Origin of the sequence: Jannaschia pohangensis, assembly GCF_900113875.1 — a bacterium.
In the GTDB taxonomy this organism is placed as follows: Bacteria; Pseudomonadota; Alphaproteobacteria; order Rhodobacterales; family Rhodobacteraceae; genus Jannaschia; species Jannaschia pohangensis.
Genome location: NZ_FORA01000005.1, coordinates 1 through 56125, shown reverse-complemented (window position 1 = coordinate 56125; position 56125 = coordinate 1). Strand labels below are relative to the sequence as shown.

General features: G+C 65.5%; 57 protein-coding genes and 1 tRNA gene (1 of these 58 cut by a window edge). 29 read left to right on the top strand and 29 right to left on the bottom strand.

Annotation, left to right across the window (positions count from 1 at the left end; genetic code table 11):
- From BM002_RS15845 to BM002_RS15835, 3 genes are all read left to right on the top strand, one after another.
- Positions 1-28, top strand: partial view of a cytochrome b gene (locus BM002_RS15845; protein WP_092783479.1) — the end only. Its footprint begins 1334 nt before the window's first position; the window shows 28 of its 1362 coding nt (coding positions 1335-1362); its start codon lies off the left edge, out of view; it ends in the stop codon at positions 26-28.
- Positions 29-42: 14 nt separating this feature from the next.
- Positions 43-855, top strand: coding sequence for a cytochrome c1 (locus tag BM002_RS15840; RefSeq protein ID WP_092783935.1), 813 nt, complete (start codon positions 43-45; stop codon positions 853-855).
- 106 nt (positions 856-961) lie between these two features.
- Positions 962-1570 (top strand): hypothetical protein, encoded by a 609-nt coding sequence (locus BM002_RS15835; RefSeq protein ID WP_092783476.1) that lies wholly within the window; start codon positions 962-964, stop codon positions 1568-1570.
- A gap of 73 nt (positions 1571-1643) precedes the next feature.
- On the opposite strand, the gene infB is transcribed toward BM002_RS15835, so the two are convergent.
- The 4 genes from infB to rimP are packed head-to-tail and all read right to left on the bottom strand — an operon-like array spanning position 1644 to position 6973.
- The gene (gene infB / locus BM002_RS15830) at positions 1644-4118 is read right to left on the bottom strand and encodes a translation initiation factor IF-2 (RefSeq protein ID WP_092783473.1); all 2475 of its coding nucleotides are present in this window, start codon (positions 4116-4118) and stop codon (positions 1644-1646) included.
- Positions 4115-4747: an RNA-binding protein gene (locus BM002_RS15825; protein WP_092783471.1), complete on the bottom strand. Its 633-nt coding sequence runs from the start codon at positions 4745-4747 to the stop codon at positions 4115-4117. Before BM002_RS15825 ends, infB begins: the two co-directional genes overlap by 4 nt.
- A gap of 18 nt (positions 4748-4765) precedes the next feature.
- The gene (gene nusA, locus BM002_RS15820) at positions 4766-6388 is read right to left on the bottom strand and encodes a transcription termination factor NusA (protein WP_092783469.1); all 1623 of its coding nucleotides are present in this window, start codon (positions 6386-6388) and stop codon (positions 4766-4768) included.
- Positions 6389-6973, bottom strand: a complete 585-nt coding sequence (gene rimP / locus BM002_RS15815) for a ribosome maturation factor RimP (RefSeq protein ID WP_092783466.1) — start codon at positions 6971-6973, stop codon at positions 6389-6391. It lies immediately after the preceding gene.
- A 217-nt stretch (positions 6974-7190) separates the two neighbouring features.
- Here rimP and BM002_RS15810 point away from each other — a divergent pair, with 217 nt between their 5' ends.
- From BM002_RS15810 to BM002_RS15800, 5 genes are all read left to right on the top strand, one after another.
- On the top strand, positions 7191-8627 hold the full coding sequence (locus BM002_RS15810; RefSeq protein ID WP_245749291.1) for an alpha/beta hydrolase: 1437 nt from the start codon (positions 7191-7193) through the stop codon (positions 8625-8627).
- A gap of 340 nt (positions 8628-8967) precedes the next feature.
- A complete protein-coding gene (locus BM002_RS19365; RefSeq protein ID WP_175484933.1) occupies positions 8968-9114 on the top strand; it encodes a hypothetical protein in 147 nt (48 codons plus the stop codon).
- Positions 9115-9279: a hypothetical protein gene (locus tag BM002_RS19360; protein WP_175484932.1), complete on the top strand. Its 165-nt coding sequence runs from the start codon at positions 9115-9117 to the stop codon at positions 9277-9279.
- Positions 9280-9408: 129 nt separating this feature from the next.
- Positions 9409-9702, top strand: a complete 294-nt coding sequence (locus BM002_RS19450; protein WP_217641177.1) for a hypothetical protein — start codon at positions 9409-9411, stop codon at positions 9700-9702.
- The gene (locus BM002_RS15800) at positions 9689-10402 is read left to right on the top strand and encodes an NYN domain-containing protein (protein ID WP_092783457.1); all 714 of its coding nucleotides are present in this window, start codon (positions 9689-9691) and stop codon (positions 10400-10402) included. The genes BM002_RS19450 and BM002_RS15800 overlap by 14 nt, the downstream gene beginning before the upstream one ends.
- A gap of 247 nt (positions 10403-10649) precedes the next feature.
- Here the strand turns inward: BM002_RS15800 and BM002_RS15795 are convergent, their stop codons facing one another.
- Genes BM002_RS15795 through BM002_RS15780 form a run of 4 tightly spaced genes read right to left on the bottom strand, consistent with a single transcriptional unit; the run spans position 10650 to position 12970 of the window.
- Positions 10650-11093 (bottom strand): MarR family winged helix-turn-helix transcriptional regulator, encoded by a 444-nt coding sequence (locus tag BM002_RS15795; protein WP_092783454.1) that lies wholly within the window; start codon positions 11091-11093, stop codon positions 10650-10652.
- Positions 11094-11924 carry a carbon-nitrogen hydrolase family protein gene (locus BM002_RS15790; protein ID WP_092783451.1) on the bottom strand — a complete coding sequence of 277 codons (831 nt, stop codon included), beginning with the start codon at positions 11922-11924 and terminating at the stop codon, positions 11094-11096.
- Positions 11924-12181, bottom strand: a complete 258-nt coding sequence (grxC, locus tag BM002_RS15785) for a glutaredoxin 3 (protein WP_092783932.1) — start codon at positions 12179-12181, stop codon at positions 11924-11926. Before grxC ends, BM002_RS15790 begins: the two co-directional genes overlap by 1 nt.
- 45 nt (positions 12182-12226) lie before the next feature.
- A complete protein-coding gene (locus BM002_RS15780; protein WP_092783448.1) occupies positions 12227-12970 on the bottom strand; it encodes a ComF family protein in 744 nt (247 codons plus the stop codon).
- Between the two features lie 28 nt (positions 12971-12998).
- Between BM002_RS15780 and BM002_RS15775 the strand changes: the two genes are divergently transcribed.
- Both BM002_RS15775 and hemH read left to right on the top strand, forming a co-directional pair.
- A complete protein-coding gene (locus BM002_RS15775; RefSeq protein WP_092783929.1) occupies positions 12999-13826 on the top strand; it encodes a methyltransferase domain-containing protein in 828 nt (275 codons plus the stop codon).
- A 2-nt stretch (positions 13827-13828) separates the two neighbouring features.
- Positions 13829-14890, top strand: coding sequence for a ferrochelatase (gene hemH, locus BM002_RS15770; protein WP_425431875.1), 1062 nt, complete (start codon positions 13829-13831; stop codon positions 14888-14890).
- A gap of 297 nt (positions 14891-15187) precedes the next feature.
- On the opposite strand, the gene mutT is transcribed toward hemH, so the two are convergent.
- From mutT to BM002_RS15755, 3 genes are read right to left on the bottom strand one after another with little or no spacing between them, the layout of a single operon-like run.
- Positions 15188-15586 (bottom strand): 8-oxo-dGTP diphosphatase MutT, encoded by a 399-nt coding sequence (gene mutT, locus BM002_RS15765; protein WP_092783445.1) that lies wholly within the window; start codon positions 15584-15586, stop codon positions 15188-15190.
- 28 nt (positions 15587-15614) lie between these two features.
- Positions 15615-16949: a bifunctional glutamate N-acetyltransferase/amino-acid acetyltransferase ArgJ gene (argJ, locus tag BM002_RS15760; protein WP_092783442.1), complete on the bottom strand. Its 1335-nt coding sequence runs from the start codon at positions 16947-16949 to the stop codon at positions 15615-15617.
- Between the two features lie 3 nt (positions 16950-16952).
- Positions 16953-17777 (bottom strand): peptidylprolyl isomerase, encoded by an 825-nt coding sequence (locus BM002_RS15755; protein WP_092783439.1) that lies wholly within the window; start codon positions 17775-17777, stop codon positions 16953-16955.
- Between the two features lie 196 nt (positions 17778-17973).
- On the opposite strand from BM002_RS15755, the gene secA reads away from it, so the two are divergent.
- Entirely contained in the window at positions 17974-20724 is a 2751-nt protein-coding gene (gene secA, locus BM002_RS15750; protein ID WP_092783923.1) for a preprotein translocase subunit SecA, read from the top strand.
- Positions 20725-20794: 70 nt separating this feature from the next.
- Here the strand turns inward: secA and BM002_RS15745 are convergent, their stop codons facing one another.
- The 3 genes from BM002_RS15745 to BM002_RS19670 form a co-directional block, all read right to left on the bottom strand.
- A complete protein-coding gene (locus BM002_RS15745) occupies positions 20795-21058 on the bottom strand; it encodes a hypothetical protein (protein WP_092783436.1) in 264 nt (87 codons plus the stop codon).
- Between the two features lie 119 nt (positions 21059-21177).
- Positions 21178-22599 (bottom strand): 3-isopropylmalate dehydratase large subunit, encoded by a 1422-nt coding sequence (gene leuC / locus BM002_RS15740; protein ID WP_092783433.1) that lies wholly within the window; start codon positions 22597-22599, stop codon positions 21178-21180.
- A gap of 59 nt (positions 22600-22658) precedes the next feature.
- Positions 22659-22793, bottom strand: a complete 135-nt coding sequence (locus BM002_RS19670) for a hypothetical protein (RefSeq protein ID WP_281243842.1) — start codon at positions 22791-22793, stop codon at positions 22659-22661.
- An 80-nt stretch (positions 22794-22873) separates the two neighbouring features.
- On the opposite strand from BM002_RS19670, the gene BM002_RS15735 reads away from it, so the two are divergent.
- On the top strand, positions 22874-24856 hold the full coding sequence (locus tag BM002_RS15735) for a hypothetical protein (RefSeq protein ID WP_092783430.1): 1983 nt from the start codon (positions 22874-22876) through the stop codon (positions 24854-24856).
- Between the two features lie 51 nt (positions 24857-24907).
- Positions 24908-26266: a mechanosensitive ion channel family protein gene (locus tag BM002_RS15730; protein ID WP_092783427.1), complete on the top strand. Its 1359-nt coding sequence runs from the start codon at positions 24908-24910 to the stop codon at positions 26264-26266.
- Here the strand turns inward: BM002_RS15730 and BM002_RS15725 are convergent.
- Both BM002_RS15725 and BM002_RS15720 read right to left on the bottom strand, forming a co-directional pair.
- Positions 26221-26436: a helix-turn-helix domain-containing protein gene (locus BM002_RS15725; protein WP_092783424.1), complete on the bottom strand. Its 216-nt coding sequence runs from the start codon at positions 26434-26436 to the stop codon at positions 26221-26223. The two genes, BM002_RS15730 and BM002_RS15725, sit on opposite strands and share 46 nt — an antisense overlap.
- Positions 26436-26951, bottom strand: a complete 516-nt coding sequence (locus BM002_RS15720; RefSeq protein ID WP_092783421.1) for a hypothetical protein — start codon at positions 26949-26951, stop codon at positions 26436-26438. The genes BM002_RS15725 and BM002_RS15720 overlap by 1 nt, the downstream gene beginning before the upstream one ends.
- Before the next feature lie 72 nt (positions 26952-27023).
- On the opposite strand from BM002_RS15720, the gene BM002_RS15715 reads away from it, so the two are divergent.
- The 8 genes from BM002_RS15715 to BM002_RS15680 all read left to right on the top strand — a co-directional run bounded on the left by BM002_RS15715 (position 27024) and on the right by BM002_RS15680 (position 33644).
- Positions 27024-27539 (top strand): hypothetical protein, encoded by a 516-nt coding sequence (locus BM002_RS15715; RefSeq protein WP_139212399.1) that lies wholly within the window; start codon positions 27024-27026, stop codon positions 27537-27539.
- A gap of 85 nt (positions 27540-27624) precedes the next feature.
- Positions 27625-28071: a ribosome silencing factor gene (rsfS, locus tag BM002_RS15710; protein WP_092783415.1), complete on the top strand. Its 447-nt coding sequence runs from the start codon at positions 27625-27627 to the stop codon at positions 28069-28071.
- Position 28072: 1 nt separating this feature from the next.
- Positions 28073-28537, top strand: a complete 465-nt coding sequence (rlmH, locus tag BM002_RS15705; RefSeq protein ID WP_092783412.1) for a 23S rRNA (pseudouridine(1915)-N(3))-methyltransferase RlmH — start codon at positions 28073-28075, stop codon at positions 28535-28537.
- A 39-nt stretch (positions 28538-28576) separates the two neighbouring features.
- Complete coding sequence (gene gpmI / locus BM002_RS15700) at positions 28577-30088, top strand: 2,3-bisphosphoglycerate-independent phosphoglycerate mutase (protein ID WP_092783409.1); 1512 nt, start codon at positions 28577-28579, stop codon at positions 30086-30088.
- Entirely contained in the window at positions 30085-31182 is a 1098-nt protein-coding gene (locus BM002_RS15695) for a murein hydrolase activator EnvC family protein (RefSeq protein ID WP_092783405.1), read from the top strand. The genes gpmI and BM002_RS15695 overlap by 4 nt, the downstream gene beginning before the upstream one ends.
- Before the next feature lie 9 nt (positions 31183-31191).
- Positions 31192-32520 carry a S41 family peptidase gene (locus tag BM002_RS15690; RefSeq protein WP_092783402.1) on the top strand — a complete coding sequence of 443 codons (1329 nt, stop codon included), beginning with the start codon at positions 31192-31194 and terminating at the stop codon, positions 32518-32520.
- A 49-nt stretch (positions 32521-32569) separates the two neighbouring features.
- On the top strand, positions 32570-33067 hold the full coding sequence (locus BM002_RS15685) for an RNA pyrophosphohydrolase (protein WP_092783399.1): 498 nt from the start codon (positions 32570-32572) through the stop codon (positions 33065-33067).
- Between the two features lie 94 nt (positions 33068-33161).
- The gene (locus BM002_RS15680) at positions 33162-33644 is read left to right on the top strand and encodes a hypothetical protein (RefSeq protein WP_092783396.1); all 483 of its coding nucleotides are present in this window, start codon (positions 33162-33164) and stop codon (positions 33642-33644) included.
- Here BM002_RS15680 and ggt read toward each other — a convergent pair whose 3' ends face one another.
- From ggt to BM002_RS15665, 3 genes are all read right to left on the bottom strand, one after another.
- Entirely contained in the window at positions 33645-35375 is a 1731-nt protein-coding gene (gene ggt, locus BM002_RS15675; RefSeq protein WP_092783393.1) for a gamma-glutamyltransferase, read from the bottom strand. It abuts the gene before it with no gap.
- Between the two features lie 66 nt (positions 35376-35441).
- A complete protein-coding gene (locus tag BM002_RS15670; protein WP_092783390.1) occupies positions 35442-36677 on the bottom strand; it encodes an MFS transporter in 1236 nt (411 codons plus the stop codon).
- 57 nt (positions 36678-36734) lie between these two features.
- Positions 36735-37763 (bottom strand): flavin monoamine oxidase family protein, encoded by a 1029-nt coding sequence (locus BM002_RS15665; RefSeq protein ID WP_092783387.1) that lies wholly within the window; start codon positions 37761-37763, stop codon positions 36735-36737.
- 99 nt (positions 37764-37862) lie between these two features.
- Here BM002_RS15665 and BM002_RS15660 point away from each other — a divergent pair, with 99 nt between their 5' ends.
- On the top strand, positions 37863-39890 hold the full coding sequence (locus tag BM002_RS15660) for an NADPH-dependent 2,4-dienoyl-CoA reductase (protein ID WP_092783384.1): 2028 nt from the start codon (positions 37863-37865) through the stop codon (positions 39888-39890).
- 58 nt (positions 39891-39948) lie between these two features.
- Complete coding sequence (locus BM002_RS15655) at positions 39949-40824, top strand: MBL fold metallo-hydrolase (protein ID WP_092783381.1); 876 nt, start codon at positions 39949-39951, stop codon at positions 40822-40824.
- A 6-nt stretch (positions 40825-40830) separates the two neighbouring features.
- On the opposite strand, the gene BM002_RS15650 is transcribed toward BM002_RS15655, so the two are convergent.
- The 4 genes from BM002_RS15650 to BM002_RS15635 form a co-directional block, all read right to left on the bottom strand.
- Positions 40831-41427: a LolA family protein gene (locus BM002_RS15650; RefSeq protein ID WP_092783378.1), complete on the bottom strand. Its 597-nt coding sequence runs from the start codon at positions 41425-41427 to the stop codon at positions 40831-40833.
- A gap of 156 nt (positions 41428-41583) precedes the next feature.
- Positions 41584-42462: a polyphosphate kinase 2 gene (gene ppk2 / locus BM002_RS15645; RefSeq protein WP_092783375.1), complete on the bottom strand. Its 879-nt coding sequence runs from the start codon at positions 42460-42462 to the stop codon at positions 41584-41586.
- Positions 42463-42631: 169 nt separating this feature from the next.
- A complete protein-coding gene (locus BM002_RS15640; protein ID WP_092783372.1) occupies positions 42632-45349 on the bottom strand; it encodes a DNA translocase FtsK in 2718 nt (905 codons plus the stop codon).
- A 9-nt stretch (positions 45350-45358) separates the two neighbouring features.
- Positions 45359-46543, bottom strand: a complete 1185-nt coding sequence (locus BM002_RS15635; protein ID WP_092783369.1) for an aminotransferase class I/II-fold pyridoxal phosphate-dependent enzyme — start codon at positions 46541-46543, stop codon at positions 45359-45361.
- Positions 46544-46768: 225 nt separating this feature from the next.
- Between BM002_RS15635 and BM002_RS15630 the strand changes: the two genes are divergently transcribed.
- A complete protein-coding gene (locus BM002_RS15630) occupies positions 46769-47167 on the top strand; it encodes a GFA family protein (RefSeq protein ID WP_092783920.1) in 399 nt (132 codons plus the stop codon).
- Positions 47168-47269: 102 nt separating this feature from the next.
- On the opposite strand, the gene BM002_RS15625 is transcribed toward BM002_RS15630, so the two are convergent.
- Positions 47270-48133 (bottom strand): sterol desaturase family protein, encoded by an 864-nt coding sequence (locus BM002_RS15625; protein WP_092783366.1) that lies wholly within the window; start codon positions 48131-48133, stop codon positions 47270-47272.
- Positions 48134-48348: 215 nt separating this feature from the next.
- Positions 48349-49674 carry an amidase gene (locus BM002_RS15620; RefSeq protein ID WP_092783917.1) on the bottom strand — a complete coding sequence of 442 codons (1326 nt, stop codon included), beginning with the start codon at positions 49672-49674 and terminating at the stop codon, positions 48349-48351.
- A gap of 85 nt (positions 49675-49759) precedes the next feature.
- On the opposite strand from BM002_RS15620, the gene BM002_RS15615 reads away from it, so the two are divergent.
- The 3 genes from BM002_RS15615 (at position 49760) to BM002_RS15605 (ending at position 52395) form a co-directional block, all read left to right on the top strand.
- Positions 49760-50962 (top strand): FAD-dependent monooxygenase, encoded by a 1203-nt coding sequence (locus BM002_RS15615; RefSeq protein ID WP_092783363.1) that lies wholly within the window; start codon positions 49760-49762, stop codon positions 50960-50962.
- The gene (locus BM002_RS15610) at positions 50962-52305 is read left to right on the top strand and encodes a hypothetical protein (RefSeq protein WP_092783360.1); all 1344 of its coding nucleotides are present in this window, start codon (positions 50962-50964) and stop codon (positions 52303-52305) included. Before BM002_RS15615 ends, BM002_RS15610 begins: the two co-directional genes overlap by 1 nt.
- A 17-nt stretch (positions 52306-52322) precedes the next feature.
- Positions 52323-52395, top strand: a tRNA-Lys gene (locus BM002_RS15605).
- Between the two features lies 1 nt (position 52396).
- Here the strand turns inward: BM002_RS15605 and BM002_RS15600 are convergent.
- From BM002_RS15600 to BM002_RS15585, 4 genes are read right to left on the bottom strand one after another with little or no spacing between them, the layout of a single operon-like run.
- Entirely contained in the window at positions 52397-52576 is a 180-nt protein-coding gene (locus BM002_RS15600) for a Trm112 family protein (protein WP_092783356.1), read from the bottom strand.
- Positions 52573-53217: an LON peptidase substrate-binding domain-containing protein gene (locus BM002_RS15595; protein WP_092783353.1), complete on the bottom strand. Its 645-nt coding sequence runs from the start codon at positions 53215-53217 to the stop codon at positions 52573-52575. Before BM002_RS15595 ends, BM002_RS15600 begins: the two co-directional genes overlap by 4 nt.
- Positions 53218-53243: 26 nt before the next feature.
- Positions 53244-54161, bottom strand: coding sequence for a thioredoxin (trxA, locus tag BM002_RS15590; protein WP_092783350.1), 918 nt, complete (start codon positions 54159-54161; stop codon positions 53244-53246).
- Positions 54162-54221: 60 nt separating this feature from the next.
- On the bottom strand, positions 54222-55010 hold the full coding sequence (locus tag BM002_RS15585; RefSeq protein ID WP_092783347.1) for an exodeoxyribonuclease III: 789 nt from the start codon (positions 55008-55010) through the stop codon (positions 54222-54224).
- A 244-nt stretch (positions 55011-55254) separates the two neighbouring features.
- Between BM002_RS15585 and BM002_RS15580 the strand changes: the two genes are divergently transcribed.
- Both BM002_RS15580 and BM002_RS15575 read left to right on the top strand, forming a co-directional pair.
- On the top strand, positions 55255-55461 hold the full coding sequence (locus BM002_RS15580; protein WP_092783344.1) for a cold-shock protein: 207 nt from the start codon (positions 55255-55257) through the stop codon (positions 55459-55461).
- A gap of 391 nt (positions 55462-55852) precedes the next feature.
- A partial coding sequence (locus BM002_RS15575) for a hypothetical protein (protein ID WP_139212398.1) occupies positions 55853-56125 on the top strand: 273 nt, incomplete at its 3' end.

The following is a 56125-nucleotide window of genomic DNA, read 5'->3' as shown; positions in this document are numbered from 1 at the left end:
CGAAAAAGCCGGAACGCCGGCGGAATGAAGGAGACGCGACGAATGCTGTCGAAACTGACAACGACCCTCGCAGCGGTCGCCCTCGCCACGGGTTTCGGGATCTCGGCCGCTGAGGCGGCCGGGCCCTCGGACACTCACATCACCGATTACGACTTCTCGTTCGAGGGGCCGTTCGGGACCTATGACCAGAACCAGCTTCAGCGCGGCCTGAAGGTCTACACCGAGATCTGTTCCGGCTGTCACGGCCTGAAGTTCGTTCCGATCCGGACCTTGGGCGACCCCGGTGGCCCAAGCTTCTCGGAAGAGCAGGTCAAGGTCTACGCCAGCGAGATCGAGGTTTTTGACCGCGAACTCAATGACGGTCAGGGCGACTTCCGTACCGCGACACCGACCGACCACTTCCCGAACGTCGTCGCCGTTGGTGCGCCGGATCTTTCGTTGATGGCGAAGGCCCGTGCGGGTTTCCACGGCCCGGCCAACCTTGGCATCAATCAGCTGGTCAAGGGTATGGGTGGCGCGGAATATATCGCCTCACTCCTCGCTGGCTACACCGGCGAGGAAAAGGAACAGGCCGGAACCGTGCTCTACGAGAACACCGCCTTCCCGGGTGGATGGATCAGCATGAGCCCGCCGCTCTATGGCGACGATGTCGAATTCGATGACGGGTCGCCGACCGATTTGGAAAGTACCGCACAGGATGTGGCCGCCTTCCTGATGTGGACCGCCGAGCCGAAACTGGCCGCGCGCAAGCAGATGGGCCTTACCGCCATCATCATGCTGGGCGTGCTGTCGGTTCTTCTGTACCTTACCAACAAGCGGATCTGGGCTCCGGTAAAACCGCGCAAAGACGGCTGAAAGACGTCTGTCGGCAGAAAACAGGGCCGCCCCGGTTGGGGCGGCCTTTTTGATTGGCCTTGACCGTCGATCAGTGCAGAATCCGGCCAAAGACAAAGGGCATGTCATGGAAGAACCGTTCAAGAAAACCTATCCGGCCGGGCGCAGTATCGCGTCTCTCTTTGCCAAGGTTGGCTGGGGAATCGTTCTGATCGGCGTTCTGTTGGCCCTGGCGGGGGCACTGCGCGGGGCGACCCCCGGAACCGCCGTTCCGGTTGACGCCGTCAGCATCGTGGCCCGCATCGCGGCCATGGGCGTTGGCCTTGGTGTGATGTTGTTCGGTCTGTTTTCCGTCATGATGGCGGCGCAGACCCGTGCGGCCATGGATACCGCCGACATGACCCGAGAAATGCTGGGCCTTGCCCGCAAGCGACCTGCCGACAACGCGAGGCCCGCCGCCCCGGTTGCCGTGGCCGAACCGCGCCCGATAGCCGCGGCCAAACCGGATCCCGTCGCTGTGGCAGAGGAAGAGCCGATCCTGGATGATGTTCCGCCGATGCCCACGATCCTGCGGCCCCGGCCCGTCACCCTGAGCGCCACCAAAGCAGAGCCGGTTGCCGCGCCCAAGGCAGAACCCGCACTTCGGGCCGAGCCGTCCCTGGGACCGCGTCCGAAGACGGAGCCTGTCCCGGAGCGCAAGCCGCATCCGATCTTCTCGGCGAAACCTCCGCACTGACAAGCCGACCGAAACGAAAAAACGGGGCCCATTGCGGGGCCCCGTTTCATTTTCGGTGTCCTGCCGGAAAGCGTCAGGCGAGCGACCGCTCGACCTCCTCACGCGTGAAGATCTCGATGACGTCGCCTTGGCGGATGTCGTCGTAGTTCTCGAAGGCCATGCCGCATTCCTGGCCCGACTGCACTTCCTTGACCTCGTCCTTGAAGCGCTTGAGCGTCTTGAGCGTGCCTTCGTGGATTACCACGTTGTCGCGCAGCAGACGCACGCCGGCGGACCGGCGGGCAACGCCTTCGGTCACCAGACAACCGGCAACAGTGCCGACGCCGGTGACGCGGAACGTTTCGCGGATTTCGGCGTAACCGATGAAGGTTTCCTTGATCTCGGCCGACAGCAGGCCGGACGCGGCAAGCTTCACATCGTCCACAAGGTCATAGATCACCGAGTAGTAGCGAATCTCCACACCCTTCTGGTTCGCCGCGGCCCGTGCGGGCGCATTGGCCCGGACGTTGAAACCGATGACCGGCGCGCCCGAGGCTTCGGCAAGCGTGATGTCGCTTTCGGTGATGGCGCCGACACCCGAGTGCAGGACGCGAACGCGCACCTCGTCGTTGCCGACCTTTTCCATGGCCTGCACGATCGCTTCGGCCGACCCCTGCACATCAGCCTTCATGACGATGGGCAGTTCGGCGACGCCGATGTCGGCCTTGGCCTTGGCCATCAGCTGATCCAGGGTCGCTGCGGCACCGGCTGCGGCGCGCTTATCCTTGGCCGCCTGCTCGCGGTATTCCGCGATTTCGCGGGCCTGCGCCTCGGTCTCGACGACGTTGAGGACGTCACCGGCTTCGGGTGTGCCGTTCAGGCCCAGAACCTCGACCGGAACCGAAGGGCCGGCTTCGTTCACGCGCTCACCCTGATCGTTGACCAGCGCGCGGACCTTGCCCCACTGCTCGCCCACGACGAAGATGTCGCCGCGCCGCAAGGTGCCGTTCTGGACCAGGACGGTCGCCACAGGGCCACGGCCCACGTCGAGCTGTGCCTCGATCACGGCGCCGGAGGCGGCCCGGTTCGGGTTCGCCTTCAGTTCCAGGATCTCGGCCTGAAGCGCGATGGCCTCCAGAAGTTCGGGCAGACCCTTGCCGGTGTGGGCCGAAACCTCGACGTCCTGCACTTCGCCGGACATCGCTTCGACCATCACCTCATGCTGCAACAGGCCGGTGCGGACCCGGTTCGGATCGGCAGCGGGCAGGTCGGACTTGTTGATGGCGACGATCATGGGAACACCCGCCGCCTTGGCGTGGTGGATCGCCTCGACCGTCTGGGGCATGACCGAATCATCGGCCGCCACGACCAGCACCACGATATCCGTCACCTGCGCGCCACGGGCCCGCATGGAGGTGAAGGCCGCATGGCCCGGCGTATCAAGGAAACTGAGCGTCGTGCCGTTCACCTCGACCTGATAGGCGCCGATGTGCTGGGTGATGCCGCCGGCTTCGCCCGACACGACCTTGGTCTTGCGGATCGCATCCAGAAGCGAGGTCTTGCCGTGATCGACGTGACCCATGATCGTGATGATCGGCGCGCGCGGCACCAGGTCTTCGGGCTTGTCTTCCGTGCTGTGGATGACCTGCTCGACGTCGGATTCGGACACGCGCTGAACGGTGTGGCCGAATTCCTCGATGATCAATTCCGCGGTATCCGCATCGATCACCTGGTTCTGGGTGACCATCATACCGTTCTGCATCAGCGCCTTGACGACGGCGGCGACACGTTCGGACATGCGGTTGGCCAGTTCCGAGACGACGATCGTCTCGGGCAGCTGGACGGTGCGCATCACCTTTTCCTGCGGCTGGCTGCTGCCGCCACGACGCTGACGCTCCTGCTTGCGGCGCATGGAGGCGAGCGAACGTTGACGCCCGCCTTCACCACCGCGCAGGGCCTGGTTCACGGTCAGCTTGCCCGACCGGCGGTCGGCTTCGCCGCCCTTGGGCTTGCCCGAATCGTCCTCGCGCTTGCGCGGCGCGTCGTTGCGACCGGGGCGTGCGTCGGGGCCGAGGTTGCGCTGACGGGGCATGTCCTCGCCGGGGGCGGGCGCATCGGCCGGAGACACGACGGACTCCTGCGGGCGATTGCGGGCCTCTTCGGCTTCCTGCTTGCGGCGCTCGTCTTCTTCGGTCCGCTTGCGTGCCAGTTCCTCGCGCTCTTTCTCCTCGCGCTCCTTGGCCTCGATCTCCTCGCGGCGGCGCTTGCGCTCTTCGTCGCGCTCCTGCTCTTCGCGGGCGCGGCGCTCGGCGTCTTCGGCCTCGCGCGCCTTGGCGGCCTGGAGCGCCTTGAGGCGGCGGTCCATCTCAGCATCGGTGGTGCTGACCTGCTTGCCGCCCTGAGCGTTGACCGCTGCGGCCGATTGCGCACCCGGTTTGGGAACCGAAACGCGCTTGCGCTTGGTCTCGACCACCACGTTGTTCGTGCGCCCGCGGGCAAAGCTTTGCTTTACCGTGCCGCTGCGGGGGCCCGAGATGCCGAGGGGTTTCTTGCCGTCCTGATCGCTCATGCGTTCTTCGTGTCCTTCTTGGCGGCCGGAGTGCCGCCATCTGATTGTCTGATGCCTTGAAGCCTTGTGGCTTCCTCTACAATACGACGGGCCAAGGTTCCAGACGCGACCGCAGCGTGGATCACGCGGTCGCGCCCGAAGGCCAGTCCCAATTCATCTGCGGTCAGAAAGCCGATCCATTTGCCGCCCTCGGGCGTGCTCAGCTTTCCCTTGCCGCGTTCGGAGCCGTCGCAAGCCTGCAGGAGAACCCGCGCCTCGCCCCGGTCGAGCATTATCTTGACCTTCTCATATCCCGCGATCGCCTTTCCGGCCTTGCGGGCCATGGCAATCGCGTTTTGCAAGCGAAGGGACAGGCCCGTGTCGACCAAGTCGAACAGGTCATCCGGGATCTTGACCGGTTTCTTCGCCCCGCGAGAGAATATGCGCTTTGCGATGGCTTTTTCCAAGGCCTCTCGCGTGGCGGTCACGTAAATTCCACGGCCTGGCAGCTTGGCCGCCAGATCGGGAAAGATCGTGTCTTCGGGTCCGACCACGAAACGGATCAGCCCTTCCTTGGGGCCGGTCTCGCCTGTGACGATGCAGCGACGATCAGGCTCGTCGCGGATTTTGTCTCTGCCGCCGCGCGTCAGGGGAACGATCCGGGGCGATCACGCCCCGGCCTCCTCTGGTGTGGCGGCGTCTTCCTCGCCGTCTTCGGACTGGCCGAGCGCATCTTCCGGCGTGACCCAGCCCAGCATCACGCGGGCGGTCATGATCATGTCCTGCGCTTCCTCGAGCGACACGCCATGGGGTTCCAACAGGCCTTCGTCCTTCTTGCGTTCGCCGTTCTCGATGGTCCAGCCTCCGGCCAGTTCCCAGTCGGCGCAGGTCGCGAATTCCTCGAGCGTGGTGACGCCATCGGCTGTCAGAGCCTGCAACATTTGCGGCGTCAGACCCTCGAAGGTCGCCAGATCGTCCTGCAGACCGGCCTCGCGGGCGGCTTCCATGGCCTTGGCGTTCTGCGCCTCGATGTAATCGCGAGCGCGGGCCTGAAGCTCGTTGGCGGTATCAGCATCCACACCGTCGATCACCAGAAGCTCGTCGACTTCGACGTAGGCCACTTCCTCGAGATTGGTGAAGCCCTCGGAGACCAGAAGCTGGGCAAAGAATTCGTCCAGATCCAGCGTATCCATGAAGAGCTTGGTGCGCTCCTCGAACTCGGCCTGGCGGCGTTTGGATTCCTCTTCCTCGGTCAGGATGTCGATATCGAGACCGGTCAGCTGCGACGCCAGGCGCACGTTCTGGCCGCGCCGCCCGATGGCGAGGCTCAGCTGCTCCTCGGGGACGACGACTTCGATCCGCTCCGCATCCTCGTCGATGACGACCTTGGTCACCTCGGCGGGCTGGAGGGCGTTCACGAGGAATGTCGCGGCATCGTCGTTCCACGGGATGATGTCGATCTTCTCGCCCTGAAGCTCGTTGACGACGGCCTGCACGCGGCTGCCACGCATACCGACACAGGCGCCGACGGGGTCGATGCTGTTGTCATAGGAAATCACGGCGATCTTGGCGCGGCTTCCGGGGTCGCGGGCGACGGCCTTGATCTCGATGACACCGTCATAGATTTCGGGCACTTCCATCTTGAACAGCTCGGCCATGAACTCGTTCGCGGTGCGCGACAGGAAGACCTGCGGGCCACGCGGTTCGCGGCGGACGTCCTTGATATAGACGCGGATGCGGTCGCCGGGGCGATAGCTTTCGCGCCCGATCTTGTCATTGCGCCGCAGGCTGCCTTCGCCGGGGTTCAGGTCGACGATGACGTTGCCGTATTCCTCGCGCTTGACGGCCACGTTGATGATGGTGCCGACGCGGTCCTTGTATTCCTCGAACTGCTTGTCCCGCTCGGCTTCGCGGACCTTCTGGAGGATAACCTGCTTGGCCGATTGCGCGGCGATCCGACCCATGTCGACGGGTGGGACCTCCTCGACGAAGGTGTCCCCGATGGCCGGGTTGTCCAGATACTGGCGGGCCTGCGCGACCGTCATCTCGGCCTTTTCGTTCTCGATCAGCTCGTCCTCGACGACCGTGCGCACACGGGTAAAGGTCGGGCTGCCGGTCTTGCGGTCGATGCTGACCCGGATGTCCATCTCGGACCCGTAGCGCGACTTGGCGGCCCGGGCGAGCGACTCTTCCATGGCCTCGATCACCAACGCGGGGTCGATCATCTTTTCGCGGGCGACCGCGTCGGCAATCTGGAGCAGTTCCAGCTGGTTGGCGGATGTAATGGCCATTCAGTCTTCCTCACCGTCAATGAGTGTTTCTACTTCGTCGAATTGGGTCTCGTCGATCTGACCCTTGTCCTTGCGCGATTTCAGCACTTCGCGGATCAGGTCGTCCGTCAGGATCAGCTTGGCGTCGCTCAGCCATTCGAACTTGAGCCCGATGGTCACGTCCTCGCCGCCCTGCTCGATCTCGACCAGAACCTCGCCGTCTTCGGTGCCGCGCAGGAAGCCCTTGAACCGCCGCTGACCATCGATCAGCTCGTCGGTTTCAAGCCGCGCCTCGTAATCGGCCCAGACGTCGAAATCCTTGAGCCGGGTCAGCGGCCGGTCGATTCCGGGGCTGCTGACCTCGAGAGTGTATTCGTCCACGATCGGGTCTTCCACGTCCAGCACCGCCGAGAGTTCGGTCGAGATGCGCGCGCAGTCGTCGACCTCGATCCCGCCGTCGGGCTTGTCGGCCATGATCTGCAAGGTCGGCTGCTTGCCCGACATCAGCCGCAGACGCACAAGTTCGAACCCCATGTCTTCGATGACGGGGGTGACGATGTCGGCCAGACGTTTGTCCAGCGCGGTCTTGGCGATCAGATCGGACATGGGTCTCCGAGGCATAAAAAAACGGGCCGTGCGGCCCGTTGGAAATTCCGGTGGGGCCCGAAGGCCGCCGCTGTTGTGGGGGTCATAGGGGAGTCGCGGCCGGGATGCAAGCGATGGTTTGGCGGCGTGGCCTGTCGGCCAACAGCCCCTCGTTTTCCCGTCGTGCGGGGCGTAGACCATTGGCGTTCAACCTGACCATAGCCCCGGGGGCAAGACGTTGAGATCCCTTCTCGCCATCGCGATGATTGCCGTGTCGCTGGTCCTTCTGGAGCTGGCTCGGATGGGCGTCGCCGTGACATCCGTCGAGGCGGGTCGCACGCCCGTCACCCTTTATGCGCAGCCCGATGCCACCGGCCCGGCGGTCATCCTGGCCCATGGATTCGCAGGTTCCGAGCAGATGATGCAGGGATATGCGCTGCCGCTCGCCCGTGCCGGTTATCGCGTCCATGCCTTCGAGTTTCTGGGCCACGGCCGCCACCCCGACCCGATGTCGGGCGACGTCACGTCGGTCGACGGCACCACACGCCTTCTGGTGGATCAGACGCTGTCGGTGATCGACGCGATCGGGCCGCAGGATGCACCCCTTGCCCTTGTCGGGCACTCCATGGCGACCGACATCCTGGCGCGCGTCGCCAATCGCCGCCCCGATGTCGGGCCTGTCGTCCTGATTTCCCCGTTCTCGCAGGCGGTGGATGCCACGACGCCCGCCGACCTTCTGCTCATCTCGGGCGCATGGGAGCCGCGGTTGCGCGCCTTCGCTCTCGGGGCGGCGCGGATGGTCGATCCGCGCGCCGTTGAAAACCAGACGGTCGGTGCCGACGGCATCCTGCGCCGTGCCGCCGTCGCCCCGTTTTCGGAACATGTCTCGGTTCTGCACAGTCGTGTCGCGCGCGCCGAAACGTTAGCCTGGCTCGACCGGGCCTATGGGCGCGGGTCCGACGTCGCCATTCTGCCGACCGGTTGGGCCATTCTGGCCTTGCTTGGCGGACTGGTCCTGCTGTTCCGCCCGGTCGCCCGCGTGCTGCCCGTCGTCCAGCAACCTGACCGCAGGCTCAGCCGGGGGCGTCTTGCCTGCGTGATCCTGCTGCCTGCCGCTGTTGCGCCGCTGGTCGCCGTGCCGCTCAACCCGTCGTTTCTGCCGGTGCTGGTGGCAGATTACCTCGGGCTGCATCTGCTGGTCTTCGGCGGATTGCAGTTGGCCATGCTGGTCTTCTGGAAGGTGCCGATGGGCCGTCCGTCCGGGCGGGGCCTCGCTGTCCTGCTCCTTGGCTGCGCGGTCTTCGGCCTGGCACTGGACCGATATGCCGCGAACTTCTGGCCCACCCCGGACCGTCTGGTCGTCATCGCCATCCTGACGGTCGGGGCCGTGCCGTTCATGGTGGCCGACGCGATGCTGACGGCCAAGGCGTCGGTGTTGCGGCGTTTGGCCCTGCGCGCCGGGTTTCTGGCCTCCCTCGGCGTTGCCGTGGCGCTCGATTTCGAAGGATTGTTCTTCCTGATGCTGATCGCGCCCGTGATGATCCTGTTCTATCTGGTCTTCGGAACCATGGGTCGTGACACGGCCCGGCGGGTCGGGCCGCTGTCCTCCGGCCTTGTGCTCGGGTTTGTGCTGGCCTGGGCCCTGGGCGCGAGCTTTCCGCTGTTTCTCGCCTGAAGGCCCCGTGAAGAAAACGCCTATCTGTTGGGCGGTTCCCGGATCATTTGCTTAAAACCCAAGCGATGCCATGACCTCAAAGTGGTGCCACGATCCGGGGGTCAGCGAGGGCAAGTTTGATACGAGTGGTGAACACCATGACATTGATGAGTCGCCGCCACGCCCTTGCAATCATGGGCGCCGCTGGCCTTACGACAACAAGCGCTTTCGCGCAGGAAACCCCCAGGATTGGCTTCGTTCGCGCCGACAACATGGCATCTATTCGGCACGCTGGTACGAAGGCCGTGTGTCGCAGGGCCTGATTGCCGGTGCCAACACGTAGAGCAACCGGATCGGATACATGGGATCGTTCCCCATCCCGCAAGTGGTTCGCGGGATAAATGCCGCCCAACAGGCGGCCCGTTCGGTGAACCCGGACGTGGAGTTCGATGTCGTCTGGCTCAATTCCTGGTTCTCTCCGGAAACCGAAGAGTCGGTGTCACAGTGATTGATCGACCGTGGCGCGGATGTGCTCATGGCGCATACCAATTCCACCAAACCGGTCGAGGTCGCCGAAGCTCGGGGTGTCCATGCCTTCGGTCAGGCGTCCGACATGACGAAATACGGCCCGAACGCCTGTCTGTCCGCTTCGATCAACAGTTGGGGCCCCTAATACGTTCGCCGGATCGGCGACCTGCTGGCGGGCAGCTGGACCGCCACCGATACCTGGGGCGGCTTCCCCGAAGAGATGCTGTCTGTCGGGGCGCTTTCGGATGCGATTCCTGGTCCGGCGAAGATTGCCGTGATCGACGCCATCGAGCGGATCCGCAGTCGCCAGACCCGTGCCTTCGTCGGCCCGATCCTGCGTCAGGACGGCTCGACCTGGCTGCGAGCCGACGAGACGCCGACCGATGACGCGCCGGAGAATATGGATTTCTACCTCCGAGGGCATGACCAGCGTTTATCCAAGCGCCTGACGCGTCGCGCAGGTCTGTCCGCGACCCGGTGGTATCCGGGGGCCGCGCGTTCTACACCTCGTGGAATGCCCGGGCCCCCGTGCCCCCAATCGTCCGGAGAGACCCATGCCGCAACGTGATCGCCCCCTTCTTGCCGTTCTTGTCGATGCCGACAACATTCCGGCCCGGTATGCGCAGGCGATCCTCAAGGAAATCACGGGTTTGGGCGAACCGGCGCTGCGCCGTGTCTATGGCGACTGGTCGTCCGATCGCCTGCGCGGATGGTCGGACAAGGTGCTGGAACTGGGCCTTGTCGCGCATCAGGAGACCGCAAATACCAAGGGGAAGAACGCCAGCGATATCGGCCTTGTGATCGACGCGATGGACATCCTCCATTCGGGCCGCTTCGACGGGTTCGTGCTGGTCAGCTCCGACAGCGATTTCACCCGGCTGGCGTCGCGTATTCGCGAGGAGGGTCTGGACGTGATCGGCATCGGCGAGGGCAAGGCCCCCGAAAGCCTGCGCAATGTCTGCAACCGCTTCATCCTGATCGAGAACCTGATCGATGAGCCGACCGGCGCGCAACCCGGCAAGGCGGCCGCGCCGACCAAGCGCAAGGCGCAGGACGCGCTGCCCCTGATCCTGCGCGCGATGGAGCGGATGAGCCAGGACGACGATTGGTATGCGATGGGCGCTCTGGGCAGCCAGATCATGGCCGAGGTGCCCGACTTCGACACGCGAACCTATGGCAAGCGCAAGCTGAGCGATCTCGTGGCCGACATCAAACGGCTGGAGACCCGGATGGAAGGCACGCAATTGATGGTCCGGCGGGTCGATTGACGGGGTTCGATGACGCGGACGCCCGCCGGTCGCGGCCCCGGTCTTGCGCGCAACGTTTCGCGTGGTGTTGCGGGGGGCCTTGCGATTGCAGTGACTGCGGACGTGGGCCGACTTCTCGGCGCAATCGTCGGATGGGGCGGCTCGCTTCTAGCGCCCCGACTTTCACCAGGGCCACCGGATGTTCCGGTTCGATCGAGTTGGTTCAGACCCGGCCTACACACAAAGGCATTCGTCCGTTACCCGACCCCTATTCGCCCTCACCGAACCGCATTCGCATCTCGCGGAGGACGGGAATGGCGGCGCGGACGCGGTCTTCGCCGATCTCGCGGACGGCTTGTGACATGATCGGGCGGATGGCGGCGAGGGCGCCTTCGCGGGCGGCCAGACCGGCGGGGCTGATGGCGACGCGTTTGCGACGGGCGTCGTCCCAATCGGGCCGGACGTGTACATGCCCCGCCCATTCCAGCTTGGTCAGCGTGTTGGTCATCGCCCCCCGGGTCAGGTGAAACACGCGCGCCAATTCGCCGGGCGTCCGCTCCACCTGATGTTGGGCCAGATAGTTGAGTACGATGAAATGCGACAGCTCCATCCCCTTGGGCAGGGCCCGGGACAGGCGGGCGCGCACAAGCTGGTCAGCCGTCAGCATCTCGCTGAAGAGGGCCACTGCCAGTTTGTCCGCGTCGTCGCTCATTCACGGTCCGTCCCAAGGTTGCTCCGCCGTGAGAGAGGGGACGCGACGTCGGGCGTACGCCACCTCGGCGGGGTCGATCTGCGCCAGATAGGCCCCTTCCTCGGTCCCCGCGTCAAGCAGGACCTCGCCCCAGGGGGCGACAACCATCGAATGACCGTGCGTTTTCCGCGACTTGCCCGTCCGGGCGGCATGGCTGCCTGTCTGTGCGGCGGCCAGAACGAAGCATCCCGTCTCGATGGCCCGGGCGCGCAGCAGAACCTCCCAATGGGCCGCGCCGGTCACGGGTGAGAAAGCGGCAGGCACCGTCAGAAAGTCCGCCCCGGCCTGGGCCAGACGCCGATAGAGGGCTGGAAACCGGATGTCGTAGCACACCGTCATTCCGAGCTTGCCCCAGGGCATCGCGGCCAGCGTGGCGCGGGCCCCGGGGCGATAGCCGCTGGATTCGCGATAGGTTTCCGTCTCGGTCACGTTCACGTCGAACATGTGAATCTTGTCATAGCGCGCGACGATCTGCCCCTTGGGATCAATCAGGAAGGACCGGTTCGCGAACCGACCCGCCGGGTCTGCGGTGCGCAGCGCCAGGCTTCCGATTTGGATCCAGACGCCGTGCTCGGTCGCAGCTTTGCGCAGCGCGGCCAACGTAGGGTCGCGCGCCTCGGGCAGCAGGACGGTTTTCTGATGGGTACGGTCGGCCGAGACGCAGTTCGTGACTTCGGGCGTCAGGACGATGTCCGCACCCTGGCCCACGGCGTCGTGCACAAGCGTCAGCGTCCGTTCAAGGTTCGCATGCGGATCGTCCGAAGACGTCAGCTGAAGCAGACCGACCCGCATCACCCTTTGAGCAGCGTGTCGAGCTTGCCCGCGTCCTGCAGCGCAAACAAATCGTCGCATCCACCGACAAAGGTGTCTCCGACGAAGATCTGTGGGGTTGTATGCCGACCCTTTGCGCGCTGCATCATCTCGGCGCGTTTTCCCGGCATGCGGCTGACGTCGTACTCCGTCACCTGCGCGCCCTTGGTCGCCAACAGGCGCAGCGCCGCAGTGCAAAAGCCGCAGCGGGGTTGGGTGTAGATTTCGACGGCTTTCATGGCGTGGCCCTTCGGGGTGCTGTGATCGGCCATGCATATATGGGTTCAGCGGTCTTTCGCAACGCGCGCCAGCAGCAATATCGTGATCCGCGCCGCCCCGGCCTGGCGCAGGATATCCGAACAGACCGTCAGGGTCGCACCCGAGGTCATCACATCGTCCACCAGCGCGACATGGGCACCGCGCACGTCGGGGCCGCCTCCGATGCTGATCGCGCCTGCGATATTCGCATATCGGTCGGCGACGGAGCGGTGGTCCTGCGACGGGGTTTCGCGGTGGCGGCGCAGGGCCAACGGGCAGAACGGCGCATCGTTGAGCGTCGCCAACTCGCGGGCCAGCAAGGCCGACTGGTTGTAGCGCCGCTTGAGCAGGCGCCAGCGATGGATCGGGACCGGCACGAACAGGGTCTGGGGCGTCAGCACGTCACGGGCGCGCCGCTGAATCCATCGCGCCCCGCCCCGTGCCAGTTCGGTCCGGTCGCCGTGCTTGAGCGCCAGCACCATCTTGCGCCCGACCCCGGCATAGGCCAGCGCCGCACGCCCCTCGTCCCAGGGTCTGGCCAGCGTCAGACATTCGTCGCAGCGCGCGGGGCCGTCATCTGCCCCCGGCAGGGGGGTGCCGCAAAGGCCGCAGCAAGCCCCCGACAGGAAGGGCGTCTCGGACCAGCAGGCGGGGCAGAGGCCGCCATCGTCCTGCACCCGATTGTCGCACATCATGCAGGTCGTGGGATAAATCGCCTCGCGCAGGGCATGCAGGGCGCGATGCGTCACCCTTTGCAACCTCGTGTCCATGCCCTAAGTCCCCGCCATGTCCTTGCAGATGCCGTCCCAAACCCAGCCCAAGCTGACCGATCGCGACGCCCTTGCCGTGCGCCGCGCGCGGGCGGCTGCCGACGGCAGCGCCTGGTTCTTGCACGAGTCGGCCATCGACGAGATTCAGGAAAGGCTCAAAGACGTTAACAGAAGGTTTACGTCGGCCGCGATTGTGACCGCACACCCGGATGTCTGGGTCGATGCAATCCCCGGAGCCACGCTGGTGGCCGAGGGCGAGGTGCTCGACCTGCGGCCCGGGGCCCATGATCTGGTGGTCCATGCCATGTGCCTGCATTGGGCCGATGATCCGGTCGGCCAGCTGATCCAATGCCGCCGGGCCCTGCGCGAAGACGGGCTGTTGATGGTCGCGATGCTGGGCGGCGAGACGTTGCACGAATTGCGCGCCGCCCTGGGGCAGGCCGAGAGCGAGGTCATGGGCGGCCTGTCGCCCCGTGTGGCGCCCATGGGTGAAATCCGCGATATCGGCGCCCTGTTGCAGCGCGCCGGGCTTGCCCTTCCGGTGGCGGACCTGACCACTCTGACGGTTCGCTATCGCGATCTGTCCCATCTGGTCCGCGACCTGCGCGCCATGGGCGAGACGAATGCCCTTGCCGCGCGCCACCGTCGCACGCCGCCGCGCGCCCTGTTCGAACGGGCAAACCTCCACTATGCAGACGCCTTCGCCGACCAGGATGGAATCGCCGCCACTTTCCAGACGATCTTTCTGACGGGCTGGGCCCCGTCCGAGACGCAACAAAAACCGCTCCGCCCCGGTTCGGCGCAGGCCAGGCTGGCCGATGCGCTCGGGGTGCCAGAACTGGGACCAGACGAATGAACATGATGAAGGCGACGCCCCCCGTCACCCCGCTGCCCCATGCCCCCGGCGATCATCCGCAGGTGCGGATGGGCAAGGTCGGCGTCCTGCTGGCGAACCTCGGCACGCCTGACGATTACACCTATTGGCCGATGCGCCGGTATCTGAACGAATTCCTGAGCGACCGGCGCGTGATCGATTATTCCCCGTTTCTCTGGCAGCCGCTTTTGCAGGGCATCATCCTGACGTCCCGGCCGTTCCGGTCGGGTGCCGCCTACAAGTCGATCTGGAATCACGAGGCGGGGGAAAGCCCGCTGGCCACCATCACCAAGGCCCAGACGGCGCAGATGGCCAAGCGGCTGCGCGCCCGGTTCGGGGACCGTGTCGTGGTCGATTACTGCATGCGTTACGGCAATCCCTCGACCATCTCCAAGGTCGAGGCGATGCAGGCGGCGGGCTGTGACCGGATCGTGTTCTTCCCGCTCTATCCGCAATATGCCGGCGCGACCTCGGCCACAGCCAACGATCAGTTCTTCCGCGCCCTGATGAAGCTGAAGTGGCAGCCATCGGCCCGCACCATCGCGCCCTATTTCGATGATCCCCGCTATATCGAGGCCTTGGCCCAGTCGGTCGAGGAGGCCTATGCCAAGGCCGAAGTCGAGCCGGACATCCTCGTGTGTTCCTACCACGGGGTGCCGAAACGCTATCTGATGGAGGGCGACCCCTATCATTGCCAGTGCCAGAAAACGACGCGCCTGCTGCGCGAACGGCTGGGCTGGGACAAGAGCCGGATCAAGACGACGTTCCAGTCGAAGTTCGGGCCCGAGGAGTGGCTGAAACCCTATACCGTCGAGGAAGTGGCGCGTCTGGCCGAAGAAGACGGCAAGAAGAACATCGCCGTCATTGCCCCGGCCTTCTCAGCCGATTGCATCGAGACGCTGGAAGAGATCAACGAAGAGATCAAGGAAAGCTTCGAGGAGGCGGGCGGCGAGCATTTCACCTATATCCCATGCCTGAACGACGGCGACGCGCATATGGATGCGCTGGCCGATATCGTGGCCGACAACCTGTCGGGCTGGACCTGACGGGTCAGCCCCGTGGGTCAGCGGTTGATTGGATGCCCGGTATACACCGTTTCACCGACCTTCACCTGACACAGGCCGCCCTGAAGCATTTGGACGAACCGTCCCTGCACAGACGAATATGTCCCGATCATTATTGTTTTAAGCACTGCTGCCCCTCCACGGACGTGCATCTGTCGGCGAGACCGACAAGATCGTGCTAAGATTATGACCAAATCGTGCAAATAATAGCAATTTGTTTCCGCAGCGGATCAAAAATTGCAGGCGTGTCGCCACGGGCACAATGGTCCTGGCGAGTGGTCAGAGCCAGTCCCGCAGGATCGAGATCAAGGGAATGTCCGCAGGCGGCATCGAATAGTCGCGCAGATCGCGGGCCCGGACCCAATTGAGAACCTGGCCTTCCCGGGCCATCGGCTGACCCTCCCACTTGCGGCAGGCGAACAGCGGCATCAGCAGATGGAAATCGTCGTAGGCGTGGGATGCGAAGGTCAGCGGGGCCAGGCAGGACGCCCAGGTGTCGATGCCCAATTCCTCTTGCAATTCGCGGATCAGGGCGGCCTCCGGGGTTTCACCCGGCTCGACCTTGCCGCCGGGAAATTCCCACAGACCCGCCATGGATTTTCCCTCCGGGCGCTGCGCCAGAAGGATGCGCCCGTCCACGTCGATCAGGGCCACGGCCGAGACCAGGACGACTCTCACGGCTGCCCCCGCACCACGAGTGACCCCATCATGAGCGGTAGTCTGCGTTGATCTCGATGTAGCGATAGGTGAGGTCGCAGGTCCACATCGTGTCGCTCGCCTCGCCCATGCCGAGGTCGACGCCAATCTCGATCCGGGCGCGGGTCATGTAGGCCGAGGTCGCTTCTTCCGAATAATCCGGGGCCCGCATGCCGTCCCGGGCGACGACGATGTCCCCGAAGCGGATCGACAACTTGTCGCGATCGGCCCGCGCGCCGGACTTCCCCACGGCCATGACGACGCGGCCCCAGTTGGCGTCCGCGCCCGCGATGGCCGTCTTGACCAGGGGGCTGTTGGCGATGGCGCTGGCCACGCGGCGCGCGTCAAGGGCGTTGGCCGCGCCCGTCACCTGCACCTCGACCAGTTTCGTCGCCCCTTCGCCGTCCATTACCAGTTGCAGCGCAAGGTCGTGGAGCACGGAATGGAATGCCTCGCGGAAGGCCGCGCCCTCGGGGCTGCGCGACGATTTGATCGGTTCATTTCCGGCCCGCCCCGTCGCTGCGACGATCAGCGTGTCCGAAGTCGAGGTGTCGCTGTCGACGGTGACGGCGTTGAATGTCTCGCGCGTGATTTCGGACAGCATGGTCTGAAGGGCGCGGTCGGTCACGGCGGCGTCGGTGAAGACATAGGCCAGCATCGTCGCCATGTCGGGCGCGATCATGCCCGACCCCTTGGCGATGCCCGCGATGGTGATCGTCTTGCCCTCGATCTCGACCGTGGTGGTTGCGCCCTTGGGGAAGGTGTCGGTCGTCATGATGGCGCGGGCGGCATCGCCCATTCCGTCGGGCGTCAGCCCCGCGGCAATCGTATCGACGGCTTCGACGATGCGTTCGTGCTTCATCGGCTCGCCGATCACCCCGGTCGAGGAGGTGAGGACGCGCGAGGCGGGGATGCCAAGCGCCTGCGACGTGGCCGCACAGACCGCGTCGACCGATGTGACGCCGACCTTCCCTGTGAACGCATTGGAATTGCCGGAATTGACCAGGATGGCCCATCCCCCGGAGGCGGCGCGTTTGGCCAGCTTCGCCTGACAGTCCAGAACCGCCGCCGACCGCGTGGCCGAAGTCGTGAAGACACCCGCGACCGCCGAACCGGGGGCGATTTCGGCCAGCATCACATCGGTCCGGTTCTTGTATTTGACCCCCGCCGCCCCGGTCGAGAAGCGGATGCCGTCAATAGCCGGAAGGTCGGGAAAGGGCGGCGCCAAGGGCGAGACGAGCGGCCCCTTGGGGCCGTTCACCTGTGCTTCGAGCCCCTTGATCCGCGCCTTCAGGTCCTTTTTCTTCGGACCCTTTGCCTTCTTGTCCTTGCCGCCCTTGCCCATGGTTCACTCCGTCAGAAGATCGGTGTTGCGGATCAGGGCGGGGTCGATCTCGACCTCGCTCCGGGTGATTTCGGCCCCGGCGGCCAGACGGGCAAGCTCGGCCTCGATGGCCGCTTGGCGCACCTCGGCCTCGAGGTCCGCGCGGACCTCGTCCAGGCTCGGCACTTCGCTGTTGCGCGCTTCGTTCAGGCGGATGACGTGCCAGCCGAATTGCGTCTTGATGGGTTCGCTGACCGTGCCGACCTCCATCGAGACGACGGCTTCCTCGAACGCGGGCACCATCATTCCCTTGCCGAACCAGCCCAGCTGACCGCCGTTCGGGCCGGACGGACCCGTCGACTTTTCGCGCGCCAGTTCCGCGAAATCCGCCCCGCCGTCCAGTTCGGCGATCAGCGCGCGGGCCTCTTCCTCGGTCTCCACGAGGATGTGGCTGGCGTTGTACTCCATCTCGGGGTCGGCCGCGCCAAAGGTGGCGTCATAGGCGGCCTGCACGGCGGCTTCGTCCAGATCGGCTTCGGCGATCTTGTCGAGCGCCCGGGACGCGATGAACGTCCGCACCTCGTTTTCGAGGCCGATGACATCGGCGGGACCCTGCTCATAGGTGTCGACCATGACCTGCTGCTGGATCATCTGCTCAAGGATCCCGTCGAAAAGTTCGCCATCCGGAAGCTGCTGATACTGCGGCGGCAGGCGGTCGCGCAGGGCGATGACGTGACCAAGGGTGATGTCGGTTCCGTTGACCGTTGCCAGAACAGTCGAGGCGTCCTGTGCCTGCGCGGGCAGGGCGAGTGTCAGGGCCAATGCGGCGCTGGTCAGAAGTCGTGTCATGGGTGTGATCCTTTCAGGCCGCAGGGGCCGTTGATTCCTGTTGTCCCGAGGGGCGTTCGTTGACACCCGATAGGGCGGGTCTTAAGTGCCGATGAACGCAATTTTCACCGCGTGCACCACATCGGCCCGACCCTGGTTGACCCATCTGATATGGGGCCTGTCGGCGGTCGGCAAGGGCGCGAAGGGCAGGACGACGATGCTGGGACTTGGATCAATCGCAAAGAAGGTGTTCGGAACACCCAACGACCGCAAGGTGAAGGCCACGTTGAAGATCGTGACCGCGATCAACGCGTTGGAGCCGGAATTCGCCGCGCTGACGGACGAACAGATCCAGGAGCGGACCGAGGCGCTGGCCGCCCGCGCGATGAAGGGCGAAAGCCTGGATGACCTGCTGCCCGAAGCCTTCGCCAATTGCCGCGAGGCCGCGCGCCGGGCCCTGGGCCTGCGCGCCTTCGACACCCAGCTTCTGGGCGGGATCTTCCTGCATCAAGGTAACATTTCCGAGATGAAGACCGGCGAGGGCAAGACCCTTGTCGCCACCTTCCCGGCCTATCTGAACGCCTTGTCGGGCAAGGGCGTCCATGTCGTCACCGTCAACGACTACCTGGCCCGGCGCGACGCCGAATGGATGTCCAAGGTCTATTCGGCCCTCGGTCTGACCACCGGCGTTGTCGTCCCGCAGCAACCCGAGGATGAAAAGCGCGCCGCCTATGCCGCCGACATCACCTATGCCACCAACAATGAGCTCGGGTTCGACTACCTGCGCGACAACATGCGCTCCTCCAAGGCCGACATGATGCAGCGGGGGCATAACTTCGCCATCGTGGACGAGGTGGACTCGATCCTGATCGACGAGGCGCGCACGCCCCTCATCATCTCGGGCCCGTCGGATGACCGCAGCGACATGTATGTCCGCGTCGACCAGCTGATCCCCGAAATACGCGACGAGCATTTCATCAAGGACGAAAAGCAGCGGTCCGTGAACTTCACCGATGAAGGCAACGAATGGCTGGAAGAGCGTCTGGTCGTGGCCGGTATCCTGCCCGAGGGCCAAAGCCTCTATGATCCGGAATCGACCACCATCGTCCACCACGTCAACCAGGGCCTGCGCGCGCACAAGCTGTTCCAGAAGGATCAGCACTACATCGTGCGCGACGATCAGGTCGTCCTGATCGACGAATTCACCGGGCGGATGATGACGGGTCGGCGCCTGTCGGACGGTCTGCACCAGGCCATCGAGGCCAAGGAAGGTGTGACGATCCAGAAGGAAAACATCACCCTCGCCTCGGTCACGTTCCAGAACTACTTCCGTCTCTATTCCAAGCTCTCCGGCATGACCGGCACGGCCACCACCGAGGCCGAGGAATTCATGTCGATCTATGGTCTGGGCGTGGTCGAGGTGCCGACGAACCGCCCGATCGCCCGGACCGACGAACACGATCAGGTCTATCGCTCCGCTGCCGAAAAGATCAGCGCCGTTGTCGAGGAAATCAAGACGGCGCACGCCAAGGGCCAACCGGTTCTGGTCGGCACCACGTCCATCGAGAAGTCCGAGATGCTGTCGCAACTCCTGACGCAGGAGGGGCTGACGCATAACGTCCTCAACGCCCGCCAGCATGAACAGGAGGCGCAGATCGTCGCCGATGCCGGCAAGTTTGGCGCGATCACCATCGCCACCAACATGGCCGGGCGCGGCACCGACATCCAACTGGGCGGCAACGTCGAGATGCGGGTGCTCCAGGCCCTCGCCGCGCAGCCCGAGGCCGACCCCGAAGCGGTGCGCCGGCAGATCGAAGGCGAAGTGGCCGCCGACCGCCAGAAGGTTCTGGACGCAGGCGGCCTGTTCGTTCTGGCGACCGAGAGGCACGAAAGCCGCCGCATCGACAATCAGCTTCGCGGCCGCTCGGGCCGTCAGGGTGACCCCGGGCGTTCGGTGTTCTTCCTGTCGCTCGACGATGACCTGATGCGCATCTTCGGATCGGACCGGCTGGAAAAGGTCCTGTCCACCCTTGGCATGAAAGAGGGCGAGGCGATCATCCACCCTTGGGTGAACAAGTCGCTGGAACGCGCGCAGGCCAAGGTCGAGGGACGCAATTTCGACATCCGCAAGCAGTTGCTCAAGTTCGACGATGTGATGAACGACCAGCGCAAGGCCGTCTTCGAACAGCGCCTTGAGATCATGGATGCCGATGACATCGGAGAAATCGCCCAGGACATGCGCCATCAGGTCGTCGACGATCTGGTGGACCGGTTCCTGCCGCCCAAGACCTATTCGGATCAGTGGGACGCCAAGGGCCTCTATGCCGAGGCGATCGAGACGCTTGGCGTGGATGCGCCCGTGATCGACTGGGCCGACGAGGATGGCGTCGATCAGGACGTGGTGCGCGAGCGGCTCTATGAGGCCACCGACAAGCTGATGGCCGAAAAGACCGAAGCCTTCGGCGCCGACCAGATGCGTCAGATCGAGAAGCAGTTCCTGCTCCAGACCATCGACGGCAAGTGGCGCGAACATCTGCTGACGCTGGAGCACCTGCGTTCGGTCGTGGGCTTCCGGGGCTATGCGCAGCGCGATCCGCTCAACGAATACAAGACCGAAGGCTTTCAGCTGTTCGAGACGATGCTCGACAGTCTGCGGGTCGATGTGACCAAGAAGCTGGCCCGTGTCCGCCCCCTGTCGGAGGAGGAGAAAAAGGCCATGGTCGAGCAGATGATTGCCCAGCAACGCGCCGCCGCCGGTGCCGCTGCCCCCGCGTCCGCCGCTCCCGCGCCTGCGCCCTTGGCGCAATCCGCCGCCCAGCCCGAAGCGCAGGAGGCAGAAGTCGCCGCAGGCGAAGCCGCCCCCGGTTTCGATGAAAACGACTCCTCGACCTGGGGCGAACCCGGCCGCAACGATCCCTGCCCCTGTGGGTCGGGCAAGAAGTTCAAGCACTGCCACGGCGCATTCTGAGCCGTCTTGAAAGGATTGTGAGGGTTGGTCCCGGACGCTTTTTTTTCCAGCGACCGGGGACTGCTGCGCTTCAATCGATCAAAAAGCAGCCATGCTCCTTGTCGATGGTCCTGGCGAGCGTCAATCCGGTCGCCTGTGACACGCGGATCAGATCGCGGGCCCTGAACTCCGATCCCGTCTGACTTGCTCGCTCCAGTCTTGCCCGGATATCTTCGCCAAGCGCGAAGAAAGCCGCATCGACGACACCAGCCGAGGCCTGGGCGCGTTGCGCCGTGTCGACCGCGGTCGGGCCTTGCCGAAAGGCGATGACGACATCGCGCTCTAACTTGGGCAAGGAGAATGCGAAACGTTCCAGATCACCGGATGGCCTTTAAGCATTGCACGCGGCGAGCATGGTGACCGCCGCGCTGCAGATGATCCAGACAGCCGTTTTGGCCTGCCTGCCCGTCATGTTCACATCATCTCGCGAACGTCGGTCAGACGTCCCGTGACGGCGGCGGCGGCGGCCATGGCGGGTGACATGAGGTGGGTGCGTCCGCCCCGACCCTGACGCCCCTCGAAGTTGCGGTTGGACGTGGCGGCACAGCGCTCGCCCGGCTGCAATTGGTCGGGGTTCATCGCCAGGCACATCGAACAGCCGGCCAGACGCCATTCGAACCCGGCCTCCTTGAAGATATCGGCCAGACCCTCTTCCTCGGCCTGGGCGCGGACCAGACCCGAGCCGGGAACGACCATGGCGCGCAGGCCGTCCTTGATCTTCTTGCCCTTCAGGATGGCGGCGGCGGCGCGCAGATCCTCGATCCGGCCATTGGTGCAGGAGCCGATGAAGACCGTATCGATGGCGACCTCCGACAGCGGCGTCCCCGGAGTCAGACCCATGTAATCGAGCGACCGCTTCGCCGCATCGACCTTGCCGCCCGTGAAATCGGAAGGCGAGGGCACCCGGGCGGTGATCGGCAGCACATCCTCGGGCGATGTGCCCCAGGTGACGACCGGGGCGATATCCTCGCCCGCGATGGTGACGACCTTGTCCCAATGAGCGTCGTCATCGGAATAGAGCGTCTTCCACCAGGCCAGCGCGGCTTCCCACTGGGCGCCCTTGGGGGCGTGGGGGCGACCCATGCAGTATTCAAACGTCTTCTCGTCCGGCGCGATGAGGCCTGCGCGCGCGCCGCCTTCGATCGCCATGTTGCAGACGGTCATCCGACCTTCCATCGACAGGTCGCGGATCGCCTCGCCGCAGTATTCGATGACATAGCCGGTGCCGCCCGCCGTGCCGGTCTTGCCGATGACGGACAGGGTGATGTCCTTGGCGGTGACCCCGGGGCGCAGCTTGCCCGTGATCTCGACCTTCATGTTCTTGGCGCGGCGCTGGATCAGGGTTTGGGTGGCCAGCACATGCTCCACCTCGGAGGTGCCGATGCCGTGGGCCAGGGCGCCAAAGGCCCCGTGGGTCGCGGTGTGGCTGTCGCCGCAGACGACGGTCATGCCAGGCAGGGTCCAGCCCTGTTCGGGGCCGACGATGTGGACGATGCCCTGACGGACGTCGGACACGGGGTAATAGTGGATGCCGAAATCCTTGGCGTTCTTGTCCAGCGCCTCGACCTGGATGCGGCTGTCCTCGGTCATGGTCGCGGCATTGGCGCGGTCCAGCGTGGTGGGCACGTTGTGGTCGGGCACGGCGATGGTCTTGTCGGGCGCGCGGACCTTGCGGTTCGTCATGCGCAAGCCTTCGAAGGCCTGGGGCGACGTGACCTCGTGGACAAGGTGGCGGTCGATATAGAGAAGGCAGGTGCCATCCTCGGCCTCATGGGCGAGATGGGCATCCCAGATCTTGTCATAGAGTGTGCGGGCTTTGGTCGTTTGGCCGGTCATCGCGTCGGATTCCTTGGCTGATGTGTCTGGATGTCTGTCGAACGGAGGGATCGGGCGCGTCAACCGCGCGCCGTCGCACCATGGGCACGGCCAAAGAACCGCCAGGGCAGGAAGGCATGATCGGACAGGTCGTGCACGCGTTTCATGTCTGTCCCATAGCCGGTCCGGGCTTCGGTCACAAGAAACGCTCGCACTGGATGCGGATCGAGAAAACATGATTGCGGGGCGGGGGGCAAACCCGCAAACAGATCGTTGAATGACAAGGGTTTCAGCCATGAAAATGCGGATTGTCGGGGTCCTGGCTGTCGTGGCCGTGGTTGCGGCCGGTGTTGTCGCCTATCTGCAGACCGTGAGAACGCCTTGGGCCGAGGTCAAGACGCCCGTTCTGTTGACGGCGTCCGAGTTCAAGTTGATCGAAGGGCTCGATGGACCGGATCTGACCGTAACTGGCGAAACTCACGGATTTTTCGCGGATGCAATCATTGATCTCGCGAACCAGCTTTCGGCGATCCTGGACGAGGGGTATGCCGCTTTCGACCCCGATGCAGGGACGCTGACGTTCTACATTGCAGGTCAGACCATGGTCTCTCCGGTGTCGATGACCGATGGCCGCGTGCAGTTGGCAGAGATGCCCGGTTCCGGTGCTGCTTTCATCGACCCGTCGACCGATGCGTTGGCCTTTACGTTTCTGGCACCGATCGAAGGCTTTGGTGATGATATCGCCCTGAGCGTGACGTTCGTTACGACCGAAGATGTGGCCGACCGGATCGCAGGCCAGCAGAAGCTGCAGGAAGATCAGCGCGTCGCATTGGCCGCATGGCAGGTGGAGGTCGACAGGCTCACGCAGGCCTTGGCGCAGGAGCCGTCTTTCAGCGGGCCGACCCGGCAACTGCGACTGCCGGGCTGGAGGCACTGGATTTCGGTGCCCGTGGATCTGACCTGGGGCAATTGGCCCGACTTCCCGCGCCTCGAATTTCAGGATCCGGCCGGTCTACTGGCGACCCTCAACGTATTCATCACACCGGAAGGGGAGGCCGGTCAGGTCCTGGCGGCGGAGCGGGCGGCGGCCATCGACGCCCCGCCCGAGCAACTGGCGCTGCTGCATGATACGGACGACGGATTCGTGATCGCCCGGGTCGGTCAGCCGCATTTCGCGATGTTCCGGGCGGGATCGAACGGGGTAGAGTACCTTGTCTGGACGAAGAGCGCCGATGTTGACGATATCGCGACGGTACGGGCTGCGGCGTCGTCGATCGTCGAGAGGGATATGGATGCCGCGGAGGTCCTGACCGCACCGGCGGACATGCGGGGCAGGATGGCAGGGCGTGGCCTTGATTTGACGCTTGATCCCGACAGCGCCGCGCGTCTGGTCGCCGAGATGTCCGACCTGTTCAAGACGACTGCCCTGATGTCGAAACACGGGTTTGCAAAGGCCGAAAGCTCGATCTACATCAAGAAGAACGCCGAGGATTTCCCCTTCGCCAGTGTCGGCGTTCTGTGCCGTCCTGAACCGGACGCGGGTATCGACCTATCGACCTATCACCCGGAATTCATTGCGAGCGCTGGCTTTCGGTTCGCGGCGTTCGCCCATTCCACGCAGTCGATCGCCATTGCCGTCGAGACCGGTGCCTTTGCGCAAAACCGAGAAATGACCGAGGAGGAGCAGAGCGCGTCGATGACCCATGGCAACGACCTTCTGCCCGAGGCCCTTTGGTTGGCGGACGGGCCCGATCGGTCTGTCGGCGTCGCGGGACCGATGTTTTTCGTCTATCTGCGCAGGCCCGGGGCCGCGCTCGACATGATCTGCGGACTGTCGCACGAAGATCCGGTGACTCTGCGTCTGTTCGAGCAGGGCTTCGCCAGTCTGGAATTTCCGGCAGGACCCGAAAATCTCCCGCTTGCCGCTGAAACGATGTTCCGACGCTATCCTTTCGTCAGGGATTTTGCCCCGGACCTGTTCGAGGTCCCGGATACCGAGACGGGTGGATCGCGGATCGTTCGGGCGGATGGTACCGACCTTTTGGGTCGGGCCTATGATCAGTTCCGAACCCATGACGCCGTCGGTGTCTTCACGGCGCGGATCGTGGAGGGGCAGGAGGGCCTCTGGACGTTCGACGGAGAGCAGTTACTGCCACCGATCTACACGGACTTTGACGAAGCCGAAGATATCGCGCCGGGTGTGATGCGCGTCGAGAGCGGTGACCGAGTCCGCTATTTTTCCGTTCCGGAGCGCCGTTTCATCAACGTGACCCGCTGACCAAAGGCCGCACCCGATTGCCAAGCGCCATTGGGCACGCGAAGGTGAGGCATGGAAGAAGATATCCTCGAAGCAATCCCCCTCAAGGATGAGCTGCTGCGCATCTGGGGCAATGTCACCGGCTTTACGAGCGACCTGCTTCAGCCGGGTTGGAAGCTGTGGCAGGTGTTGATCGTTCTGGCGATCATGGTCATCGCGCTGTTGTTGCGCAGATGGGCCGCCGACCGCATGACGGCCTGGATGCGCGGTCAGACGGGACGGCCGAAGTGGCAACTGCGGGCCCTGGTCATCGTTCGCAACCGGCTTGGGCTGATCATCTTTGCCTTGCTCGCCTGGGCCGTCTTCATCGCCATGCGCGAGATGACCTGGCCATCGCGAAGCTATCTGGTGGGACTGTCGGCCACGATTGCCAACGCCTGGGTGGTGGTGGCCTTCGTGTCGCGACTGGTCAAGAACCCCTTCCTGCGCAAGATCGTGACCTGGGGCCTCTGGGGCTATGTGACTCTGTTCTACCTCGGTATTCTGGAGGAAACGAAGGCCGCGCTCGAGGCCGCCGCGATCCAGTTCGGCGAATTCCGCCTGTCGATCCTGGGCGTTCTGACAGCGCTCGTGGCCATCGGGATCTTCTTCGCCGTCGCCCGGTTCCTGGCGGTGACCACGACGGCGCGGATTTCCAAGGTCGAGGATATCAGCCCGTCGATGCGCGTGCTGATGGTCAAATTGCTACAGATCATCCTCTATGCCGGGGCGTTCTTTCTGGGTCTCAAGGCCGTCGGCTTCGACTTGACCGGGCTTGCGGTGCTGTCGGGCGCGATCGGTGTGGGCCTGGGTTTCGGCCTGCAAAAGGTCGTGTCGAACCTGGTGTCGGGTGTCATCATCCTGCTCGACAAGTCGATCAAGCCGGGCGACGTCATTTCGGTCGGGGATACCTTCGGCTGGATCAATTCGCTGACGGCGCGCTACGTGTCGATCACGACGCGGGACGGCAAGGAATACTTGGTTCCGAACGAGGATCTGATCACCGGCCTCGTGGTCAACTGGTCCCATACGAACCAGCTGGTCCGTCTCGATATCTACTTCGGCACCGCCTATTCCGACGACCCGCACGTGGTGCGCCGGGTCGCCATCGAGGCGGCGCTGGCGACCGAGAGGGTGCTGTCGATCAAGGCGCCGGTCTGCCACATCGTGGGCTTCGGGGATTCCAGCGTCGACTACATCCTGCGGTTCTGGATCAACGATCCGACCGACGGGCTGACCAACATTCGCGGCAATGTCTACCTCGCCCTGTGGGACGCATTCCGCGAGAACGGGATTTCGATCCCCTTCCCGCAGCGCGAAGTCCGGATGCTGGGCGACGCCCCGTTTCACCCCGACGAGGCGGGCGAGGCCTCCAGCAAGTCGCCCGGCTGACAGTCGAGGACCTCGCAGAGCTTCGCCAGCGTCTCGAACCGGATGCCCTTGACCTTGCCGGACTTCAGAAGGCTCAGGTTCTGTTCGCTGATCCCGATTTCCGCGGCGACGTCGCGGCCCGTGCGTTTGCGCAGGGCCAGGACGACATCCAGTCGTACGATGATCTCCATCACACGAACCCCCGGTTTTCGTCGGCCTGTCGCGCCGCCTCGACCAGGGCCCAACCGACCACCATCAGCAACCCGCCGGTCAGCAGGAACCAGATTTCCGTATTCGATATGCCGACGGCCAGCTGTCGTTGTCCGGGCGGATTGGCCCAGGTCAAAAGGACGCCCTGCACCGCCGTCGCCACGATGTTGCAACCCGCGAGGGCAAGCAGGCCGCCGCCCGCCCGCTGGAGGGTCTGCGCACTCTCAAGCGTCAGGATGTCCCCCGCCGCATAGGCCCCGAACAGGGCGCGCACCTGCCAGAGCACGTAGATGCCGACAGCCATCAGAAGCGCCTCGATCAGGACATAGCCCGTCACGGCGCCCGCGCCCGGTGGTGTCACGATATTCAACGTCGGATTGCCCGCGATCAGGGCGTCGACCGTGAAAGCCCCGGTTGCCAACCCGAACAGGATCAGGGCGGGAACAGCGCCGATCAGCACCGTCGTCAGCAGGCCAAGCCAGCGGGACGTTTGCATTACTCTCTTGACGGTCATCTCATCCCTCGTATTCAATGTTTAATGTAAAACAGTAAAAATATGAGAATCAGCATGAAGTCAATATCCCTTCTTCCCGCCCTTGCCCTGATCCTTGCGGGGTGCGGCTCGCTCGTGCCCTCCACGGTGCTGCGCGCCTCCTCTCTCGATCCCCTGACGGCCGATCCTGCCGTGCTGGCGGCCTATCCGGTCCTGCCGGACGGCATCGGCCTCGTCCCCGGCGAAAGCCGCCTGATCCTGTCCGGCGTGCGCGACGACACCGGCGAGGAGAACCGACAGGAGTATGTCCTGATCGCCCAGGACGGCGGCTATCGAATCGATCCCCGCGATCATGCCCGGCTGCGCGGGCAACAGGCCGCCCTCGCGGAGTGGAAGACCGGTCCGGGGATGGAGGGCAGCCTGAGCATCTTCCTCGCCCCTTGTCGGATCGGGGACGGTCCGTCGGCGGATGCGCGCTATGCCGTGGACGTGTCTTTCGCCGCCGATGGCGAACGATTGCCGCTCCTGCGAGACGCGCCGTTGTCGGATCTGGGGATCGACGTGGAGGGGATGCCCGACTGCCGGACGTGACGGCGCGCCTTGATCCCCGGCAGCAAAGGGCCCATGTCGCCCTGTGATTGTTGCCGGGGCCGCCCCCCGGTGTTACCCTGTTGCCATGCTGCGCCCCGACAGGCGCCCCATTTTTCCGGAGGATCGGACACTGTCTGCCGATACTGTTGCTGCCCACGAGGCCGCCACCGCCCCCAAGGGCACCAACCTCAGCGCCGAGACGCTGGAGCTTATCCTGACCACACTGGATGCCGAAAAGGCCGAGGAGATCGTGCAGATCGACCTGGCCGGCAAGTCCACCATCGCCGATCACATGGTCGTCTGTTCGGGTCGGTCGACCCGTCAGGTGACCGCGCTGGCCGAGAAGCTGTCCGAAAAGCTGAAGACCCTTCTGGGTCGCACGGCCCGGGCCGAGGGCAAGGCGCAGGGCGACTGGGTTCTGCTGGATGCGGGGGATGTCATCGTCCACATCTTCCGTCCCGAGGTGCGCGAATTCTACCAGCTCGAAAAGATGTGGCAGGATCCGTCCGCCCAACCGACCCGCCCAAGCTGACGTGAAGCTGCAGCTGATCGCCGTCGGTCGGCTGCGCAAGGGGCCGGAAAAGGTCCTTGTGGACGACTACCTCGACCGCTTCGCCAAGGCCGGTCGTGGTCTGGGGCTGCCGCCGCTTCACCTTGCCGAAGTCGAGGGCAAGGGTGCGGGCATGGCCCCCGAGGCCGAGGCCATCGAGCGGGCCCTGACCCCCGGTGCGCTGATCGCCATTCTGGACGAACGCGGGCAGGTGATGTCGTCGCCCGATTTCGCGGATCGTCTTGGCCAATGGCGCGATCAGGCGCGGGACGTCAGCTTCGTGATCGGTGGGGCCGACGGCATCGACCCCGCTCTGCGCGCCCGCGCAGATGTCGCGATCAGTTTCGGGTCGATGGTCTGGCCGCACATGCTCGTCCGCGTCATGCTGAGCGAGCAGTTGTACCGCGCCGCCTCGATCCTGGCCGGGTCCCCCTACCATCGGGTGTGATCCGGGCTTAGAACGGCTGCGACCCACCCCGGAGGCCCCATGCAGAAAAAACCCGTGATCCTGTGCATCCTCGACGGTTGGGGTATCAGCGACCGGCCCGAGCAATCGGCCCCCGACTGCGCGCACACGCCGAATTTCGACTGGCTGATGGCGACGTGCCCCCATGCGACCCTGACGACCTTCGGCCCCGCCGTGGGCCTGCCCGAGGGGCAGATGGGCAATTCCGAGGTCGGCCACATGAACATCGGCGCGGGCCGCGTCGTCTGGATGGACCTGGGCCTGATCGACAAGTCGGTGGCCGATGGCACCTTTGGCGATGAACCGACCCTGACCGACTGGATCGCCGGGCTGAAGGACAGCGGGGGCCGTGCGCATCTGATGGGCGTGATCTCTGATGGGGGGGTGCATGGCCATATCGAGCACCTGCTGGCCGCCTGCCACGCGGTGACAGCGGCGGGCGTGCCGGTCGTCGTCCATGCCATAACCGACGGACGCGACGTGCCCCCCCGATCCGCCGAAGGCTTCGTCGATCAAGTGCTTCAGGGTTTGCCCGACGGGGCCACGGTCGGCACGCTGACAGGGCGCTATTTCGCCATGGACCGCGACAACCGGTGGGACCGGGTCCAACGCGCCTGGGCCGCGATGGTCTGGGCCGAGGGCGAGCATGCGGAGGGCGCGACCGAAGCCCTGTCCGCCGCCCGCGCGCGCGACGAAAGCGACGAGTTCATCCAGCCTTCCGTTCTGGGCGATTATGACGGGATGGAGGATGGCGACGGTGTCTTCTGCCTGAACTTCCGCGCCGACCGGGCCCGCGAAATCCTGGCGGCGCTGGCCGATCCGGACTTCGACGGTTTCGAGACGAAGGACCGCCCCAAGCTGCGGATGCTGGGCATGGTCGACTATTCCAAATCGCACGACGCCTATATGGCCACCGTCTTTCCGAAACAGACGGTCCCGAACACCCTGGGACACTGGGTTTCCGGCAAGGGCCTGACCCAGTTCCATCTGGCCGAGACCGAGAAATACCCCCATGTGACGTTCTTCCTGAATGGCGGGGTCGAGGCACCGGAGCCGGGCGAGGATCGTTTCATGCCCAAATCGCCGGATGTCGCGACCTATGACCTGCAACCCGAAATGTCGTCCGTCGAGGTGACGGACCAGTTCGTCGCCGCCATCGAAAAGGGCTATGACCTGATCGTGGTCAATTACGCCAACCCCGACATGGTCGGCCATACTGGCGATCTGGCGGCGGCGACGAAGGCCTGCGAGGCCGTCGATGCCGGTCTGGGGCGCGTGCTGGCTGCCCTTGAGGGGCGGGACGCGGCGATGATCGTCTGCGCGGACCACGGCAATTGCGAAACCATGGTCGATCCGGTCACGGGCAAGGCGCATACCGCCCATACGCTGAACCCCGTTCCGGTCATCCTCTATGGCGGGCCCGACGGGGCGAGTCTGCGTGACGGCAAACTTGGCGACATCGCGCCGACCCTGCTTGCGCTGATGGGCCTCGACACGCCGCCCGAAATGACCGGGAAGACCCTTCTGGGATGATCTGGCGCGCGACCCTGTTGCTGGCCGTTCTGGCGTTTCCGGCTTTGGCGCAGACGCCCGTGGCCTCGGCGCGGTCGGCGGCGGTCGACCTGGCGCGGGCGGCCCAGACCCTGCAACAGGCACAGGACCCTGCGGCCCGCGTGCGGGCATTGACCGGCGTCGTCGAAGCCTATGAGGCGGGCCAGTCGGCCCTGCGCGCGGGCCTGCGGCAGGCCGCGGTGCGGCAGGCCACCCTGACCGAGGATCTGGCCGCGCGCGAGGCGCAGATCGCCCAACTTCTGGGGGCGTTGCAGGCGATGGACCGGATGCCCGCGCCCCTGATGCTGATCCATCCGACGGGTCCGCGCGGCACCGCGCAGGCCGCGATGATGTTGCAGGATGTCGCGCCCGCCCTGTCGGCCCAGGCCGACGACCTGCGCCGTGACCTGGCCGAGATCGAGGCGCTGGAGACCCTGGAGCAGACGGCCGCCACGTCCATCGACGGGGGCTTGTCCCTGGTGCAGGACGCCCGCGTCGCCCTCTCCGAGGCGATGGCCGAGCGCACCGACCTGCCCGTGCCCGTTGCCGCCGACATGAGCCGGATCGCCGATCTTCTGGCGCGAGTCGATGACCTGACCGCCTTTGCCGATCAACTGGAGGCCCTGCGCCTCGATCAGGCCGCCGATCCGCAGCGCCCCTTGCCCCTGCCGGTGCCCGGCACCCTGCTGCGCGGCTTTGGCGATCGCGACGCCGCCGGGATCACGCGCCCGGGCCTGATCCTTGAAACGCCCCCCGGGGCGCTCGTGTCGGCGCCCGCGCAGGGGACCGTTCGCTATGCCGGACCGCTCCTCGACTACGAAAACGTGATCGTGCTGGAGCCGCGCGCCGACCTTCTGCTGGTGTTCGCAGGCCTCTCGACGGTTTATCTTGAGGCAGGGCAGATCGTGGACCGCGGGGCCGAAATGGGCCTGATGGGGGATGGGTCGCCGGTTTTGGCCGATTTGCCGCAGGATAATGAAACGGATGGTGGCGCATCCCGCGCCGAAACGCTTTATATCGAAGTCAGACAGGGCGGAACGCCCATTGATCCGGCGACATGGTTCGCCACCGAGTAGGGGAACGAGATGAAGAAGTTTGCAATGGCCGCCGGATGCGGCGTTCTGGCCGGTATCCTGGCGACGACCCAGGTGGCCGGCCCGCTTCTGGCGCAGGAAGCCAAGGAGGCGACGGTCTACGAACAGCTCGACCTCTTCGGGATCGTGTTCGAGCGCATCCGCAACCAATACGTGGAGGAAGTGGACGAGGGCGAATTGATCGAAGCGGCTATCAACGGCATGCTGACGTCGCTCGACCCGCACAGCTCCTATCTTCCGCCAAACGATTTCGAAGAAATGCAGACCGATACCCGCGGTGAGTTCGGCGGTCTCGGCATCGAGGTCACGCAGGAAGAGGGCTACGTAAAGGTCATCACGCCGATGGACGGCACCCCCGCCTATGAGGCCGGGGTCGAGGCGGGCGATTTCATCACCGCCGTCGATGGCGAAAGCATCCTCGGCCTGACGCTGGAGGAAGCGGTGACCATGATGCGCGGCCCCGTCGGCAGCGATATCATCGTCACCATCGTGCGGGAGGGTCTGGAAGAGCCACTCGACATCACAATCACCCGCGACACCATCAAGCTGACCGCCGCCCGCGTCCGCCAGGAAGGCGACAGCGTCGTGATCCGCGTCTCCACCTTCAACGATCAGACGATGCCGAACGTCATCGACGGCTTCGAGAAGACTGTCGAGGAAATGGGCGGCATGGAGAACGTGAACGGTATCGTCCTCGACCTGCGCAACAACCCGGGTGGCCTGCTGAATGCGGGCGTCGATCTTGCGGATGCCTTCCTCGAGCAGGGCGAGATCGTGTCGACCCGCACCCGCAATGCCGAAGGCGGCGACCGCTTCAATGCGCAGTCGGGCGACATCGTGACCGGCTTGCCGATGGTCGTGCTGATCAACGGCGGCTCGGCCTCGGCCTCGGAAATCGTGGCGGGTGCCTTGCAGGATCACCGCCGGGCGGTGGTCGTCGGCACCAAGTCGTTCGGCAAGGGCAGCGTCCAGACCATCATGCCGGTCCAGGGGGATGGCGCGATGCGCCTGACGACGGCGCGGTATTACACGCCCTCGGGCCGGTCGATCCAGGCGCTCGGCATCAGCCCCGACATCGTCGTGGTCCAGCCGCGCCGCGACCCGGATGCCGAGACCGAGGAAGAGACGACCGCACCCCGCCGCTCCGAAGCGGGGCTGCGCGGCTCGCTCAGCAACGACAGCCTGACCGAGGATCAGCAGGAGCAGGTTCTCAAGGAGCAGGCCGCCGCCGAAGAGGCCGCCAAGCTGCGCGAAGAGGACTACCAGATGGCCTATGCCATCGACATCCTCAAAGGTCTGAACGCGATCGAAGCCAATTGATCGACAATCCGGGGCGGGCGCTGGCCTGCCCCGGATGCGGACCGCTCCCATGACCCCCGATGATATCGCCAAATTGCCCTATCGGCCCTGTGCCGGGGTCTGCCTGACCAATCCGCAAGGGCTTGTCTGGGTCGGTGAACGCATCGACCGACCCGCCGGTGTTCCCGCCGCCTGGCAGATGCCGCAAGGCGGGATCGACCCCGGTGAAGACCCTCGCGACGCCGCCCTGCGCGAATTGCAGGAAGAGACCGGCCTGTCCCCCGATGCGGTGGTCCTGCACGGCGCGTTGTCGGCCCCGCTGCCCTATGATCTGCCGCACGACCTTGTGCCCAACCTGTGGAAGGGCCGGTATCGCGGGCAGATGCAGCATTGGTTCCACATGACCTATGACGGGCCGGACGATGCCGTGGACCTCGATTATCACGTGCGGGAGTTCAGCCGTTGGGCCTGGATGCCTGCCGCCGAGGTGGCGGAGCGGATCGTGCCCTTCAAGCGCGACATCTATGCGGCGGTCTTCCGGGAATTCGGCCTGCTCGACGCCGGGTGATCGGCGGAACCTCGCCCCCGCGCCGCCCTCGTTATTGTCTATCGGCGGCCCCGCGCTCAGGTCTGGTGCAACCCCGAAACACCAAGAGGCATCCATGACCCGTCTGATCCTTGCCAGCCTTCTGTCCACCGCCATCGCCGGGCAGGCCAGCGCCCTGTCCTGCCTTCGGGCGGATGTCGCCCGCACCTTCGCGACAGCAAACGAGGCCGAGGCGCAATATGTCATCGCCGTCGGAACGATGCGCCTGCTTCCGGGTGAATCCATCCCCGAGCAGGCCGGCGATCCCAACGAAAAGCAGGGCTATTCCGTCAAGACCCGCTTCGACGGGCGGCTGGCGGCCCTTGACGGTTTCACCCAGGATGCCGCCTTTCCGCTGACGGTCGAGGTCGAATGCGCCGGACCGTGGTGTGGCGGTGTGCCGGTCAATCGCGTGCTGGTCTTCATCGAACGGCGCGGAGACGAGAACGTGTTGGTCGAAGGCCCCTGCCCGCAATTCGCGATCCCGGCCACGACCGAGACCCTGGACAGCGCCTTGTCCTGCCTGCGGGGCGAGGCCTGCGAGGCGGGTGACTTCTGATCACTCGCCGATGGCCACGCCCTCGCGCCGGGGGTCGGCCCCGCCGGTCAACCCCTCGCCGATGGCAATGGCATGGAGGCCCGAGTTCAGATCGCGGGCGCTTACCTCGAACCCGAGGGCCGTCAGCTCTTCGGACAGGCCTTCTGCGGTCGTCCCCGCCTCGACGTCATAGGTGCCGAACCGGTTGACCAGATGCGGCAGGCTGACGGCGGCTTGAACATCCATGCCCCAATCCATGTGGGCGATGATGGTCTTGGCGACATAGCCGATGATCCGGCTGCCGCCCGGGCTCCCCACGACCAGAACCGGCTTGCCGTCCTGCATCACGATTGTCGGCGCCATGGAGGACCGGGGCCGCTTGCCCGGCTCCACGCGGTTGGCAATCGGGACGCCGTCGGAATGGGTCTCGAAACTGAAATCCGTCAATTCGTTGTTCAGAAGGAACCCGCCCGGCGCGAGCAGGCGGGAGCCGAAGCCGTTCTCGATCGTCGTCGTCATCGACAGGGCGTTTCCGTATTGATCGACAATCGAGATATGCGAGGTCGAGGGCAGCTCCAGCGACCGGTCATCGGCCCAGAGCATCGCGTGATCCCAGGGGGGCGAACCTGCGCTCACCTCGGTCAGGGCCATGTCGCCCGACAGAAGCTGCGCGCGTTCCGCCAGATAGGCCGGATCGACCAGCCCCTTGGTGGGCATGGGCACGAAATCGCTGTCGGCCATGTAGCGGCCCCGGTCCGCAAAGGCGAGGCGGGAGGCGTCGCCGATCAACCGCCAGGCTTCGGCGGAGTCGGGACCGAGGGTGGCCAGGTCGTAGGGCTCCAGCAGGCCCAGGATCTGTCCCACGGTCAGCGCGCCGGACGACGGCGGCCCCATCCCGCAGACATCCGCACCGCGATATTCGACGCAGACGGCGGGCCTCTCCTTGATATCGTAGGCTGCCAGATCGTCCAGCGTCATGACGCCGGGCTGTGCCGCGCTGCGGATCGTGGCGACGATCCCTTCCGCCACTTCGCCGGAATAGAAGGCATCCGCCCCATCGGCCGCCAAGGCACGAAGGGTTGCGGCATAGGCCGGGTTTCGTAGCGTCTCGCCCTTTTGCAGGGGCGCGCCATTCGGCAGGAAATAGGCCGCCGTTGCCTCGGATGTCGCCAGCCGCTCCGCGTCTTCGGTCACCAGCATGGCCAGACGGAGCGAGACCGCAAAGCCGTCTTCGGCGTGGCCGATGGCCTCGTCGAACAGGCTGCCCCAATTGGTGCGGCCCCATCGGCGGTGCGCCTCCTCCATCAGCATCGGTGTTCCGGGCGTTCCGACCGACAGTCCGCCGACCACCGCATCGAAGAAGCCCAGAGGCTCGCCGTCTTTCTGGAACAGCGTGGGGGTCGCGGCCATGGGTGCGGTTTCGCGTCCGTCCAGCGTGGTCAGCGCGCCGGTCGCCGCGTCATACCAGACGAGGAAGGCGCCGCCGCCCAGACCCGAGGACTGCGGCTCGACCAGTCCCAGAACCGCCTGAACCGCGACCATGGCATCCGCGGCGGTGCCCCCTTCGCGCAGGACCCGCGCGCCCGCCTCGGCGGCCAGCGGATTTGCCGCCGCGACCATCCAGTTGTCGGACGTGACGGGGGCCGAGACCTCTCCGACAAGGCTCGTTGCGGCCTCGGGGGCGACGGAATCGGTGGCTTGCTGGGCATAGGCGGGGCTGACCAGAAGCAGCAGGGCAAGGGCTATGCGCATCGGGGGTCTCCTGTCGGGCTATGGGATGCCCGCAGGGTTGACGCAAATTGACCCAAGGGCAACCCTTCAGGTCGCGCGCAGGCGCAACGGCACTTCCTTGATCGGCAGATGCACAATGGCCGACAGCAGGCCCACGCCGACGCCGACCCACCAGACGGCCACATAGCTGCCGGTGCTGTCATAGAGCGTGCCGCCAAGCCAGACGCCCAGGAAACTGCCCAACTGATGGCTGAAAAACACGAGGCCATAGAGCGTGCCCATGTAGCGCAACCCGTAGATATGCGCGACCAGCCCCGAGGTCAGAGGCACCGTCGCCAGCCAGAGCGACCCCATGGCCACCGAGAACAGGATCACCGAAAGCGGCGTGATGGGCAGCGCGATGAAAAGTGCGGCAACGACCGTCCGCCCCAGATAGATGCCCGCCAGCAGGTATTTCCGGCTGTAGCGTTTGCCGAGGTATCCGGCATAGAGCGTGCCCGCGATATTGGCGAGGCCGATCAGGCTGATGGATACGGCGCCCAGGGCCGATGTCGTCGTGATCCCCATGGAATAAAGCGTGGACCCTGGGTCGATGGGCCCGCACATCTCGGTCACCAGCGCCGGAAAATGCGCGGTGATGAACGCCAGCTGATAGCCGCAGGAAAAGAAACCGACGAAGATCAGGCCGTAGGACGGATCGCGGAACGCCTTGTTCAGGATCGACCCCAGGCTTTCCTCCAGCTCTGCCTTGCTGGCCGACGGGGCGCGCATGAAAGGCAAGGCGAACAGGGCAAGGCCGGTCACGGCGGCGAAGATCACGAAGACCTCCTGCCAGGAATAGAACCCCAGCAACCACTCGGCCACGGGGGCGCCGAACACCTGACCCAGCGACCCGGCCGCCGTCGCGATGGCCAGCGTCATGGAGCGGTTCTCGTCCGAAGATGCGCGTCCCACCACGGCCAGGATCACGCCGAACCCCATGCCCGCGATGCCGAAGCCCACCAGCACCTCGAGCAGTTGATGCGCCCCCGGCGTCGTGGCGAAGGACGACAGGACAAGGCCTGCCGAATAGCAGATGACCCCTAGGATGATTGCCTTGCGGTCACCGAAGCGGTCGGCAATCGCGCCGAAGATCGGCTGTCCGATGCCCCAGGCGAGGTTCTGGATCGCGATGGCCAAGCTGAATTCGGCGCGGGGCCAGCCGAACTCGGTCGCAATCGGAAGCTGGAAGACGCCGAAACTGGCGCGGATCGCGAAGCCGATCAGCAAAACGATGCAGCCGGAGATCAGGACGGGGGTCATCAGGCGGGAGGTTTGGGTCATGGACGACGTTGAGCCTGCCGGGCGCGGCCCGTCAATTCAGGAATTATGCGCGTCGCATCAGATTTCGTGAAGTCGGGCCAGCGCCGCCTCTGCCGCCTCCAGCGCGCCCTCGATGAAGCCGCCGAAGGTGGGGGCCGTTTCCGTCCCGCCAAAGATCAGCCGCCCGTCCCAGAGTGGGGGCAAAGCGGCATAGGTCGGGTGGTGGGTCAGCGGGGCCAGATCATGATCCGTGGCCGTCAACAGGTCGCGCGCCCAGTCTTTCAGGTGCAACGCCACGGGGGTCGCCGCCGCAGGCCCGAAGAGGCGCGCCAACTGGTCCAGTGTGGCGGCGCGCAATGCCGCCTCGTCTTGTCGGGCCTGCGGTGGCACGCCGAAAAAGCCGAATATTGCGGCGGGCGTGCCCGAAACGTCGCTCGCGTCATGCAGTTCCACCAGGGGGCCAAGATGGCTCATGGCGTCGCCCGACAGGCCCGCGTCGCGCCAGAACGGTCGGTCATAGACGGCGACGGCCTTGGCGTGACCGGCCATCCAGGTGGGCACGCCGACCATCGCAGCCTGGTCCGCGTCTGACAGATCCGGCAACAGACCCGCCGCCAGCCGGGGCGGCAGGCACATGATCACGCGGCCCGCTGTCATCGTGCCCTCCGTCGTTTCGACCCGGATGCGACCCGCCTCGGGCCGCAGTGCCGTGACCTTGCAGCCAAGGCGCAGGTTGTCCTTCGGCAAGCCATCGGCCAGCGCCGCCGTCACCCGCGCCAATCCGCCGGCCACGCGCAGCGACCCGGCCATGCTGCCCGGGTTTCGCACGGTCTGCGCGGGGCCGCGTCCGTCTTCGTACATCATGTGACCCGTCGCGACCTGCGGAAACGTGCCCAGCCCAAGGTCTGCCAGCAGGGCGGCGATGCGCGGTTGCCCGGGCCAGATCCAAGCCGGGCCGAGGTCCATCCCGCCGGCCGACAGGATGCGGCCACCGACTCGGTCCCGCGCCTCGATCACCAAGGCTTGCCGGCCGCTGCGCAACAGGTCGTGCGCCAGGGCCAGGCCCGACAGGCCGCCGCCCAGGATCAGGATCGGATGATGGTCCATGGCGTCCTCCAGCCCCTTCGACGCGACGGAACAGATCAGGCGACTTGCCCTTCACGCCAACTTCGCGGACCCTGCACCAGACCCATTCCGGAGCCCGCCATGACCGCCTACCCCCATATGCTCGCCCCGCTCGACCTTGGCCATATCACCCTGAAGAACCGCGTGTTGATGGGGTCGATGCACACCAATCTGGAAGAGACGAAGGACTGGAACCGCGTGGCGGAATTCTATGCCGAACGGGCGCGCGGCGGCGTGGCGCTGATGGTGACCGGCGGCATGGCGCCCAGTCGCGAAGGCGGCGTCTTTCCTGGTGCGGCCGGCCTGTTCTCGGATCAGGACATTGCCAATCACCGCATCGTCACCGACCGGGTGCATGACGCGGGGGGCCTCATCGCGATGCAAATCCTGCACGCGGGGCGCTATGCCTATGGTCCCGAATGCGTCAGCGCCTCGCCGATCAAGTCCCCGATCTCGCCCTTTCCGCCCAAAGAGCTGGACGCCGAGGGGATCGAGAAGCAGATCGAGGATTTCGTCACCGCAACCCTGCGCGCCCGCGAGGCGGGCTATGACGGGGTGGAGATCATGGGGTCCGAAGGGTACTTCCTGAACCAGTTCCTCGTGACCCATACCAACAAGCGCACCGACGAATGGGGCGGCTCCTATGCCAACCGCATGCGCCTTCCGGTCGAGGTCGTGCGCCGCTGCCGCGAGGCGGTCGGCCCGGATTTCATCATCATCTACCGGCTGTCGATGATCGACCTGATCCCCGACGGATCGACCCATGCCGAAGTCGTCGAACTGGCACAGGCCATCGAGGCGGCGGGGGCCACCATCCTGAACACCGGAATCGGCTGGCACGAGGCGCGCATCCCGACCATTGCCACCTCCGTTCCCCGCGCGGCGTTTTCGTGGGTCACCCGGAAACTGATGGGCAAGGTCGGCATCCCGGTCATCACCTCCAACCGCATCAACACGCCCGAAGTCGCCGAAGAGGTGCTGGCAACCGGCTGCGCCGACATGGTGTCGATGGCGCGCCCCTTCCTGGCCGATCCGCAGTTCGTGGCCAAGGCGGCGGCGGGCAAGGCGGCGGAAATCGCGCCCTGCATCGCCTGCAACCAGGCCTGTCTGGACCACACCTTTCAAGGCAAGATCAGCAGCTGTCTGGTCAACCCCCGCGCCTGTTTCGAGACCGAGCTGGCGATCACCCCAACGGACACGCCCAAGACCGTGGCGGTTGTCGGCGCGGGGCCTGCGGGCCTGTCGGCGGCGATCACGGCGGCGGAACGCGGCCACCGTGTCACCCTGTTCGACCGGGCGTCCGAAGTGGGCGGCCAGCTCAACATGGCCAAGGTGGTGCCGGGCAAGGAAGAGTTCTGGGGCCTCGTCGACTGGTTCCGCACCATGCTTGACCTGCACGGGGTCGAACAGCGGCTGGACACCGAGGTCGGTGTCGATGACCTGACAGGATTTGACGAGATCATCGTCGCGTCCGGCGTGGTGCCGCGCGATCCCGGCATTACCGGGCAGGATGACGCCAAGGTCGTCAGCTATATCGACGTCCTGCGCGGTCGGGTCACCGCGGGCCCCCGTGTCGCCGTGGTCGGGGCCGGGGGCATCGGCTTCGACGTGTCGGAGTTTCTGGTGCACGAGGGCGCGTCGGTGACCGAAAACCTGCCGGACTGGATGGCGGAATGGGGCGTCGCTGACCCCGAGGCGCATCGCGGGGGCCTGGCCCCCGAAGGCGCGCAACCCGACGCTCCGGCACGTTCCGTCACGCTGCTGCAACGCAAGGCCGAGGCGCCGGGCAAGCGTCTGGGCAAGACGACGGGCTGGATCCACCGCATGGCCCTCAAGATGAAGAACGTGAAGATGATGGGCGGCGTCAATTATGAACGGGTCGAGGATGGTGGCCTTCTGATCAGCCATGGCGAGGCGCGCGAAAAGCCGACCCTGATCGAGGCGGATACCATCGTGCTTTGCGCCGGTCAGTTGTCGGACCGGTCGCTGGCCGATGCGCTGGCCGCGAGGGGCATCGCCTGCCACGTGATCGGCGGGGCCGATGTCGCCGCCGAACTGGACGCCAAGCGCGCCATCGATCAGGGCACCCGGCTGGCCGCGACACTCTAGCCGCATTGACAGGCCGGGGTCGCGCCCGTCACCCTCGGTGCCAAAGGGGGGATGCGACATGACCAAGCCAGAGGTGACCAGTTTCTTTGACGAGGACACCAATGCCGTGTGCCATGTCGTGCGCGACCCGGGCAGCCGGTCCTGTGCGGTGATCGACTCGATCCTCGATTTCGACCTTGCGTCGGGGACGATTTCGACTCGGTCCGCCGATGCCGTTCTGGCGGAAATCGAACGTCAGGATCTGAGCGTCGAATGGGTGCTGGAAAGCCATGTCCATGCCGACCACCTGTCGGCAATGCCCTATATCGCGGAAAGGACCGGCGCCATGATGGGCATCGGCAGCCGCATCGACGAGGTGCAGCGCGTCTTCGGCAAGGTGTTCAACGCGGGCACTAATTTCCAGATGGACGGCAGCCAGTTCGACGCCCTGTTCCCCGACGGCGCGACCTTCGACATCGGCGGCCTGGAGGTGCGGGTGATCCACACGCCGGGCCATACCCCGGCCTGCGTGACCTATGTGATCGGGGACGCGGCCTTCGTGGGGGATACGCTTTTCATGCCCGACTACGGCACCGCGCGCTGCGATTTTCCGGGTGGGTCCGCCGAGGAGCTCTATCGCAGCATCCAGAAGGTTCTGGCCCTGCCGGATGCGACGCGCCTGTTCCTGTGCCACGACTACAAGGCGCCGGGTCGCGACGCCTTCCGGTGGGAGACGACCGTGGCCGAGGAGAAGGCCGCCAATGTCCACGTGGGCGGGGGCAAGACGATGGAGGAATTCGTGGCCTTCCGGACCGAGAGGGACGCCAGGCTGGGCATGCCCAAGCTTATCATCCCGTCGATCCAGGTGAACATGCGGGCCGGTCGGATGCCGCCGCCCGAAGACGACGGCGAAGTCTATCTGAAGGTGCCGCTGAACCGGCTTGGCAGCGTCTGACCCACCTCAGTTCGACAGGCCGCGCTTCTGCAATTCCAGCGGGATGTTGAACAGGCTGGCCCCGAGGGTCGCCCCCGTCTGCATGTCGCCCAGGATCACGGTGGTCTGTGACCCGGAATCGTCGGTGATGACCCATTGGCGCAGGGTGACGGGGTTGGGTGTAAAGACCAGTTGGATGTTGCCGTATTGCGGGTTTTCGGGGTCCTGCAACGTCACCGCGGTCTGCGTGGCGTCGCCGCCGTGCTGCACCAGAAAGTTCGAGCGCCCGAAATCCACGTTGTCGGCAAGGATCAGGTTCAGGGGCGTCTGGCTGAGCGGATATTGCTCGGGCGGGGTGTTGGACACCGGATCGAAGATCGCGACCTGCCCGCCGCCCGCGATCACCAGCCCCTTGTTGGGCGCGTCGTAGTCAAAGCGCGCCCGCCCGGCCCGGCGCAGGGCAAGGTTGCCCGTCGAGATGGAGCCGTCGGCGTTGATCTGCGTGAATTCGGCTTGCGCGGTGCGGAAGCTGTTGAGGTAGCGGCTGATCTCGTTGACCGAAATCTCGGCCCGCGCGGGCAGGGCCAGCATCACGGCTGCGGCGGCAAGGGCAAGGATACGCATGGGTCAGGTCTTTCCGTTCAATGGTCCATTGGGGGACATATAGGCCCTGATTGCCCGAATGCCCCCTGCTATCCAATGTCAAAACCCCGTTAGGCGGTTCCCTGCGTCGGGCCATTGGGCAATCAACCCGCAATCCTTGCCCTGTCACCGGATGACTCAGGACTTGCGCGTATCCGGATGCATGGACGAGGCGAGGATATGGCCCGAGTCGTGGATGACGTGGCCTGCCTGATGCACGATCTTGGGATCGGGGGGTGTGGCCACGGTCAGGTCCTTGTCGGGATAGTCGAGCGCCCACAGGAAATGGCGCATGCAGTTCAGCCGCGCGCGCTTCTTGTCGTTCGACCGGATCACCGTCCAGGGCGCGTCGGCGGTGTCGGTGTAGAAGAACATCGCCTCTTTCGCTTCGGTGTATTCGCCCCATTTATCAAGGCTCGCCTTGTCGATGGGGGACAGCTTCCACTGCTTGAGCGGGTCTGTCTGGCGGGCGTCGAAGCGCTTGCGTTGCTCGCCCTGGGTGACCGAGAACCAGTATTTGAACAGCCGGATGCCAGAGCGGACCAGCATCCGTTCGAACTCGGGCGTCTGGCGCATGAATTCGAGGTATTCGGTCGGCTCGCAAAAGCCCATGACCCGCTCCACCCCGGCGCGGTTGTACCAGGACCGGTCATAAAGAACGATCTCTCCTGACGTGGGCAGGTGCTTGATATAGCGCTGGAAAAACCACTGGCCCCGCTCTTCCTCGGTCGGCTTGTTGAGGGCGACGACGCGGGCGGCGCGGGGGTTCAGGTGTTCCGTGAACCGCTTGATCGTCCCGCCCTTGCCCGCGGCATCGCGGCCCTCGAAGAGCATGACATACTTCTGGCCCGTCTCCTGCAACCAATGCTGCACCTTCAGAAGCTCGACCTGAAGGGCGGCTTTCTCGGCCTCATAGGTCGCGCGGTCCAGCCGCGTGGCATAAGGGTATTCCCCCTGCTCGAAGGTCACGGCGGACGAGTCCGGCGCGTCGGTCGGCATTGCGGGAAGGTCGGTCATGGCAGCCTCCTGAAGGACGGATTCGAGGTGCCATGGTGTCAACGCAGATGCGTGCCCGCCTTGATCTGGCGCAAGGGCGTGCGTCCGGTCAAAGCATTCCGGTGCCGAAATGCGACGGGTGATCCATGGGTGACCAGCGGGTGATCCACGTCGGACGTCGGGCGCCCTCTCAGCCTTGGGGTTCCGGCAGCAGGATGTCGCGTTTGCCGACGTGGTTGGCGGGGGTGACCGCGCCGTTGTCCTCCATCTGCTCCACCAGGCGGGCGGCCTTGTTGTAGCCGATGCCGAGCTTGCGCTGGATGTAGGAGGTGGAGCACTTGCGGTCCTGCGCCACGATAGCCAGCGCCTGATCATAGAGCGCGTCTTCGCCGCCGGTGTTGCCGCCGGTCAGGCCCAGCACCGCGTCGATGTCCGAGGCGCTGTCGCTGTCGGGGCCGTCCAGAACGCTGGAAGCATAGTCGGGCGGGCCGAAGGACTTCAGGTGGTTCACGATCTCCTCGACCTCTTCGTCGGAACAGAAGGGGCCGTGGACGCGCGTGATCTTGGAGCCGCCAGCCATGTAGAGCATGTCGCCCATGCCCAGAAGCTGCTCGGCGCCCATTTCGCCAAGGATGGTGCGGCTGTCGATCTTCGATGTCACATGGAAGGAAATCCGCGTCGGGAAGTTCGCCTTGATCGTGCCGGTGATGACGTCGACCGACGGGCGCTGTGTCGCCATGACAAGGTGGATGCCGGACGCACGGGCCATCTGGGCCAGACGCTGGATGCAGGCTTCGATCTCCTTGCCCGCGACCATCATCAGGTCGGCCATCTCGTCGACGATGACGACGATGAAGGGCAGGCGTTCGGGCATCGTCTCTTCGGTTTCGAACACCGGTTCGCCGGTTTCGTCGTCGAAACCGGTCTGGACCGTGCGGCTGAACTTCTCGCCCTTGGCCAGGGTGTCCTTCACGCGGGCGTTGTAGCCCTCGATGTTGCGCACGCCCATCTTGGACATCTTGCGATAGCGGTCCTCCATCTCGCCCACGACCCATTTCAGGGCCACGACGGCCTTTTTCGGGTCGGTGACCACCGGCGACAAGAGATGCGGAATGCCGTCATAGACGCTGAGTTCCAGCATCTTGGGGTCGATCATGATCATCCGGCATTCGGCCGGCGTCAGCTTGTAGAGCAGCGACAGGATCATCGTGTTGATGGCCACCGATTTGCCCGACCCCGTGGTTCCCGCGATCAGCAGGTGGGGCATCTTGGCGAGGTTCGCCACGATGGGCGCGCCGCCGATGTCCTTGCCCAGCGCCAGAGGCAGGGCCATGGAGCTGTCGCCGAAGTCGCGGGACGACAGGATCTCGCGCAGGACGACCTTTTCGCGCCGCTCATTCGGGAGTTCGATGCCAATGACGGTGCGGCCCGGAACGGTCGAGACGCGGGCCGACAGGGCCGACATGGAGCGGGCGATATCGTCGGCCAGACCGATGACGCGGGACGCCTTGACCCCGGCCGCCGGCTCTAGCTCGTACATTGTGACGACGGGGCCGGGGCGGACCGACACGATCTCGCCCTTGACGCCGTAGTCATCGAGGACGGTTTCCAGCATCCGGGCATTTTCCTCGAGTGCCTCGTCCGACAGGACATGGCGTTCCACCGTGCCGGGGTCGGCCAGCAGGGCGAGGGGCGGCATCTCGTAGTCGCCGGAGGTGTCCTCGAATTGCAGCTTGGGCTGGGCTTCGGCCTGCGCGCGGGTCGAGGGTTTGGCCGGCTTGGCCGGGGCCTGCACGACGGTGCGCGCGGTCGCACGGGGCATGATGGCGGGCGCGGGCGCGGCCTCCTCGATCAGGGGATCGGTGTCAAACGCGGGCGCCGTGGTGGCCGCGGCGGCCAGCGCCGAGGACAGGACCGGCTCCGCCCGCTGCGGGGCGGCGGGGACCGGGGCAAGGGCCTGGGCGATGTTTGCCCGGCGCACGCGGGTGCGCACCGCATTGGCGATCCGGGCCTGGATGCGGTCATCTTCGGGCATGTCGTCGGCATAGCCGTCGTCGTCCACCTGATCCCGGTCGTGTCCGTTCAGCGCGGCCCCGAGGTTCGGGAGCCATGACATCAGGCTGCGGCGCGGGGGCGCGTCGCCCGCCAGGGCAAAATCCTCGTCGGTGCCGTAGATTTCCTTTTCACGCTCGGCGGCCCGCGCCGCGCGCGCTTCCTTGAGGGCCTGCGCCCCCTTCAGCGTGCCGCGAAAGGTGCCGCGCGCCGCCGACCCGGTCGCAAGGCGGCCCAGATAGACCGCGCTCCCCAGCCCGGCGAGGAAGAACATGCTGGCCCGCGTCAGATCCTCGCGCGTGAAGCCCAGCACCCAGGCGCCGCAGACGACGACCCCGCCCGCGATCAGGATGGACAGGAACTTGAGCCCGATGCTGGCCGTGATCGGCAGGACCGACAGGAGCGCGCCCAGGGCCGTATCGCCGAACAATCCGCCCAATCCGAAGTCATGGTTCCAGTCCGGCCCCGGCACGAGCGACGCCGAATAGAGCGACAGGAGCGGCACCCAGAGCGCCACGAAGAGCGCGCGGGGCAGGGCGCGTTCGGACCCGGCATGAAGGGCGAAGCGCAGGCCCCAGACCACCAGACCCGCCGCCAGCCCGAGCGACCCGTGACCCAGAACCAGATAGAGCGGCGCCGCCAGTGACGCGCCGAACACCCCCAGCCAGTTGCGGGGCGCCGTATCGGTCGAGGCCAGCCAGTTGGGATCTTCGGGATGATAGCTCAGCAACATGACCGCGATCAGCAGGCCGAAGACCACCATCAACGCCCCCAGACCTTCGCGGCCCCGGCGGGCCAGGCTGATCTGCACGTTGGTATCCAGAAGGGGATCGCGTTGCCGCACCTGATAGGTCATGGGGTCCTCTTACGTGTACAGGCAATCGTTCAGCCGGGTCAGGCCGTCGATCGTCTCGTCGATTGGCGCGACGAGGGCCGCGCGGATGTATCGGTCGCCGGGGTTTCCGGCCTTGGTGTCGCGGGCGAGGTAGGCCCCGGGAAGGACCTTCACGCCGGCTTGCGTCCACAGCTTCATGGCCGCCGTCTCGCCCGACATGCCCTCGGGGGTCGGCAGCCACAGGAAGAACCCCGCTTCGGGGATGTGCTTGCGGCCCAGGATGCGGGCGGCGGCGTCGAACTTGGCAGCGTAGAGCGCGCGGTTCTCGACCACATGCGCTTCCTCGCTCCAGGCGCGCGCGGCGGCCATCTGGAGCGGCAGGGGCAGGGGGGCACCCGCATAGGTGCGCAGCTGTTTCATCCGCGCGATGTTGCCCGGTCCCGATACCGCAAAGCCGGACCGAAGCCCCGCAAGGTTCGACCGCTTGGAGAGTGAATGGAACGCCACGACCCGTTCGGGGTCGGCCCCGGTCGCCTTGACCGCCTCGAGCACGCCGGTTGGGGGCGTGTCGCGGTAGATCTCGGCATAGCATTCGTCGGCGAAAATCTTGAAATCGTGCTGTTCGGCCAGACGCAGGAGGTTCGACCAATAGGCGAGGCTTGCCGTCGCGCCCTGCGGGTTGGCCGGCGAACAGATGTAGACGACCGCCGTGCGGTCCAGCAGGGCCGGGTCGACCGCATCGAAATCGGGCAGGTGGCCCGTCGCCTCGGTCGCGTTCAGATAGACCGGCTCGGCCCCGACCGACAGGGTCGAGACGGCATAGACCTGATAGAACGGGTTGGGCATCAGGATGGCGGGTTGCTGGCCGTTCTTCGTTTCGGGGCAGAGCGCCATGGACGCATTGTAGAGCCCCTCGCGCGTGCCGTTCAGCGCCAGGATGTCCGTCGCGGGATCGGCGTCGTATCCGTACCGCCGCGACAGCCAGGCGGCGCAGGCCGACAGCAACTCGGGCGCGCCATCGTTGGGCGGATAGGACATGAACCCGGCCTGATGTTCGGCGATCACCTCGGCCACGAAGGCGGGCGGCGCATGGCGCGGGTCGCCGATGGTCATCTGCACGGGAGCGTTGCTGCCCGGTGCCAGATCGCCAAACAGCGTCCGCAAACGCGGAAACGCATATTCGGGCAGTTCGGAGAACCGCTGCGGAGAATTCATGCCTGTAGCCTCTTGCGGGTGCTCTGATGGCCCCGTTTGGGACAGGATAGCAAAGGGATGGCCCCGGGGTCTATGAAAAACCTGCGCCGGCGTCGTGGGTGTGGCTTTGGGGTTGGAAGACCGGGGCGGTTCGGTCGTGAACCCGGTCCGCGTCAGGGCGACCGCCCTTGCAAGACTTCGATGTTCTTGTAATGTTCTCATCGAAAGCCACCTAGGAGAATGAACATGCTGGACGGAAGTTGCTGCTGCGGGACGGTCAGGTTCCAACTGACCGCCGAACCGTCGATGATGGGGACATGCCATTGCATCCGGTGCCGAAAGGTCGGGGCCAGCACCATCGTCTTCGTCAGGAAGGAAGATCTGAAATGGGTCTCGGGCAAGGAGAACGTTCAGCTTTTCAAAGCGGTGCCGCCCTATCGGTATGACCGGTGCTTTTGCCGCACCTGCGGCACGTCCCTTGGCGAAATCCTGTCGGACATGGACAGTTTTCCGATCGCGGCCAATGCCATCGACTCGGAGTTGACGGTCAGGAACGGCCTCCATGAATTCGTGAACGAGAAGCCGTCGTGGTATGAGATCTGCGACGATGCCAGGCAATCAGGCGATCATCCGCCGTCCTCTTGATGGTGGCATGGGCAAGGGGTGGACGTGACCATTGGTCCGGTGGACTGCCCGTCATCCAGATCCGCGCAAGCGGACCTGTCGGCTGACGCAGCGGCGTTGGCCCTACTCGTTTGCCGCCGCGTCGCGCTCGATTTTCCGGCGGAACAGGTTGCCATAGGCGCTCGGCCTGAAGGCATAGCTGAACTGAGACCACAACGTCCGATCGATCTTGTCGGTGACGACGCCGAGCGGGCCGTTGCAGGGACCCGGGACATAGTGGGTGCCGAAGGCCCAGTCCCAGAGCCCGAAGACCGTTGCGAAATTGGTGCCATAGGCCACTTCGTCCGCGGAATGGTGCCAGCGGTGCATGGCGGGCGAGACGAACAGGATGTTCCACTTGCCATAGGTCCACGGCAGGTCGGCGTGAATGAAGAAGCCGTAGTAGTGACGGACGAGCGAATTGGCGACGATGGCATAGGGCGGCAGGCCCAGGATGAGCAGGGCGCTCGAGTCGATGGCAAATGTCGTGAGGCGATTGATCGGATGGAACCGCTCCAGCGACAGCCATGTCATTTCGGTATCGGAATGGTGCACCGCATGGGACGGCCAGAGGAACGAATTATGCTCGAACCGGTGGCGCCAATAGCCCACGAAATCACCGATGACGATCGCGATGGGAACCACGAGCCAGACGGGCCAGTTGCCCCAGTCGTCGGGCGTGAACAGCACCAGCCCTGTCGCGTGCCAGAACTTCCACAGAAACGTTGAGGCGACCACGATGACGGGCACGGTAAAGACAAGATTGAACAGCATGATCTTGAGGTTCAGGCCCGTCTCCGGAAGGGCGCGGCGAATGTCGGTAAAGAGCGTCTTTCGCTTCACGACATAGCCGAGACACAAAAAGAACAGGGCGGGCGTCAGGATCCCGATGCCGGCGGTCACGACCGAGTCGAGCGATGTTCGAAGGAAATCAGCCAGCAAATCCATATTCGCCTCCTGTCGGCCCCAAAAACTTGCGGACGTGCGTCGCACGGAAATGCGACAAAAGTTGGATCAGGAGGGGAAACAATTCGGGTAATCTATCACGCATTGGCTTTGATCGGGCCTGCGCCGCCGACGTTTTCGTCCGCCCGATTTTCGGTCCGGGCGGATCTTTTCACGCTACCGGCCCCAAGGTCGCCTTCGCGCTTGGGGCCAGGCCGTCATACCAAAGCCGCTTCCATCGCGGCCCCCAGCCGCAGCAACCGTTCTTCCTGCATCGGCGGACAAAGCGCCATGACGCCGCACATGGGCACGCCGGTGGGCAGGGTCAGGCCGCAGAGGCCCAGGACGTTGCCGACCCGGGTGTTGCGCAGCGCCATCAGGTTCTCGCTGACGTAATACTGTTCATCCTCCATCAACCGTTCCCGTTCCGGGGGCAGGATAGCGCTGGTCGGCAACAGGATCGCGTCATAGCCCGCCGTCTCGTGCAGGTAATCCTCCTCGGCCGTCGCGCGGGTCCGGCGGGCGGCCAGAACGTCGGCGGCGTCCACCCCGCGCCCATTGCGGAACCGCTCCAGGATGCGGTCGAACATCAGGTGCGGGGCCGCCTCGATCGTGTCGCGCCAGATGGCATAGGCTTCGGGCGCGAAGAGAAGCGGGGTCAGGTCCATCGCCGTCTTGACCGCCGCGACCTCGCCGCGCTCGACCATGGCGCCCGCGCTCTGGAACCGCTCGACCGCGTGTTCGAACGCGGCGCGTGGGGCGTCGCGGCTGCTGTCGGCGTAGTCGGCCAGCACCAGGAACCGCTTGCCCGACAACGTCGCGTCGGCCAAGTCGGGTGCGACGCCGCCTTCGATCAGCGCCAGCGTCAGGGCCGCATCCTCGACCGTGCGACACAGCGGGCCGATGGTGTCCATGCTTTCGACCAGCGGCACGGTGCCGCCCACGGGCACCCGCCCGAGTGTGGTCTTCAGCCCCACAAGATCGTTCCAGGCGGCGGGGTTGCGCACCGATCCGCCGGTGTCGGACCCGATGGCCACAGGGGCCAACCCAAAGGCAACCGACGCCGCCGCCCCCGACGATGACCCGCCGGGGACCAGATCGGCGTCATGCACGTTGGGCGGGGTAGCGGTGACGGGGTTCAGGCCCAGACCCGAGAACGCCAACTCGCTCATGTGGGTCTTGCCCAGGCAGACCGATCCCCCCGCCGTGGCATTGGCCAGGACGACCGCGTCTTCCTGCGGGGTGCGTCCGCGCAGAAGCGCCGATCCGGCCTCGGTCGCGGTGCCCGCGCTGTCGAACAGGTCCTTCCAACTGACCGGCACACCGTCAAGCGGGCCGCGGCGCAATCCGGCCCTGGCCCGCGCGGCGGCGGCCCCCGCTTCGGCCCGGGCCCGGTCCTCGGTGATGCGGGCATAGATCGTGTCGCGGTGCGGGCTTGCGGCCATGGCGGCAAGATAGGTGTCGCACAACGACTCGGCGTCGATCTCGCCCGAGGCGATGCCGCGACCCAGGTCGCCCGCGCTTCTCCACAACCAGTCCTGCATCCCGACCTCCGCCATATCGTCGCGGGTGACGCTAGAGGGGCCGGGTCGGTTGGACAAGCGGCGCAAAGGCGGCATATCAAGCGGCATGGACGCAGATGTCATCATCACCGGCGGCGGGCTGACCGGCCCCCTGACTGCCCTCGCTCTGGCCGATATCGGCCTGACCAGCATCGTGCTCGACGCGCGGCCCCGGACCGATTTCGACGCGGCCTTCGACGGGCGGTCCTATTCGATGGCCCTGGGGTCGATCCGCGTCTTGCGCGCCCTGGGCCTCTGGGACGCGCTGGCCGACACCGCGCAACCGATGGTCGGCATCCGGGCCAGCGACGGGCGTGCGGGTGAGGGGGCGTCGCCCCTGAATCTGTCGTTCGATGCGGTCGAAATCGGCGAGGCGTTCATGGGCCAGATGGTCGAAGACCGCTACCTGCGTCCCGCCCTTCTGGCCGCCTGCGAGGCCAGCGACCGGATCGACATGCGCTTCGGCCAGCCCGTGACCGGACAATCGGTGGAGGGTGGCGTGGTGACGGTAGAGGCCGGGACCCCGCTCACCGCCCGGCTTCTGCTCGGATGCGACGGGCGGGCCAGCGGCGTGGCCGAGCGGGCTGGGATCCGGCGGACCGGGCGCGACTATGGTCAGACGGCGCTGGTCTGTGCCGTCGAACACGCCCTGCCGCACAATGGCGTCGCGCATCAGTTCTTCATGCCCGCCGGACCGCTCGCCATCCTGCCGCTGCGGGGCAACCGCTCCAGCATCGTCTGGACCGAGGCGACGGACGTGGCACAGACGCTCAACGACCTGTCCGATGCGGCCTATCTGGAGATCCTGCGCCCCCGGTTCGGGTCGTTCCTGGGCGACATCTCCCTGACCGGCGCGCGCTATACCTATCCGCTCAACCTGACGCTGGCGAATGCCTTCGCCGCCGACCGCGTGGCGCTGGTGGGGGATGCGGCACATGGCATCCATCCGATTGCGGGGCAGGGGCTGAACCTTGGCGTGAAGGACGTGGCCGCGCTGGCCCATGTGCTGGCCGAGGCCAAGGGGCGGGGCGAAGACATCGGCGCGCCCGACGTTCTGGCCCGGTATCAGCGGTGGCGGCGCTTCGACACCTCGGTGATGGGATTCGCCACGGATGCGGTGAACCGGCTCTTCTCGAACGACAACCCGATCCTGCGTTTGGGCCGCGATCTGGGCATGGGTGCGATTTCCGCCATGCCCGGCCTGCGCCGCCGTTTCATCCGCGAAGCCGCCGGGATCAGCGGGGATCTGCCCCGCCTGATGCAACCGTGATGCGCATCCCCCTCATCTCTCGTGCGGGGCCCGCCGGGCGGGGTGAGCGGACGCAGGTTCTCGCCGCCCTGCACCAAAGCCTCATGTCGCGGGAAATGCCCGAGACGGTCGCCCGGACGCTCTATGACCATCCCGACCTCGTGGCCGACGACACGGTCAAGGGACTGATCGGCAAACGTCTGAAACGGGGCCGCACGACGTCCATGTCCGAAGGCTGGTTCGAGCCGGTGCACATGTCCCGCCAGATGGCCCGTGTCCGCGACCACTGGGCCACGGAACTGGCCGCCAGCAATGATCCGCGGGCCGCGATCACCGACGGAAGTGACCCCGAACAGATCCGCCTGTTCCTCGGATATCTGTCGGAACGCATGGGCCTGCGCCATGGGCCCGCGTCGTTCAAGTACGACCGCCCGACCCGTGAGATGCGCCCCCACATCCTCGACATCGGCAACCACGCCTACAACAAGCGGTTCCGGCAGTTGAACCGGATGTATGCCAAGCTTGAGCGTTATGCGCGCGAACGCCGTTTCCTGACCTATCGCATCGTCGGCAAGGCCGGTCTGGTGGCCGACATCACCCCGGCCGATATGGCGCGCGACATCTGGTCCGCCGCCTTCGTGGCCTATTACGCCGCCCGCAAACGGCGGCGGAGCGTCTTCACCAACACGTCGCAGGACCGGCCCTTCGACGACCTGTGCGAGGCCCTGCTGGCGCGGGCGACGAACTGGCCGCTCATCGCCCGCGTCCTGCCCGAGGCCCGCGTGATGGAACGACTGTCCGACGCCGAGAAGGGCGGACTCATCGGGGAATGGACGATGGTCCTGCGCGATATCGCCGGTGATCTGGAGGCGCTCTGGCGCGACACGGACATCAATCTCGACACGATGGTCGTCAAACGCGGCAACGATTCCAGCAGTTGGAATCTGACGGCGCAGGCCTGGAACACGGCGCGCACCGGCTGGATCGCGACGCAGCAGGCCATGGGGATGGACCGGGTTCTGGACCACTTCCTGCCGGGCAAGGTCATGCGCCTGATGGCGGGGGACGTGGCCGCGTATCATGCGATGACGGGCGGCGATATCCATCCGGACACCAAGGTCTGGGCCGACCTGCCCTTCCCGTGGGAAGTGATGCGCGGCACCGCGACCTGCGGGCGGCTCAGCATCGAAGCGTCGTGCAGGCGCCACGACCTCGATCCCGTCAAATCCGGCTGGTCAGCCGCCCGCGTGTCGACCACGGCAGTCGACTATGCGGCGACGCCGGAACTCGTTCACGGGGTCACTGTCGCCTCGCCGGAAATGGCCGCGATCCTGCGCAAGGCGGGGTGGTTTTCGGGGAAATGACACGCTAGGGTCACGCTGCGAGATAGCTCAGCTGGCAGAGCGGTCGGCTCTTGGACCGATTGGACGTGGGTTCGAACCCCACTCTCGCTCTTCAATCCAGCTTGCGCGCCTCGTCGATCAACATGATCGGAATGCCGCCCCGGATCGGATAGGCCAGCCCCGCCGATTTGGAGATCAGCTCCTGCGCCTCGGCATCATAAGACAGCGGCCCCTGCGTCTGCGGACACACCAGCGCCTCGAGCATGTGGCGGTCATGGATCGGATCGGTCATTGGATCATCTCGTCCGATGTGCCGCCGCGCAGCGCGAATTCCATCAGGGTGACGACCGTTTCCCGCCGGGTGGCCAGCGAAGGCGCCTCCAGCAGGGCCTGCTTTTCCTCGGGCTCGAAGGGGCAGAGCATCGACAGCGAATTGATGAGCAGTTCCTCCTCCGCGTCCTTCAGGCTGTCCCAATCGGTCGACAGCCCCTGATCCTCGAAATAGCGGTTGAGCAGGTCAAGGAACTTCGGCCGGTCGAACCTGTCGTCCACCTCGGGGCGGCCCAGATCGCGGTCGAACCCGTCCCAGGTCACATCGGCCTGCACATAGGGCTGAAACCCGGTGACTTCGCGGGTGATACGGAACCGGCTGATCCCGCTCAGCGTAATCATGTATCGCCGGTCTTCCGTCTCGCTCACCTGCGTCAATCGTCCGGCGCAGCCGATGGTCTGCAACTGCCGCCCGTCGCCCGTGGTCTGGGCGCGGGGCTGAACCATCCCGATCAGGCGATGCTCGCTCTTGAGGCAATCGTCGATCATCTGGAGATAGCGCGGCTCGAAGATATGAAGCGGCAGCCGCGACCGGGGCAGCAGCAGCGCACCGGGCAGCGGGAACACCGCGATCTTGGGGGGCAGGTCATTTGGACGATACATGACGCTCAGGTAGGGCGCGAATGCGGTCAGGCAAAGATCATCGACGACAATCGACGCCGCCCTTTCAGAACGACCGGATCTTTCGGCCCCGCCGCATCGAAAATCGTGAACAACTGGGCGCGGGCGGCTCCGTCGTTCCACTCCCGGTCGCGGCGGAACAATTCCAGCAATTCCTCCACCGCGGCCTCGGTCTCGCCATTGGCGAGGAGGGCTGCGGCCAGATCGAAGCGGGCCTGATGGTCGTCCGCGTTGGCCTCGACGGCGGCGCGCAGGTCGTTGACCGGCCCCGCGGTCGCGGCCTGCCGCGTCAACGCCAGCTTGGCGCGCGCGGCTTCCACCTCGCCAGCGGTGGCGATGGCGGCCGGCGCGGCGGTCAAAAGCGCCTCGGCCTGGTCCAGTTCACCCATGGCGATGTGGGCGCGGACCAGACCGCCATAGGCGACGGCGTTCTCGGGCTCTTCGCCCAGGATGGCCGCGAAGGTCTGCGCCGCGTCTTCCGCGGCCCCCTCGTCCAGCATTTCCTCGGCGGCGGCGATGGCATCGGCCAGACCGCCGTCATCGGGGTTCAGCGCCGCCGTCCGCTCGACGAAAGCCTTGACCTCCGCCTGGCTGACGGCGCCCTGAAACCCGTCGACCGGCTGGCCCTGCCAGAAGGCATAGACCGTCGGGATCGACTGAATCCGCAACTGGGCGGCGATCTGCTGGTTCTGGTCGACGTCGACCTTGGCCATCGTCACCTTGCCCTTGGCGGCGGTCACCGCCTGCTCCAGCTGCGGGCCAAGCGTCTTGCAGGGGCCGCACCAGGGCGCCCAGAAGTCCACGATCACCGGCGCTGTCATCGACGCCTCGACGACATCGGCCATGAAGGTGGCTTCGGTCACATCGCGGATCAGGTCGGTCTGGGTGTTCGGGGTGGGGGTCGTGGCTTGGCCGAATTCGAGCATGGGCGGATTCCTTGTCTGTTGGCCGCTATATGCGACTTCGGGTGTCCGTTTCCAAGCCCGTCACAGATCGAAGGTGGCCAGAACCGGGGCGTGATCCGACGGTTTGTCCCAGCCCCGCACATGGCGCGCGACGCGGCTGGAATGGCCCGCTCCGGAAATGTCGGGCGTGGCCCAGACGTGGTCCAGCCGCCGCCCCTTGTCCGCCGCGTCCCAATCGGCCGCGCGATAGGACCACCAGCTATAGAGGTTGCCGTCGGGAATATCCTGCCGGGTGACGTCGACCCAGGCACCCGCGTCCTGCGTCTCGGCCAATGCGGCGACCTCGACGGGCGTATGGCTGACCACCTTGAGCAGTTTCTTGTGATCCCAGACATCATCCTCGCGCGGGGCGATGTTCAGGTCGCCCACCAGGATCGACTTCGCCGGACGGTCCGCATGGAAGGCATCGCGCATGTCGCGCAGGTAATCCAGTTTCTGACCGAACTTGTCGTTCACCGCACGGTCGGGGACATCGCCGCCAGCCGGGACATAGAAATTGTGGATCGTCACACCGTTCCCCAGCCGCCCCGCGATGTGGCGCGCATGGCCCAGACCCGCGTGATCCGCGGCCCCGACCTCCTCGATCGGCAGCTTCGACAGGATGGCCACGCCGTTGTAACCCTTCTGTCCCCGCGCAACCATGTGACCATAGCCAAGGGCGGCGAACTGCTCGCGCGGGATCTTGTCGACCGGGCTCTTGCACTCCTGAAGGCACAGCACGTCCGGCCCTTCCTCCCGCAGGAAGCGCAGCACCAGGTCCTCGCGCAGGCGGACAGAGTTGATGTTCCAGGTAGCAAGGGTGAACGGCATGGTCTCTCCGGTGGCGCAAACGACGATGCCGCAGGGCTACCCCGCCCTCCGCCGCTATGCACCCCCCTTTGGGCCCGGGGCCGGTTCGGCGAATTGCCTTGCGTTCTTCGCGGCACGGGCCTAGAGCGACCGGGCGACGTTACCTCTATCGACTTATCTGCTCCTCACGGCCCAGTCTCTCGATCTTGCACTGACTTGGCCGAACTGCCGCATTCCGCGGGCAGGATTAATAAGGAGTACGACGATGGCTACTGGCACCGTCAAATGGTTCAACACAACTAAAGGCTTCGGCTTCATCGCCCCCGATGGCGGCAAGAGCGATGTGTTCGTGCACATCTCTGCTGTCGAGCGCGCGGGCCTGACCGGTCTGGCCGACAATCAGAAAGTGACCTTCGACATCGAGTCGGGTCGCGATGGCCGCGAAAGCGCCGCCAACCTCGCTCTGGCCTGAGGCCGCGTCCCCGCAAGGGGACTGAAGGTGAGATATCGAAACGGGCGCTCCTGCGAGGGGGCGCCCGTTTTCCGTTCCGGGTCGGGATTCGGCCACCCCGAGTCACGTCCGACGCAGATCACCCGTGGATCACCCGTCCATCCGCTACAGTTTTCGACGCATTTTCACGGCCCGGTGAGGCCCGAGCCCCGGATCGTGAGGGCGGTGCGGGCCTGCGACAGGTCTGTGCGTATACGCGCCGATATTCGCCCGTTCTCACGCTTCCGTGCATTGAAGGTGAGCCCGCAGAGGTCCAGGTTAGCTCCATCAGCAGGGCAACACCGCCCCGCACATCAAACCCCGGACCCGCCGCAACGAACAGGGTCCTCGCAACACACAAAGGACTAACACAATGAAAACCTTCATCACTTCCGCCCTCATCGCCGTCGCAACCCTGGCCGCCGTCCCCGCGTCGGCCGACGTCTACACCAAGCTGCACGGCTCCCTCGAAGGCGGCGACCGCGCTTCGGTCGCCAAGCTCGGCCAGGCCGACAATGGCGTGACCGTCTCGACCCGCTCGGGCACTTCGGGCCTCGCCTACGACATCTTCAACGCAGACCAGGACAGCCCCTCCGACCTGCGCGGCCTGAACGGCGCCACGTCCTTCTCGGGCCAACCCACTGTC

Excerpts from the sequence above, each read along its gene's own strand:
- BM002_RS15790 (WP_092783451.1), bottom strand. The coding sequence starts at position 11,924 with ATGCGGGTCGGTCTGCTTCAGCTGACGTCTTCGGACGATCCGCATGCG.
- BM002_RS19365 (WP_175484933.1), top strand. The coding sequence starts at position 8,968 with ATGGGATCGTTCCCCATCCCGCAAGTGGTTCGCGGGATAAATGCCGCC.
- BM002_RS15580 (WP_092783344.1), top strand. The coding sequence starts at position 55,255 with ATGGCTACTGGCACCGTCAAATGGTTCAACACAACTAAAGGCTTCGGC.
- BM002_RS15650 (WP_092783378.1), bottom strand. The coding sequence starts at position 41,427 with ATGCGTATCCTTGCCCTTGCCGCCGCAGCCGTGATGCTGGCCCTGCCC.
- rimP (WP_092783466.1), bottom strand. The coding sequence starts at position 6,973 with ATGTCCGATCTGATCGCCAAGACCGCGCTGGACAAACGTCTGGCCGAC.
- BM002_RS15695 (WP_092783405.1), top strand. The coding sequence starts at position 30,085 with ATGATCTGGCGCGCGACCCTGTTGCTGGCCGTTCTGGCGTTTCCGGCT.
- argJ (WP_092783442.1), bottom strand. The coding sequence starts at position 16,949 with ATGGGCAAGGGCGGCAAGGACAAGAAGGCAAAGGGTCCGAAGAAAAAG.
- BM002_RS15720 (WP_092783421.1), bottom strand. The coding sequence starts at position 26,951 with ATGCAAACGTCCCGCTGGCTTGGCCTGCTGACGACGGTGCTGATCGGC.
- BM002_RS15715 (WP_139212399.1), top strand. The coding sequence starts at position 27,024 with ATGAAGTCAATATCCCTTCTTCCCGCCCTTGCCCTGATCCTTGCGGGG.
- rsfS (WP_092783415.1), top strand. The coding sequence starts at position 27,625 with ATGCTGCGCCCCGACAGGCGCCCCATTTTTCCGGAGGATCGGACACTG.
- hemH (WP_425431875.1), top strand. The coding sequence starts at position 13,829 with ATGATGAAGGCGACGCCCCCCGTCACCCCGCTGCCCCATGCCCCCGGC.
- BM002_RS15610 (WP_092783360.1), top strand. The coding sequence starts at position 50,962 with ATGCGCATCCCCCTCATCTCTCGTGCGGGGCCCGCCGGGCGGGGTGAG.
- BM002_RS15780 (WP_092783448.1), bottom strand. The coding sequence starts at position 12,970 with ATGGACACGAGGTTGCAAAGGGTGACGCATCGCGCCCTGCATGCCCTG.
- grxC (WP_092783932.1), bottom strand. The coding sequence starts at position 12,181 with ATGAAAGCCGTCGAAATCTACACCCAACCCCGCTGCGGCTTTTGCACT.
- BM002_RS15755 (WP_092783439.1), bottom strand. The coding sequence starts at position 17,777 with ATGACACGACTTCTGACCAGCGCCGCATTGGCCCTGACACTCGCCCTG.
- BM002_RS15625 (WP_092783366.1), bottom strand. The coding sequence starts at position 48,133 with ATGGATTTGCTGGCTGATTTCCTTCGAACATCGCTCGACTCGGTCGTG.
- BM002_RS15655 (WP_092783381.1), top strand. The coding sequence starts at position 39,949 with ATGACCAAGCCAGAGGTGACCAGTTTCTTTGACGAGGACACCAATGCC.
- ppk2 (WP_092783375.1), bottom strand. The coding sequence starts at position 42,462 with ATGACCGACCTTCCCGCAATGCCGACCGACGCGCCGGACTCGTCCGCC.
- gpmI (WP_092783409.1), top strand. The coding sequence starts at position 28,577 with ATGCAGAAAAAACCCGTGATCCTGTGCATCCTCGACGGTTGGGGTATC.
- trxA (WP_092783350.1), bottom strand. The coding sequence starts at position 54,161 with ATGCTCGAATTCGGCCAAGCCACGACCCCCACCCCGAACACCCAGACC.
- BM002_RS15725 (WP_092783424.1), bottom strand. The coding sequence starts at position 26,436 with ATGGAGATCATCGTACGACTGGATGTCGTCCTGGCCCTGCGCAAACGC.
- BM002_RS15660 (WP_092783384.1), top strand. The coding sequence starts at position 37,863 with ATGACCGCCTACCCCCATATGCTCGCCCCGCTCGACCTTGGCCATATC.
- BM002_RS15795 (WP_092783454.1), bottom strand. The coding sequence starts at position 11,093 with ATGAGCGACGACGCGGACAAACTGGCAGTGGCCCTCTTCAGCGAGATG.
- BM002_RS15690 (WP_092783402.1), top strand. The coding sequence starts at position 31,192 with ATGAAGAAGTTTGCAATGGCCGCCGGATGCGGCGTTCTGGCCGGTATC.
- BM002_RS15840 (WP_092783935.1), top strand. The coding sequence starts at position 43 with ATGCTGTCGAAACTGACAACGACCCTCGCAGCGGTCGCCCTCGCCACG.
- ggt (WP_092783393.1), bottom strand. The coding sequence starts at position 35,375 with ATGCGCATAGCCCTTGCCCTGCTGCTTCTGGTCAGCCCCGCCTATGCC.
- BM002_RS15635 (WP_092783369.1), bottom strand. The coding sequence starts at position 46,543 with ATGAATTCTCCGCAGCGGTTCTCCGAACTGCCCGAATATGCGTTTCCG.
- BM002_RS15735 (WP_092783430.1), top strand. The coding sequence starts at position 22,874 with ATGAAAATGCGGATTGTCGGGGTCCTGGCTGTCGTGGCCGTGGTTGCG.
- BM002_RS15775 (WP_092783929.1), top strand. The coding sequence starts at position 12,999 with ATGCCGTCCCAAACCCAGCCCAAGCTGACCGATCGCGACGCCCTTGCC.
- BM002_RS15585 (WP_092783347.1), bottom strand. The coding sequence starts at position 55,010 with ATGCCGTTCACCCTTGCTACCTGGAACATCAACTCTGTCCGCCTGCGC.
- BM002_RS15835 (WP_092783476.1), top strand. The coding sequence starts at position 962 with ATGGAAGAACCGTTCAAGAAAACCTATCCGGCCGGGCGCAGTATCGCG.
- BM002_RS15600 (WP_092783356.1), bottom strand. The coding sequence starts at position 52,576 with ATGACCGATCCGATCCATGACCGCCACATGCTCGAGGCGCTGGTGTGT.
- BM002_RS15670 (WP_092783390.1), bottom strand. The coding sequence starts at position 36,677 with ATGACCCAAACCTCCCGCCTGATGACCCCCGTCCTGATCTCCGGCTGC.
- leuC (WP_092783433.1), bottom strand. The coding sequence starts at position 22,599 with ATGACCGGCCAAACGACCAAAGCCCGCACACTCTATGACAAGATCTGG.
- BM002_RS15620 (WP_092783917.1), bottom strand. The coding sequence starts at position 49,674 with ATGCAGGACTGGTTGTGGAGAAGCGCGGGCGACCTGGGTCGCGGCATC.
- BM002_RS15730 (WP_092783427.1), top strand. The coding sequence starts at position 24,908 with ATGGAAGAAGATATCCTCGAAGCAATCCCCCTCAAGGATGAGCTGCTG.
- nusA (WP_092783469.1), bottom strand. The coding sequence starts at position 6,388 with ATGGCCATTACATCCGCCAACCAGCTGGAACTGCTCCAGATTGCCGAC.
- BM002_RS15680 (WP_092783396.1), top strand. The coding sequence starts at position 33,162 with ATGACCCGTCTGATCCTTGCCAGCCTTCTGTCCACCGCCATCGCCGGG.
- BM002_RS15665 (WP_092783387.1), bottom strand. The coding sequence starts at position 37,763 with ATGGACCATCATCCGATCCTGATCCTGGGCGGCGGCCTGTCGGGCCTG.
- BM002_RS15595 (WP_092783353.1), bottom strand. The coding sequence starts at position 53,217 with ATGTATCGTCCAAATGACCTGCCCCCCAAGATCGCGGTGTTCCCGCTG.
- BM002_RS15615 (WP_092783363.1), top strand. The coding sequence starts at position 49,760 with ATGGACGCAGATGTCATCATCACCGGCGGCGGGCTGACCGGCCCCCTG.
- BM002_RS15685 (WP_092783399.1), top strand. The coding sequence starts at position 32,570 with ATGACCCCCGATGATATCGCCAAATTGCCCTATCGGCCCTGTGCCGGG.
- BM002_RS15630 (WP_092783920.1), top strand. The coding sequence starts at position 46,769 with ATGCTGGACGGAAGTTGCTGCTGCGGGACGGTCAGGTTCCAACTGACC.
- BM002_RS15800 (WP_092783457.1), top strand. The coding sequence starts at position 9,689 with ATGCCGCAACGTGATCGCCCCCTTCTTGCCGTTCTTGTCGATGCCGAC.
- secA (WP_092783923.1), top strand. The coding sequence starts at position 17,974 with ATGCTGGGACTTGGATCAATCGCAAAGAAGGTGTTCGGAACACCCAAC.
- infB (WP_092783473.1), bottom strand. The coding sequence starts at position 4,118 with ATGAGCGATCAGGACGGCAAGAAACCCCTCGGCATCTCGGGCCCCCGC.
- BM002_RS15640 (WP_092783372.1), bottom strand. The coding sequence starts at position 45,349 with ATGACCTATCAGGTGCGGCAACGCGATCCCCTTCTGGATACCAACGTG.